Raw genomic sequence first — 57671 nt, 5'->3', positions numbered from 1 at the left:
TCGAATCCTTCTGACGTATTCTTTTTGAAAGACATATAATAGGACTCTTTTAGCAGACGAAGTCTAAAGAAAATTCCCTTTTAATAATTTTCAATTCAACAAAAACCATTGTTTCTTTTAAGCTACCTTTGCCCTAAAAATAATACATGCAGTTTTCTGATTTTTCTTTCAATAAATCTATTTTAAAAGCAGTAGCGGAAGAGCGCTTCCAAACACCTAGCTTAGTGCAACAAGAAGCGATTCCTTTAATTTTAGAAAAAAAGAACGTCATTGTTTCGGCACAAACGGGAACCGGAAAAACAGCTGCTTTTGCATTGCCTATTATTCAGCTTTTATTTGATGGACAAGATGCCGAAAAAGGAGAAAAAAAAATAAAATCTTTGATCATTACGCCTACGCGTGAACTGGCAATTCAAATATTAGAAAACTTCAAAAGCTTTAGTAAATATTCGAATCTAAGAGCATCGGCTGTTTTTGGGGGCGTATCTTTAGAACCTCAAAAAGAAATTTTATCAAAAGGTATTGACATTTTAATCGCAACTCCAGGAAGACTAATTGACTTGCATACGCAGGGAAATATTGATTTAAGTGCCATTGAAATATTTGTTTTAGATGAAGCTGATCTCATGTTAGATATGGGCTTTATTAACGATATTAAAAAAATAGAACGTTTCTGTCCCAAACAAAAGCAAACATTACTTTTTTCGGCAACCATGCCAGAAAAAATAGTTGAGTTAGCCAAAAAGGTAATTAAAAGTCCGGTTGTTGTAGAAATAAATCCTGAGGAAACTACCGCAAAAAATATTGGACAACTCCTCTACTACCTCCCCAAAAAGAATAAAACCGATTTGTGTTTGAATTTATTGAAAAACACAATCAACGGAAAAATAATTATTTTTAGACGTACAAAGTTTGGTGTTGACAAATTAGAAGAGTCCTTGACCAAAAACGGGTATAAAGTCGCGAGTATCCATGGAGATAAAACCCAGGGAATACGGAATAAAGCTATTGAGGACTTTAAAAATAAGACCGCCCACATTTTAATAGCAACAGACGTTGCATCTCGAGGAATAGACATTACAAACGTAGATGCAATTATTAATTTTGACATTCCAAATGTCCCAGAAACCTATATTCACAGAATTGGTAGAACGGGTAGGGCTGGTAAATCTGGCATCGCCTTTTCTTTTTGTTCCCCTGACGAGAATGCCTATATCAAGTTGATTGAAACTCTAATAGAAAGACCAATTAAAGTAATTACAGATCACCTTTATATTATTTCCAAGCCAAAACAAAAAAGGACCCAAGAAAATACTGTGAGTAAACACAAGAAAGGTAGAAAGTCTGAAGCCTCAAAAAAGAAGAAAAAACGCTGGTATTAAGAAATTGCAAATGGTACAATTTTACACTTGAATTTTTAGGCCATCAAACGCTAAAAATACGTTGCTTGGAAGTATCTTAGAAACTTCGTCGTGAAAACCCAACTTGTGGCTAATGTGTGTAAAATAAGCTTTTTTAGGTTGCAACTCCCCAACAAAATCCAATGCTTCTTGTAAGTTTAAATGTGTAGGATGCGCATCTATTCGCAATGCATTCACGATGAGAACATCCAAATTTTTCAACTTTTCTTTTTCTGCTATTGCAATTGTTTTTAGGTCCGTCAAATAGGCAATATTCTGAATTCTGTATCCAAGAATAGGTAGTTTTCCGTGCGCAACTGCAATGGGCACTACCGAAATAGTATCCAATAAAAAAGGAGTTTCTTTTATAATATTTGGCTGCACACTTGGCGCGCCAGGATACCGATTCTCTTTGGAGAAAATGTATTCAAAACGCTGCTCTAAACTCGCCAATGTTCTTTGATTTAAATAGATCGGCATCTCTCCTATTTTATAACAAAAAGGACGCAAATCATCAATTCCCGCAGTATGATCAGAATGCTCATGTGTAAACAAAACGCCGTGCACTAATTGTACATCTTCTCTAAGCATTTGTTGTCTAAAGTCTGGTCCACAGTCAATTACATATTTTTTATCATCCCAAGAAATCAAGATAGAAGAACGCAGCCGCTTGTCTTTAATATTGGTAGATAAACAAACAGGATCTTTACTCGCAATCATCGGTACTCCCTGGGAAGTACCTGTACCTAAAAAGGTAATATTTAGTGTCTTTTTATTAAATTTCATTAAAACAAAAATAAGATAAAAATTGACTGATAACACACTAATTACTTACATTTGTTGGAACGTTTAAAAACTTACTATGGCCATTTCTTTAAAAGGAGATCAAGAGATAACAAGTGCACCGACTACAAAAAGTAAAACACTCAGAATTAACTTAAACTCGGATATCTACGGAACCTTTGCAGAAATTGGCGCAGGACAAGAAACAGCACGAAACTTTTTCAGAACAGGTGCTGCCTCTGGAACCATAGCAAAAGCAATGAGTGCATATGACAAAGACTTTTCGGATGCCATATATGGAATAGAAGAGGACAAACGGTATGTTACACAACCACGTTTAAAAAAAATGCTAGGTCACGAAATCGATTTAATGGAAGATCGACTCAGCCGATCTAAGCATCCAGATAAGTTGTTTTTTAGTTACGCTAACACGGTAACCACCATTGATTTTGCAAAGCAGTTTAAGGGGCACGGATGGATAGGAATTCGCTTTCAATTAGACCCTTTAGAGGAGTACAATGAAATTATATTACATCTTCGATTTAAAGAAACAGATGCACGGCTCCAACAGGAAACTTTAGGTGTTCTTGGAGTAAATTTAATTTATGGTGCTTTTTATTTAAATGACAATCCGAAAGAACTCGTAAAATCCTTCTATGACAATTTAAGTAACGATCAGTTAGAAGTTGACATGATTAATTTTTCAGGACCTCGATTTATGTATGTAGACAACCGTTTAATGAGCTTACAATTGCTTAAAAACGGGATGACGAATGCAGTAATGTTTGGGCCTGACGGAAACAACTTACTTCCGGCTCAAGTATTGTACAAAAAAAATATTTTAGCTTTACGAGGCAGTTTTAGACCTGTTACAAAAGTAAATATGGACATGTATGAAAAGTCTAAAAAGCTATTCTTAGCAGAAAATAAAGTAAAAGAAAGCAGAACCCAAGTAATTTTTGAGATCACTTTAAGTAACTTGAGTGGTGAAGGTAAAATTAACGAAAGAGACTTTTTGGATCGTGCAGAACTCCTTTGTTCTTTGGGACAAAATGTTATGATCACCAACTTTCAACAATACTTTAAATTAGTTGAATATTTTAGTGAATTTACAAAAGAGAGGATGGCGCTTGCCATGGGTGTAAACAATCTTATTCAAATTTTTGATGAAAAATACTACCGAAATTTAAGTGGTGGGATTTTGGAAGCATTTGGCAAACTTTTCTATCGAGATTTAAAGGTCTACATGTATCCCTACAAAGACCAAGAATCTGGTGCATACATCAACACTGAGAATCTTAAAGTACACCCTCGAATGAAAGAGCTTTACAAGTTCTTTAAAAACAACGGAAGACTGATAAACATTGACGACTTTGACTCAGAAACGCTGGATATATTCTCCCGAAAAGTATTAAAAATGATTGTAAATGGTGATCACGACTGGGAAGAAATGTTACCAGAGGGAATTTCTGAAATCATCAAACAAAAACGTTTATTTGGCTATTCTAAAACAAGAGTGAAAAAATAGTTTTCCTTTACAAATAGCCTTTATTCGAAGATATGTAAATTGCTACTCCTCAATGGTTCAGCACGAGATCTTAAAAGAGGTCTTAGTTCAGTGTGACGAGCTATTCATAGGGTTCACCAAAAAGGGGGTCGGCTCTCTTAGAGTTATAGCACAGTTCCTAATGAGATAAGCATTGTTGTAAATAAACTTAAAAAGAGAGGTGCCTATATACTGGTGCAGTCTAACATAACGCACCGTTACTTAAAAAGTACTATTTTCTGTAATGGAAATAAAATAAAACAACTATGTTCAAATAAATTGCCACCTTATCTCAAAAATAATGACTAGTTTTTTACATGAATACGTTGGTTTAAGCGAAAAACAGTATCACATAAAAAACTTAAATAGATTTATATATATAATTACTCTAAAAGTGCCATACAAACAAATAAGTCCGGCTTGTTTTCTACAAAGGAATACAACCAAACACTGAGTTCATCTACTTCATTTGGTAATAAGTTTTCCAAGCCCTTTTTTAATTCTTTACAAAATAACTCTGAATTAAAACTAACTTTTTTTAACACTGTAATTGTGTAATCAAACATTGCTCTCGCCATATTCTTGCTATTTACCAGCTATAACGGAAAGCAACATGCGTTTAGTATATTTACAATAGGACAAAAAAAACCATCAATACATTAATTGATGGTTTTTAAAAAATATTTTAAAAGGTGTTTTTATAATGCATTGATTTTAAGTACTAATTCCTTAGCCCTCGCTTCCAAATCTGCACTTACACCATTATAATGTGCTTTTTTGTTCTCAATTCCCTTCGCGTTAATTTTTGCGATTAAAGCGTCAAAAGTATTTATAGTTTCATCTATAATTGCTTCAACTTCTTTATTATCTCCTTTAAGATCTACTTTCTCGGATACATATCCAATAATGTCTCCTAACGTATAATTGATATCTCTTTTTAAGTTTTTTATGCTAGCCATAATATGTTTTAATTTTAAAAGTGCAAAGTTAGTTTAATTATTTAAATGAGCGCTATCAATTCTTTAATATTTGTCAAGGTTTTGAAATCTAGATTTTGATCCTTCTCCAAAGTCACTTCCTCATGAATCCAGGTCGTGTGAAATGGGATGTGAATTGCCGGAGCTCCAATCGCTATTAGGGGCAAGACATCAGACTTTAAAGAATTTCCGATCATCAACAATTGGGAAGGTAGAATATCTAAATGTTTTACTAACTTTAAATAGTCTTTTTCTTTTTTATCACTCATTACTTCAATATGATGAAAATAATGTAACAAATGTGATTTTGCTAACTTCCTTTCCTGATCCAATAAGTCCCCTTTTGTAGCAACGATTAACTTAAATTTTCCCTGTAAACTCTCTAAAACCTCTTCTACGCCATCTAACAACTGTATTGGTTTTTCCAGCATCTCCTTGCCTATCTCTAATATTTTCCCAAGAATTTCTGCTGGCAATTGATCCTTTGAAAGCACTAAGGCACATTCTATCAAAGAAAGCACAAATCCTTTAACGCCATATCCATAAATCGATAGATTTTTGATTTCAGTTTCTCCTAATTCTTTGGTGATTTTATCTTTGTTTTCATAGGGCAATAGCAACGCTACAAAAGCATCCTCTGCTTCTCTAAAATACGTTTCATTTACCCATAAAGTATCATCTGCATCAAAAGCAATTACTTTTATATTCTCAAACATCATAATAAATTTAGGTATCTCTTCGCTTTTTCTAAATCTTCTGGCGTATCAATACCCACAGACTCTATGGTTGTTTCTACCATTTTAATCTTCTTCCCAAGCTCCTGATAGCGAATTGCTTCAATTTTTTCAGCAGCCTCTAAAGGCGTCATGGGTGTTTTATAAAAATCTAATAAGGCCTGTTTTCTAAATGCATATACCCCTTTGTGTTTATAGTATTTTACAGCAATGTCTTGATCTCTTTGATATGGAATTACACTTCTAGAAAAGTAGATTGCCATGTTATTTATATCTGTAATGACCTTGACATTGTTTGGATTTTCAATCTCTTCTTTCGCAGTAATTTGTACTTTTAATGATGCCAAATCAATCTCTTTTTCAGAATCATTTTTAAAAACATCGATTAATTTTGACAGTGATACTTTGTCTATAAAAGGTTCGTCTCCTTGTACATTAATAACAATATCAACCTCTAAAAACGCAACTGCCTCTGCAATTCTATCTGATCCACATTGATGCTCTGCCGTGCTCATAATTACATCTCCACCTGCATTCGCTATGTTTTCTTGAATAATTTCTGAATCCGTAACCACGTAAACGGCTTCAAAGAGCCCTGTTTTTATTGCCGCTTCATACGTTCTAAGAATAACGGACTTTCCTCCTAAATCTTTCATTAATTTCCCTGGAAATCGGCTTGCACTATACCGTGCAGGAATCATTGCAATAATTTTCATAACGACATTAAATATGTTCAAATATACTATTTTTAACGTGGAAAGCTAAAAACAAAAAGCTTCTAAAACATTGATTACAGCAATGCGTTAGAAGCTTATAAACTGAGTGAATTTTGCTATATTATTTATCGATATCTGAATTAGAAGATAACAACGCAAAAAATTTGTCTAAATTTGGTAGAATAACAATTTTAGTTCTTCTATTTTTTCTTCTATTTTCACTTGAAGAATTATCTACTAATGGCATTGTACTCCCTCTTCCTGAAGCAATCAATCTACTACCTTCTACCTTATATTTACTTTCTAAAAGCCTCACAATAGACGTCGCTCTTTTTACGCTTAGATCCCAATTGTCTTGCACTACAGCATTACTTATAGTCCTAGAATCTGTGTGTCCTTCAATCATAACATCCATACTTGGCTCAGATTTTATGACTGCTGCTAATTTTGCTATCAATTTATACGCTCCTTTTTTGACACGGTAACTTGCCGTATTAAAAAGTAGTTTATCAGAAACTGAAATCATCACAACTGTTTGATCAATATTAATATCGATATCGTCAGAACTTTCTATCTCTAAAATATCTATTGATTTTTTTAAATTGTAAGCGATGGCTAAATTCAGAGAATCTTTTAGAGTCTTTGCTTTTGAAAGAGCGTTCACATCTACTTTTGTTAAAGTTTCATTCATCAAAGCTCTCGTCTGCGTTGAAATTACCGCAGCGTTTCCAACCATTGATAATTTCACTTCATTTTCTCTCTCTAAAGTAACATTGTCACTCTTTAACGAATTAATTTTAGTATTGTAATTCTCAACGCGCGCTTCTATTGCTGAAAACTTTGCAGCCAACTGCTCTTTTTCAATTGTAGTTTTTTGAAGATCTCCTTTGGTATTTGTATACTGACTTTCTAAAGCCACATATTTTTTCTTGGATACACAAGAAGAGACTAATAAGGTGAAAATTGCTACAGGAATAATAAAATTTTTCATTTTTACTTTGTTTAATTATTAAGAGTCCAATTATTTGAAACTCTCTTTCTATTTAGGATATTCTTATTTTTAATGAAATCATTACCAATTAACAACTTAACAATAACATTCCACTACTATTTAAGGAAGCAAACGCAGCAGGTTACTTTAAAGAATTCAAACTACTTTTAATGGTTTCAATTTTTGCAATTGTATCCGCTTCTTTTTTACGTTCTACTAGAATTACTTCTTCTGGAGCATTCGCTACAAAACGCTCATTTGATAATTTCTTTGAAATACCAAATAAAAAACCTTCTGCCCTTTTTAATTCACTCTCCAATTTCTTTATTTCCGCCGGTACATCAATATTTTCGATCGCAATTGGCACAAAATATTCATTAGATTTTACTCTAAAAGAAGCGCCTTCAACCTTTTCTGGAACCACCTTTATTACCGCAGCATTTGTTAGCTTTTGTATCACGGTGTCAAATTTTTTGGATTTTTTCTCAGTATCAATCACAAACAATTCGATAGGATCCTTAAAAGAAATATTTTTATCTTTTCTAATGGTCCTAATTCCAGAAATAACACCTGTTGCGAATTCAAAATCAGCGATAATAATCGCATCAAAATCTTTAATTACGGGATATTTTGAAATAATCAAAGCCTCTTCTGGAGTTCTATCTGCAATGTATTGCCAGATGTCTTCTGATAAAAACGGCATAAAAGGATGCAGCACCTTTAGGTTATTTTCTAATACTTCAAGAATGGCGTCAAAAGTTTTTTTATCTATCGGTTGCTGATACGCAGGCTTTACGATCTCTAATAACCACGAAGAAAAATCATCATTAATCAATTTATAAATTGCCATTAAAGCATCTGAAAGCCGGTATTTAGCAAAATGATCTTCGATCTCTGCCAACGTTTTTTGAAACTTTGCTTCATACCAAACCAAACCAATTTTTGAAGTTTCTGGTTGTGGTAATGTTGCAGCTACCTCCCAACCGGTTATCAGACGGAACGCATTCCATATTTTATTTGCAAAGCCTTTTCCTTGCTGACATAAGTCTTCTTCAAACATTAAATCGTTTCCAGCGGCAGCACTTAAGAGCAGACCAACTCGAACACCATCTGCACCATAATCTTCAATTAATTTTAAAGCATCCGGCGAATTTCCTAAAGATTTAGACATTTTACGTCTTTGCTTATCACGCACTAAACCTGTTAAATATACGTTTTTAAAAGGCTTTTCGCCTTTATACTCATACCCTGCAACAATCATTCGTGCCACCCAGAAAAATAAAATATCTGGACCTGTTACGAGATCATTTGTAGGATAATAGTATTTAATTTCTTCGTTCTCTGGATTTCTAATACCATCAAAAACAGACATGGGCCACAACCAAGACGAAAACCAAGTATCTAATGCATCTTCATCTTGTTTTAGATCCGTAATTTTTAACGCGACATTCCCAGTTTTTTCTTTGGCTAAAACCAACGCATCGTCAATATTCTCTGCAACCACAAAATCCTCTTTTCCATCCCCATAGAAATAGGCCGGAATTTGTTGTCCCCACCAAAGTTGTCGGGAAATATTCCAATCACGAACATTTTCCATCCAATGGCGGTAGGTATTTTCGAATTTCTTTGGATATAAATTGATTTCAGCATCTTCCCCTAAAACAGCATCAATAGCCGGTTTTGCTAAATCTTTCATCTTTAAAAACCATTGATCTGACAACCTTGGCTCTATAACTGCTTTAGTTCTCTCTGAAGTTCCTACTTTATTTACATGCACTTCTGTTTTTACTAAAAAACCTTTTTCTTTAAGTTCTTGCGCTATTTCTTCACGAACTACAAAACGATCTTTTCCTTGATAATGCAATCCGAAAGAATTTAAAGAAGCATCATCATTAAAAATATCAATTACTTCTAATTGGTGTTTTTCGCCTAAATTTTTATCATTTTCATCATGGGCAGGAGTTACTTTTAAACAACCTGTTCCAAATTCAATATCAACATAATCATCTTCAATAATAGGAATTACACGGTTACATAAAGGCACAATTGCTTTCTTTCCTTTTAAATGTAAAAAACGTTCATCCTTTGGATTGATGCAGATTGCGGTATCTCCAAAAATAGTTTCTGGACGCGTTGTAGCAATTGTTAACGTATTTTCTGAACCTTCAATTTTATATTCTAAATAGTATAAATTTCCTTGACGCTCTTCATGAATTACTTCCTCATCAGACAATGTCGTTTTCGCTTCGGGATCCCAATTAACCATGCGGTACCCGCGATAAATTAGCCCTTTATTATATAAATCCACAAAAACTTTAATTACAGATTCAGACATTTCTGGATCCATTGTAAATGCAGTTCGCTCCCAATCACAGGAGGCGCCTAATTTTTTTAATTGTTCTAAAATAATACCTCCATATTCATCTTTCCAATCAAAAGCGTGTTGCAGAAATTCTTCCCGCGTTAAGTCGCTTTTCTGAATTCCTTGCGCTTTTAACTTTGCTACTACTTTAGCTTCAGTGGCAATAGAAGCATGATCTGTTCCCGGAACCCAACAAGCATTTTTACCTAACAAACGCGCCCGTCGAACTAAAACATCTTGAATGGTATTGTTCAACATATGTCCCATGTGCAATACACCGGTAACGTTTGGCGGCGGAATTACAATTGTATAAGGCTCTCTTTCATCTGGCGTTGAATGAAAATAATTATTTTTCATCCAGTAATCATACCATTTGCCCTCTGCTTGTCCTGCATCGTATTTAGATGGAATTGTCATATTCTGAAATATTTTTTTTAAATATAGTTCGCAAAAATACAATTATCTATTTTGCTGAAAAAATTAGCGGTTGATTTTTTAAAACAAATTATTTATGGTAATTTTACTATACAAGTTAATCAATATGAAAACATTTAAATTATTTTTAGCAGTTCTCCTTATTAGTATTTCTTTCAATGCCCAAGAATTTCAGTTTGAAACAGAAACCATTGATTATGGAAAAGTTGAAAAAGCTTCAAACGGAGAAAGAACTTTTGTTTTTACAAATATTGGTGATCAACCTTTAATTATTGACCAAATTAAATCTTCTTGCGGATGTACTGTGCCTAAAAAACCAGAAGCACCTATAATGCCAGGAGAAAAAGGAGAGATTAAAGTTTCTTATGACACAAAGAGAGTTGGTGGTTTCTCGAAATCTATCACCATTACCTCAAACGCAAAGAACAAAATTAAGATCGTCAAAATTAAAGGGTTTGTAAATGCAGCAATTTCTTTAGAAAAAGAAAAAAGCATCGTTTCTGATTACTAAATTCTTTTTTCTAAGCGAAACTGAAAGGAGAGAATTTCACCACCTCTTTCTATTTTAATTCTTATTTTTTTATTTTCCCTTTCTTGTAACATCCCAACAATATCGCTTAATTTATAAGCATATGCAGGTTTCCGATTAATTTCCAAAATTAAATCTCCTGCTTTCAAACCGGCTTTATCTCCTACAGAATTTTTAGCAACGCCTTTCACTTTATAAGTAGGTTTGAAAACGTAGATAAAGTTGGGTGCAAAAAAAATAGTGTTGTTCGATTCTAATTTACCATTATAAACACCTGTTGTAGATTTTATATTTTCTTGCATTATTAATTGTTTACCGCTATAAGCAACGTCTAAACCACTCATATTATAGTTAAATCCAGCTCTAAAAAAACTGTTTTTTTTAAGCATAATTTGTTTATTAGGATAATCTAACCAGACGGTAAATCTCTTTAAGATATAACCACCTATGCTTCCATTTCTATTTTTAAACTTCCTGGCATTTAATGTAGACAGTGAATCTAAAAAAGAAACTGTGGAGTTATTAATTTGAAATCTTCCTATTTTTAGTTTCGGAATTCTACTTCGCTTTCCGAAAATAAAACCACTTAAACCTTCGCCTAAAAAATCATTAAAAAATCTTTTAGGGGTCTTAATTTCTGATTTAGAATTTTCAAAAAGCCAAATAGCGTCACTTCCTCCAGAATCGATTAACATTTTTACGCGTGTTAATTTAGTGCCAACAGTATCTAATTGCACAGCAACATTTACAAATGGCTTTTTTCTATAAAACTCAATGGGTAAAACTTCACACTTTCTGCACTTCTTATAAGTGTAACTATCTGGATTATAAAAATCGATCTTCTTAGTTTTGTAATTTATTTTAACCACAAAATTTCTTAATAAATTATATCCAATAACCCCGTGAATAGTCGTTCCCATTTTGCTAGATACATCAAAAAAGTCCTTAAGAATAACATAAATAGATTGATTGTTAGCAAGCAACCCTCGCACCCCCATCTTATTTTTTTTAGACAATATAGCAGTTACTGGCTCGCCGTCTCCTAGCCCCCTCAACGTGATTTTTTTTGTATTCAAAAGAGAAATACTATCGTGCTGAGAAAGATTAAAAATAATTGTTTTTGTCACACCTGTGTCTAAAATAAAAGAAAGTTTTTGACCATTAATGGTCACTGGAATTACGATTAAATTATTTATTAATTGGAAAGATACGCGCTGCTTTTTTTGGCTTTCTTCCTCAAAATGGAACCCATTTTGAGCATTTGTGCAAAAAGTTGTAATAAATGATATTGCTAAAAAAAGGAACATTTTATTATGCAAACCATTATTTTTTCTCATCTTTTTAAAAATACAATAATATAATTAGAGAAATTATTTTTTCATTGAAATAACTTTTAAAGATGTGCGCTTTAATTAAACAATGTGAATTTATTATTGCAAATTTGCATAGTAATCTATACAAAACATACAATATGCCGTCAATATCTAGAAAAGGAATAGAAATGCCAGAATCTCCAATTCGAAAATTGGTACCCTATGCAGAAGCAGCTAAAAAAAGAGGCGTAAGCGTTTTTCACTTAAATATTGGGCAACCCGATATTAAAACACCCCAAGTTGCCCTAGATGCTGTTAAAAATAACACCCTTGAAACACTTGCATATGCGCGATCTGAGGGTTCTGAAGAATACAGAACAAAGTTAGCGAAGTATTATGTGAAAAATAATATTCCTGTAACTGCAGACAATCTTGTCATTACAACAGGAGGCTCTGAAGCTTTACTATTTGCTATGGGAAGTATTTCAGATCCAGGAGATGAGGTTATTATTCCAGAACCATTTTACGCAAATTACAATGGTTTTGCTACTGCTTCTGGTGTTACCGTTGTACCGGTAATTTCTAAAATTGAAAATAACTTTGCCTTGCCGAAAATAGAAGAGTTTGAAAAATTAATTACTTCTAAAACAAAGGCTATATTGATTTGTAATCCTGGAAATCCTACAGGATATTTATATTCTGAAGAAGAAATTGAAAAATTAAAAAAGATTGTTTTAAAACACGATTTGTTTTTAATTGCTGATGAAGTTTACAGAGAGTTTACCTATGACGGATTGACACATACTTCTGTACTCTCTTTGGACGGTTTGGAAAACAATGCCATTGTAGTTGACTCTGTTTCCAAACGTTACAGTATGTGCGGTGCAAGAATTGGTTGTATTGTCTCCAAAAACCAAGAATTTATTCAAACAGCAATTAAATTTGCACAAGCAAGACTAAGTCCACCAACTTACGCTTTAATTGCTAGTGAAGCTGCCTTAGACACACCAGATTCTTATTTTACGGACGTTAAAGAAGAGTATGTAGCACGACGAGATACGTTAATTTCTGAATTGGAAAAAATAGAAGGCGTAACCGTTGCAAATCCTAAAGGTGCTTTTTACTGTGTTGCGCAGTTACCAGTAAAAGATTCGGATCATTTTGCACAATGGTTGTTAGAAGATTTTAATCTAAATAATGAAACGGTGATGGTTGCACCAGCAAGCGGGTTTTACTCAACTCCAGGAGAAGGTAAAAACCAGGTAAGAATAGCGTATGTATTAAATAAATTAGATTTAATACGATCGGTAGAAATTTTAGCTGCAGCTTTAAAGCAATATCCTAATTAGTTGAAAATTCAACAAAACATATCTTTAAAAAACTATAATACGTTTGGCATTGCTGTAAATGCCAAGCGTTTTATTTCAATAAATTCTGTCTACGAGTTACAACAACTCTTAAAAGTTGAAAAAAAATTATTTCTACTCTCTGGTGGAAGTAATATGTTGCTTACAAGGGATATTGACACCCTAGTTGCGCACATCGATATTAAAGGACTTTCTATTGATACAGAAAATGATAAGGCTATTTACTTAACTGTAAATGCCGGAGAAGACTGGCACGAACTTGTGCTGTGGTGTGTTCAAAATAATTATGGTGGAATTGAAAACTTATCTTTAATTCCTGGAAATGTTGGTACTTGTCCTATTCAAAACATAGGTGCTTACGGAGTTGAAGTAAAAGACACGATAACAAAAGTTGAAGCGCTAGAAATTGAAACAGGTAAACTGGTTTCTTTTTCAAATGGTGCATGCAATTTTGGGTATCGCAATTCAATATTTAAACACGAAGTAAAAGGCAAATATATTATTACTGCTGTAAGCTTTAAATTGACAAAAAACATACATCAATTAAATACCTCTTATGGTACAATTGAAACTGAATTAACCTCCAAAAAAATAAAAGACCCAACATTAAAGGATGTTTCTGATGCGGTAATCGCAATTCGAAAATCAAAATTACCCGATCCAAAAGAGATCGGCAACAGTGGTAGCTTTTTTAAAAACCCTATAATCTCTAAAGCGCTGTTTTTAGAGCTTCAAAAAGAAAACCCAAGCATTCCTAATTATCCAATTTCTGAAACTGAAATTAAAATACCTGCAGGCTGGTTGGTAGAACAAAGTGGTTATAAAGGAAAGCGTTTTGGAGATGCTGGTGTTCATGAAAAACAAGCCTTAGTGCTGGTTAATTATGGCAATGCTACTGGAAAAGAAATTCATGCACTTGCAAAGAAAATACAAGCAAGTGTTTACAGTAATTATCAAATTTCTTTAGAAATAGAAGTAAATGTAATGCTGTAAAAAAAACAACATAAATATAAGTACTGTCGCTTTTAAAAAATAGATGATTATTTCAAAAGCATTAAATAAAAAGTTTCTAATCTTTATATATACAAGATTTTGTACCTTTGAATACTAATCTTTAGATATGAAATTATTTTTATTAACAATCGGATTATTAGGACTCGGAGTCGCGGGAATTGCAATTAAAATTTGGGCAAAAAAAGATGGTAAATTTGCAGGAACCTGCGCCAGTCAAAACCCAATGCTAAATAAAAATGGAGATTCTTGTGGTTTCTGTGGTAAATCCCCAGAGCAGTTCGAAAATTGTGCAACACCTGAGCACAATTAATTTTATAAAAAGTAAAACAAGTACAACCAGCCTCCAATTGTTTTTTTCAGCAATTTAATTAATGTATTTGATCATCTACACATCAAAAATAGAAAAGCTTCTGCGCAGAATAGGCGGAACCATTAACTTTACATAATAAGCGTTAGTAATTTGTATAATAGCTCCATTCGATCAAGACAAAAGCACTTCCGCTCATAAAATTTATGTTTTTTAACAGTAATCTTGTAATTTAGTATCTTTGGCAAAATTTGTTTTCAAAACCAACACATTGGCAGTGAATAATAAAAATATTGAAACATACATTACAAAAGCAAAAAGTGGCGATCAAGCTGCCTTTAGTTTTTTATTAAATTTTTTTTGGTCAGATGTTTTTAATTATCAATTAAAACGAACCAAAAGCGAAAATGATACTGAAGACATTACAATTCAAACATTTTCTAGAGCCTTTGATAAAATACATACATTTGACGAAAATTATGTTTTTAAAACTTGGTTGATCACCATTTCTAAAAACATTCATATAGATTTACTTCGAAAGAAAAATGCGTCTATTTCCATTGAAACGTCAAAAGAACAAGAAGACAAAATCTACATGGTTGTCGACGAAAACCCAACACCGGAAGATAAAATTATTAGAGAGCAAAATTTAGCAAAATTATTAAAGGACATCAAACAGCTAAAATCCAAATACCAAGAAGTCATCCAACTCCGGTATTTCCAAGAATTGAGTTATAAAGAAATTTCCGAACAAATTAATGAACCGATGAACAACGTAAAAGTGAAACTTTTACGTGCAAAAAAACTATTATCTGAGATCATCAAGAAGACGTAAAATGAAAAAATCATTCTTACAATCTTTAGGGCCTGGTTTACTATTTGCTGGAGCAGCCATTGGCGTTTCTCATCTTGTGCAATCCACAAGGGCTGGTGCCGAGTTCGGTTTTGGTTTGATATGGGCACTCTTGTTAGTTCATCTGTTTAAGTACCCTTTTTTCCAATACGGACCTCGATACGCTGCAGCTACTGGAGAAACATTGTTGGATGGGTATAGCAAACTGGGAAAAGGTGTTTTGATCACTTATTACATCTTAAATTTTGCAACGATGTTTACCATACAGGCAGCTGTTACGGTTGTTACTGCTGGACTAGCTTCTCAACTTTTTGGTTTCACAAATGATCTAGTTGTTTGGTCCGCAGTTTTATTAACGATTAGCTTGCTGTTCTTAGTTGTTGGTAAATATTCGCTGTTAGATAATTTAATGAAATTTATCATTGCAATTCTGACTGTTAGCACCATCATCGCTGTTTCAGTTGCTTTGTTCAGTTCTAAAGAAGCTTTTGATGTTACCCAAATAATACCCTCTGGAACCGTAGAATTAACTTTTTTAATTGCCTTTTTAGGATGGATGCCAGCCCCTCTAGACGTTTCAATATGGCATTCGATATGGTCTATCGAAAAAGATAAAACCAAAGTGATGCAAACAAAAGTGACTGACGCTGTTTTCGATTTTAATATCGGATATATCAGCACTTTATTTTTTGGAATTTGTTTTCTGCTTTTAGGTGCCCTCGTTATGTACAAATCTGGCGAAACGTTTTCTGATAAAGGAGGTGTTTTTGCGAGTCAACTAATTGCATTATACACAAAAAATTTAGGCAATTTTTCATATATATTTATTGCCATTGCAGCATTTACAACCATGTTTAGCACAACAATAACTACATTAGATGCATCTCCAAGAGCCATGAATAGAACTACAAAACTTTTATTCCGTAAAGAATTAAAATATGGGTATTGGTTTTGGATTCTTTTCTTATTCTTCGGAACTCTTTTAATTCTAAAATACTATATGAATAATATGGGAGTATTGATAAAAACTGCGACCATTTTATCCTTCTTAACAGCACCATTTTACGCAATTTTAAATTATAAACTCATTACAGGAAAACACACACCTAAAGAACACCAACCGGGAAACTATTTGAAAATTTTAAGTGCTATCGGAATTCTTTTTTTAGTTGGATTTAGTCTTTGGTTTTTAACAAATATTTAAATCTTTCCTTTGTATCTTTGCTGTATAAATAAGTGAAAAATGGCGATAGAAACTCTAGTACTTCCCGAAAGACCTAAAAAACCAAAATGGTTGCGTGTAAAACTACCAGTAGGTAAAAAATACACTGAACTTAGAGGTTTGGTAGATAAATATAAACTAAATACAATCTGTGCAAGTGGTAGTTGCCCAAATATGGGTGAATGTTGGGGCGAAGGAACTGCAACATTTATGATACTTGGAAACATTTGTACGCGTTCTTGCGGCTTTTGTGGTGTAAAAACAGGAAGACCAGAAACGGTTGAATGGGACGAACCCGAAAAAGTTGCGCGCTCGATAAAAATAATGGGCATTAAACACGCAGTGATTACATCTGTAGATAGAGATGATTTAAAGGATGGTGGCTCCATTATCTGGGCAGAAACAGTAGATGCCATTCGAAGATCAAATCCAACAACAACTTTAGAAACATTAATTCCAGATTTCCAAGGAATCACAAAACAAATGGATCGTATTATAAAGGTACATCCTGAAGTAGTTTCTCATAATATGGAAACAGTACGAAGACTTACAAGAGAAGTTCGGATTCAAGCAAAATATGATCGAAGTTTAGGTGTTCTGCAATACTTAAAGGAAAATGGAATGAGAACGAAAACGGGTCTAATGCTTGGTTTGGGAGAAACTGAAGAAGAAGTTATTCAGACAATGCACGACTTGCGTGCGGTAGATTGTGATATTATTACCATCGGGCAATATTTACAACCTTCAAAAAGACATTTGCCTTTGAAAGAATTTATTACTCCAGAGCAATTCAAGAAATACGAAACATTAGGCTTAGAAATGGGCTTTATGTACGTAGAGAGTGGTCCTTTAGTCCGTTCGTCTTACAAAGCACATAAACACGCTAAATAAAGTCCCTCTAAACTTGGATAATTTATTTATCAGGAGGAAGAAAATAAATTTTTAAATAAATTTAAAAATTAAAACTAAAAATAAACTTTTGGCACAATAATTGGTATATAAGCTATGAGGCTTTGTAAACCTTTTCATAGTATGATTATTTGAATTAGTTATTTAAAAAAACCATCTCACTTGAGATGGTTTTTTCTATGGCATAACATGCGATATAATTATTCAACAAATCCATTTTTTTGCATCCAGTCGTCATTGAACATCTTTCCAACATATCGACTGCCGTGATCGTGAAACAACACCACCACGACATCGTCTTTTGTGAAATTTTCTTTTAATTGGAGCAAACCTTTTATAGCTGCACCTGCAGAATTTCCTAAAAACATCCCTTCTTCTTTTGCCAAGCGCTGTGTATAAATCGCAGCATCTTTATCCGTTACTTTTGTAAACCCGTCTATGACCCCAAAGTTCACATTTAACGGCAAAATATCTTCTCCAATTCCTTCTGTTATGTATGGATAAATTTCATTTTCGTCAAAAACACCTGTTTCATGGTATTTTTTAAAAACAGACCCATAGGTATCAATTCCCCAAATTTTCACAGTAGTGCCTGCCTCTCTTGCTTTCATCTTCAAATAACTTCCTACTCCTGAAATCGTACCTCCTGTTCCTACTCCAACTACAAAGTGTGTTATTTTTCCTTCCGTTTGCTCCCAAATTTCTGGCCCAGTACTTAAAAAGTGTGCTTTACAATTACTAGGGTTGTCATATTGATTCACGTACCAAGAGTTTGGAGTCTCCTCTCCTAACCTTTTGGAAACTGAATAATAAGAACGTGCATCGCTAGGTTCAACATTCGTTGGACACACCACGACTTCCGCTCCAACCGCTCTTAAGATATCTATTTTCTCTTTAGACTGTTTGTCGGCCATCACAAAAACACACTTGTATCCTTTGACAATTGCCGCTAAAGCAAGCCCCATTCCAGTATTTCCAGAAGTTCCTTCAATAATAGTACCGCCAGGTTTTAAACGCCCATCTGCTTCTGCATCAGCAATCATCTGCAACGCCATTCTATCTTTTACTGAATTTCCAGGGTTGAAAGTTTCATACTTCGAAAGCACCAAACATGGTAAATCTTTGGTTAAAACATTCAATTTTACTAGAGGCGTATTTCCAATAGTTTCTAATATATTCTCTGCGTATTTCATTGCTATAAATTCTTTCGCAAAGATAAATAATTTTTTTGGGTGCTCCCTAAAAGACAGGTTGGAATTTATATGCGGACTATTTAAAAGCGTTCTCCATCACAATATTTTTTATTTCTGCAACACCCATTCAAAACGATCTTAAAAAGCAGAAAAAAACGGGATAGTCCAATAGATATGAAAAATGACCATCCTAAAAATAGATTCAAAGACAATTCTAAACCCTAAAATTTAATTCAAACAAAACCATGAAGGCTACTTTTTAAGTACATTAGCAAACTTTCAAATACACTCTAATTTAGCCACACAAGCAGAAAACACGTTGTTTCACTTAAAAATTACCCCTGTTTTTTTTGATCGCGGATTAGCATGGTTAAAAAAGAAGGATCATATATAAATATAAAGGCATCCCTAAGGTAATATTAAAAGGGAAGGTGATCGCCAAAGCCATCGGAACGTAAAGCCCCGGATTTGCTTTTGGAGCTGCCAGTTTCATTGCAGCAGGAACGGCAATATAAGAAGCACTTGAAGCTAAAATAGACATCAGCAATCTGTTGCCAATTTCATCCATAAAGAAACCACTAATCATCGCAACCAACACTCCATTTACGATTGGGATTATAATTGAAAAGGCGAAAGTAAACCAACCTTCTTTTAATAATACCTTCAGCTTTTGACCACTGGTAATTCCCATATCTAATAAAAAGACAGCCAAAAACCCCTTGAACAAGTCCGTTGTAAATGGCTTAATTCCAGCAGCCTGAACATCATTTGTAAAATAACCAACAAATAAACTACCGATGATTAAAACGACACTTCCGTTTGTTAAAGCGTGTTGGAAAACCCCCTTGAGAGAAGTCTTATTTTTTTTATCCTTTGTGTTGATTGCAATCAATAATACACCAATGATAATAGCAGGTGCCTCCATTAAGGCCATGACCGCGACCATGTGCCCACCAAATGGAATCTTTTCTATTTCTAGGAAAGAAATGGTAGTTACAAAAGTAACTGCACTGACAGAGCCATAGGCTGCTGCAATTGCTCCAGAGTTTTCAATACTTAATTTTAATCTTAAAATAAAAAAGCAATATACCGGAATTAGCAGTGCTATTGCCACTCCAAAAATTAAAGACAAAATAATCTCGTTTGTAATAATGCTGTGCGCTAACTCTTGCCCCCCTTTGAAACCGATGGCCAAAAGAAGATATAAAGAAATAAATTTTGAAGAATTTTCTGGTATTTTTAAATCACTTTTTATAGATACCGCAAGCAAACCTAAAAAAAAGAATAATAAAGCTGGATTTGTTATATTATCCAATAAATAATGAAAGTCCATATAGTTTTTAGATATAAAAAAAGTAGGAAAGCCTATTTATTAAACAGTCTTCCCTACCAAAAGAAACTAAATCAAATAATTATTTTTCAATCGAAATATGTATGGTACTCGTTATTTTTATGTTGGCATCGCTTCCCGAAAAAGAGCTTAAAAATTCCTTGCAGCTCATTTTATCTGCAATCAGTTCTAAAATTCTAGTATTATCGTAAGTACATTCGTCTTTAATGTTCCCCTCATTGATCGACCATCTTTGTAATTTATGAAAATTAACCTTCACATCTACCACACTATTTACAATGTCAAGTGCCTCACTTTTTGTAAACTTTCCATCGATTAGTTTTAATTGTTGCTGCATTTCTATTTCTTTTATTGGAGTCGGTTCTGTAGTAGTATTTTTCATAATTTTATTTAATTTTTGATTTTTGATTCCCTTTTTTAATGAGAAAAAGTAGGGCAACGATCCCTTGAGAAAAGAGCAATTCCCTCAAAAAAGGACTTGAAATTTTAACTGCTAAAATATTAAAGGTAGCAACTGCTATGATCCCGAAAAATTGAAAAAACTTACATAGTTGCGCCTTGGTCACTTGAATTACAAAATCTTTATTGTCCAAACTCTTTTGGTGGGACACTCTTGTAAGTGATTTACTCATTTCAATTGTTTTTACAAAGAAAGCGGCTTTATTTCATAAATTTTTATTTATATTTATAATATATTACATAAAAATATTTAATGAACTATACGCTCCATCAATTAGAAATTTTTAGAACTATTGCGCAACTTCAAAGTGTTACAAAAGCTTCTGAGCAACTTTTTTTAACGCAGCCAGCAGTTTCTATACAACTAAAGAATTTTCAAGATCAATTTAATTTACCACTCTTCGAGGTCGTCGGTAGAAAGCTGTATATCACTGAGTTTGGTGAAGAAATTTCTGAAACTGCTTTTAAAATTTTAGAACAAGTACAAAGCATAAAATACAAGTCAGCTATTTTTGAAGGAAAAATAGCAGGAAAACTAAACATAAGCATCGTTTCAACCGCCAAATACACCATGCCTTTTTTTCTATCAGATTTTATTAATGCAAACGAAACAGTTTCACTTACGATGAATGTCACCAATAAAATGGCCGTGCTTCGAAGTCTAGAAAATAACGAATGTGACTTCGCAATGGTCTCTACAATTCCAAAGAAACTAAAAATAGAACGCATCGAGCTAATGAAAAACAAACTCTATTTGATTGCGAATAGAGATTTTAACTCCACTAAAAAAAAGATTCTGTTAAAAGATTTAAATACAAATTTGTTTATTTTTAGAGAACCAGGATCTGCCACCCGTTTGGCAATGGAGCAATATTTAATTGAACATCGTGTAACGATCCGAAAAAAAATGGAGCTCACTTCAAACGAAGCAGTAAAGCAAGCCATTATAGCGGGTTTGGGAATCTCTATCATGCCTGTTATTGGTATTAAAAATGAACTGCAAAATGGAGATCTACAAATAATTGATATTAAAGGTTTACCCATAGAAACCAATTGGAACTTAATCTGGCTAAAATCTAAAAACCTCTCTTTAGTAGCAAAGGCTTTTAAAAATCACATTGAACTCAAAAAAGAAGCCATTATTCAGCAACATTTTTCTTGGTTTAACGACTCAAACTAATCTTTTATGCAAATTTTATGGACGCAGCTGGATGTATCTTGGTAATGATATAAGAGGGCAGGATCAACATTAGAAAACAAAGAACTAATGTACAAATATTCAATGCTAAAATTGAGCTGATAGAGAGGTATACAGGCATTGTAGCCACATAATATGTTTCTGGATCTAAAGTAATTATCTGAAAGAAATACTGAATACCAATAATTCCTAATCCGATCACATTCCCCCAAAACAAGCCCTTTAAAATTAAATAACCTGCATTGTAAAGAAAAATTTTGCGAATACTCGAGTTATGACTGCCAAGAGCCTTTAATACTCCAATCATTTGCACGCGTTCTAAAATAAGCACCAACAAGGCAGTAATCATGTTTATACCTGCTATCAAAATCATAATACCAATGATAAACCAAACATTATTGTCAAATAATTTTATCCAATCGAAGACAGCTGGGTAAGAATCTAAAATTGTTCGGGCATCTAAAGTTGCACTTATCTCGCTGTAAATTTCAGCACCCTTCTCTTCAATATCGTCAAAATCATCTAAAAGAACCTCAAATCCTCCGACTTGATTTTCTGTCCATTTATTTAATTTTTGCACCTCTCTAATATCACCAAGCATCATATTTTTATCGAACTGTGGAAATCCAGAATTATAAATTCCAACGATTCTATACTTTCTATTGGATGGTAATTTACTGAGTGCAGTCGTTAGAAATGTAGCAAAAATTGTATCGCCTAACTTTAACTGCAATCGATCTACAATCGTTTGTGAGAGTAAAACGCCCTTTGTTCTCGGTTGATTAAAATCAGGAACGGTTCCCGATATCAGGTATTCTTTAAAAAAAGACCAATCATAATCACTTGAAACTCCTTTAAATACGATACCTTCAAAATCAGTATCAGTCCTTAAAACACCGCCTTTATTAGCGTATACTTGCACATTCTTGACTCCCTTAATATTCTTGAATTCAGGATAAAAATCTTGCTCAATAAATATGGGTGTTGTGGAAACACTTGAGTTGTTGTTATCATAGTTCACAATTTGCACATGCCCATTAAATCCGGCCATTTTATCGCGGATTTTTGTTTGTAAACCCGCGGCAGTTGCAACTGCGATGAGCATAATAATAACTCCCAACGCAATTGCTGTAATTGCAATTTTTATTATTGGCGATGAAATACTATTTTTATACTTTTTGCCAGCAATAATGCGTTTTGCAATAAATAACTCGTAATTCAAATTATGATTGATTTTAAACCCATCAAAAGTACATATTTATTCTTATTTTTAGTATTGAATTTTCAGCTGATTTGTTCAGCTCAAAAATTAAAACTTATTAATAAAAGCACAATAAAAGACAGCATCCCGATTACACCTGGTGCAGAAAGAACAGAATTATATCTTAAATTCTTCAAGGGGAAACATATTGCGGTGGTCGCAAATCAAACGTCAGTAATAGAAAAAAGGACTGAGGAAACTGGCAAAAGAGCTTTTGTTCACATCATCGATTCGCTTTTAGCACTCAGAGTACATATTAAAAAAGTCTTTGCTCCAGAGCACGGTTTTAGAGGAAAAGCAGATGCTGGTGAGATTATAAAAGATGGTTTTGATACAAAAACAGGCTTGCCCATTGTTTCTTTATATGGTAAAAACAAAAAACCCTCTGCAGTACAATTAAAAGGAATTGATCTTGTTATTTTTGACATTCAAGATGTTGGTGCCCGCTTCTATACCTATATTTCTTCATTGCATTATGTAATGGAGGCCTGCGCAGAATTAAAAATTCCAGTAATTGTTCTCGACAGACCAAATCCCAATGCGCACTATTTAGATGGTCCTGTTTTAGAGTTGGAACACAGCTCGTTCGTTGGAATGCATAAAGTTCCGATAGTATACGGTATGACCATTGGCGAATACGGAAAAATGATCAATGGAGAGCAGTGGCTTAAAAATCGATTGCAATGTGAGTTAACGGTAATCCCTATAAAGAATTACACACATCAATCACTGTATAATTTGCCAATAAAACCCTCGCCCAACTTACCCAATGCGAAGAGCATAAACCTATATCCCAGTTTGTGCTTTTTTGAAGGAACCAATGTCTCTGCAGGTCGCGGAACAGCAATGCAGTTCCAGATTTATGGTTCTCCATTTTTAACTAAAAATATATTTTCTTTTACACCACAAGCAAATGAAGGTGCCAACTACCCAAAATATCAGAATAAAATTTGTTTTGGTGCAGATTTAAGAGCTTCAGAAAACCTTAATAAATTAGACTTGTCCTTTCTTATAAAGGCCTACAAAGAGAATTCATCTCACGAATTCTTCAACACCTTCTTTACTAAATTAGCAGGAACAGAAAGGTTACAACAACAGATAGAAAATGGGATGTCTGAAAAAAGAATTAGAAAATCTTGGAAAAAAGATTTGGAGGTATTTAAAAAGGTTCGAAGTCAGTATTTGATTTATAAATAATTTTAATATGAACAAATCAAATATTTCTGTAAAACAAAAATCCTTCATGTGTTAGGAACGGATCAATAAGCCATTAAAGAATATAAAATTGACATTATTATTTTATATACTTTCCTCTAAAAAATCCTTTTTGACACCTATCTCCCTAAAAATAGCGCAAAAAAATAAATTCAAGAACCTTTTGTAAAAACCCAAAACATTTAAGATAACACTATATTTTGTCCGTTTAAGTTCTTTTTTTTAATATTGAGCTATTTAACTCCTACTAAAAATGTTTTACTTTTTTATTTCCTTCTAAAGGCAAGCGTTTTTTTAAATTTTCGACAATATTGTAAGCTGCGGGACAAACGGTAGTATTGTCAACCGTTAAATCTGTGATTCCAATAAATTTTTTGCGATTGGTGTGGGGATATTCAGCACATGCTTTTGGTCTTACATCATATATGAAACAGGTATTATCCGATTCATTAAAGAAGGAGCACGGCGCAGTTTTTAAGACCAAAAAATCATCTTCATCCCGCAATAAGTACTGCGCTGTAAAAGCAGCAGCTTTCATTTTTAGTGACTTCGAAATCCTTTCTACATCTATATTTGTGAAAATTGGACTGGTCGTTTTACAACAATTCCCACAAGTTAAACAGTCTGTTTTTTTAAACTCTTCTTCATGTAATTCTTGCATTAAATAGTCCAACCTTTTTGGAACGCGCTTCTTAAGTCTCGCAAAGTATTTCTGACTGTCTTTTTTTGCTTCTTCTGCTAATTTTGGGAGTGCCTTAAGAATTTTTTCCATGCCGCGAAATTACAATTATTCTTCCAGAAAAATTCAATCTGAAAAACAAATAAAAATCCCTAATTTCGCATTTCAATTTTACACAGTAAATGAATATTCAAAACACCATAGAAACCAAAGTAAAAGAGGGTTTTTTAGCACTTTATAAAACCGAAATTCCAACAGTAGAATTTCAAGCAACCCGGAAAGAATTTGAAGGAGATATTACTGTAGTTGTATTTCCAATGCTCCGATATAAAAAAGGAAATCCTGTTCAAATTGGTGAGGACTTGGGAAATTACTTAGTAGAAAACATAACAGAAATTACACGCTACAATGTTGTAAAAGGCTTCTTAAATTTGGTAATTGACAACGCTGTTTATACCACTTTTTTTAACACTGCATACCAAAATGCAAACTTTGGTTTTGTTTCACCTAAAGACGATGTAAAAGCAATTATGGTGGAATACTCCTCTCCTAATACGAACAAACCTTTACACCTAGGTCATGTACGTAATAATTTATTGGGATATGCCGTCGCGGAAATCACCAAAGCTTCTGGAAAAAAAGTCTACAAAACACAAATTATTAACGATCGGGGCATTCACATTTGCAAGTCGATGTTGGCGTGGCAAAAATACGCTCCCAATGGAAGTGATGGACAAAAAGAAACCCCAGAAACTACCTTAAATTTAGAATTAAAAAAAGGAGATAAGTTAGTTGGGAATTATTACGTAAAATTTGACCAAGAATACAAGAAAGAAATAGTGCACTTAATTGCCAATGGGAAAACTGAAGAAGAAGCAAAGAAAGAGGCGCCTCTTTTAATTGAAGCACAACAAATGCTTTTAAAATGGGAAGCTGGAGATGTGCGGATTCTTGCTCTTTGGAAAGAAATGAACTCATGGGTTTACAGCGGTTTTGAAATTACCTACAAAAATATGGGAGTTAATTTTGATACCTTATATTATGAAAGTAATACCTATTTACTAGGGAAAGATGTGGTTGCTCAAGGAATAGAAAAAGGTGTTTTCTACAAAAAAGAAGATGGTTCTGTTTGGTGTGATTTGACAGATGATGGTTTGGATGAAAAAATTGTTTTGCGTTCAGACGGTACAGCCGTTTACATGACGCAAGACATTGGTACTGCAATACAACGTGTAAAAGATTTCCCAGATGTTGGTGGAATGGTATACACTGTGGGTAATGAACAAGATTATCATTTTCAGGTACTCTTTTTAATTTTGAAAAAATTAGGGTTTAATTGGTCTCAACAATTACACCATTTGAGTTACGGAATGGTAGATTTGCCTTCTGGAAAAATGAAATCTAGAGAAGGAACGGTTGTAGATGCAGATGAATTGATGCAAGAAATGACAGATACTGCAAAAGAAATTTCTGAAGAATTAGGAAAATTAGAAGGCTATTCCGAGCACGAAAAAAATGCATTGTACAAAACAATTGGCTTGGGTGCCTTGAAGTATTTCATACTTAAAGTAGATCCTAAAAAAAGAATTTTATTTGATCCAAAATCTTCTGTAGATTTTCAAGGAAATACAGGTCCTTTTATTCAGTATACCTATGCTCGAATTCAGTCTATTGTTAGAAAAGCAAATTTTGATTATTCAAAAGTAGTTGCGGTAGATTTGCATGAAAAAGAAAAGGAGTTGTTAAAACAGCTAGAACTCTATCCTGCAACAATTCAACAAGCAGCAGCAAGTTATTCGCCAGCTGTCATTGCGAATTACACCTATGATTTGGTAAAAGAATTTAATTCATTCTATCAAAACGTATCCATTTTAGGTGAAGAAGATTTAGATAAAAAGATCTTTAGAGTGCAGTTGGCCAAGAAAGTTGCGGATACTATAAAATCAGCATTCTCTTTATTGGGAATTGAAGTTCCTGAAAGAATGTAAAAATAGCTTTCAGAAGCAAGATCTAGTTGGTAATAAGAACAAAAGTTAGTAAATTTGCATGCGTTAGGGATTGCAATGATATCCTTTTGCTGTGAATTCGGATCCATCTGCAAAGAAGATGCAAATTTAGATCGAAAACACAGCAAAAGATAAAACGAAAAGCCCGCTCGAACGCCCAAAACAGAAAGTTAAAAAAAAGATATGAAATACGACATCATTATTATCGGAAGTGGACCTGGAGGATATGTTACAGGAATTAGAGCTTCTCAATTGGGTTTTAAAGTTGCTATTGTAGAAAAAGAATCTTTAGGAGGAATTTGCCTAAACTGGGGTTGTATTCCAACAAAAGCATTGCTAAAATCTGCACAAGTATACGATTACTTAAAGCATGTTGATGAATATGGTTTAAAAGCAGAAGCAATTGACAAAGATTTTGACGCAGTAATTAAAAGGAGCCGCGGTATTGCAGACGGAATGAGTAAAGGTGTTGCCTTTTTGATGAAAAAAAATAAAATCGACATTCTAGACGGTTTTGGAAAAATAAAAGTTGGTAAAAAAGTAGAAGTTACCACAGAAGCTGGCAAGGTCACAGAATATACCGCAGACAACATAATTATTGCAACAGGCTCTCGCTCTAGAGAATTGCCAAACATCCCACAGGATGGTGTAAAGGTGATTGAATATCGAAAAGCAATGACCTTACCAAGTCAGCCTAAATCTTTAATTGTTGTGGGTTCTGGTGCTATTGGTGCTGAATTTGCACATTTTTACAACACGATGGGTACGGCTGTTACCATCGTAGAATTTCAACCGAATTTAGTTCCTATAGAAGATATTGATATTTCAAAACAGTTTGAGCGTTCTTTCAAAAAAGCAGGTATTACGGTAATGACCAATGCTTCTGTAGAGTCTGTAGACACCTCAGGTGAAGGCGTTGTTGCTACTGTAAAAACAAAAAAAGGTGAAATTAAACTAGAGGCTGATATCTTATTATCTGCCGTGGGCATCAAATCAAATATTGAAAACATCGGTTTGGAAGATGTTGGAATTATTGTTGATAGAGACAAGATTTTAGTGAATGACTATTACCAAACAAACATCCCTGGATATTATGCAATTGGCGATGTGACTCCTGGACAAGCCCTAGCGCATGTAGCTTCCGCTGAAGGAATTACCTGCGTAGAAAAATTAGCAGGATTGCATACGGAACCAATTGATTACGGAAACGTTCCAGGATGTACCTATGCAACTCCAGAAATAGCGTCTGTGGGTATGACAGAAGCCAAAGCAAGAGAAGCGGGTTACGAATTAAAAGTTGGTAAATTTCCTTTTTCAGCATCTGGAAAAGCAACTGCTGCAGGTACCAAAGATGGATTTGTAAAAGTTATTTTTGATGCGAAATATGGAGAATGGTTAGGCTGCCATATGATTGGTGCAGGAGTTACAGATATGATTGCAGAAGCAGTCCTTGGGCGTAAACTAGAAACCACAGGACACGAAGTTCTAAAAACCATACACCCACACCCTACTATGAGTGAGGCAGTAATGGAGGCCGTTGCAGATGCATATGGAGAAGTAATTCACTTATAAATTAAAAAGCAACTATAAATAGTATTGAAAACGACCTTACCAATTTGGTAAGGTTTTTTTTTATATTTGATTTCTATTAAGAAATACCCTAAAGTACATTGATTACAAACAACAAAAAGTTTTTTACAGCAATTTTAATCGGAATCTTAAAGTTGATCGTGGCAGGTGTCTTTATTGGATATTTAAAAGAGTACGACCTTTTTATTGCACTGCTGCTGGCTGCAAAAATCATGTACAATATTTACAAAGACATCCTAAAACCAACCCCTAAAAACTGGCTGTTATTGCTTGGAATGCTACTGACTTGTTTTGGTGGTATTGTTGGCGAAACTTGGGGCGTTTCTCATGGGTTTTGGGAATACCATGCAGTGAAAAGAACACTGCCCCTTTGGCTTCCTTTTGCTTGGATGTATGCCTTTTACTTTTTGTATACATTAGAACTTAAGCTCATTCCATTTTTAGAAAATAAGAGCCAAAAAAATAAAATTTTGTTAGCGTTGCTATTGGCTTTAATTCTTCCTGCCTTTGGTGAAGTAATTACTATATACTTGGGTGTTTGGACCTACTATTGGCCGTATCAACTTTTAGGCGTTCCCTTATATGCCTTTATTTGTTTAGTCTTTGTGCACATGTTGGTCTATACAACCTTACACTTTGTTTGTAAGAAGTATAAAATTGAAAATGTCGTTTTTAACTGATATTGTCTCAAAACCCTAAGAAAAAGACACATATCTAGTAAGTCCTAATACCCTTTTTCTAACTACTCTAGAAAAATCACCTAAACGGGTATCTAACAAATTGTTAAAAATTGTCATTGTGACAAAAAAATAATTTCCCTACTGAATATATTGGTCTCTCTTTTCATCGGCTTATAAATTTTTGTTTCTAAACAGGCGGCACCTAAAAGACCTTACCATTATTACGGCAAGGTCTTTTAAATAGCTGTATGAAACGTGCCATTGAAAAAATATCAAATAGATTTATCTTTCTGTTTTCTGCTCAAAACCTAAACATTAGAATCTCCAACAAGCAATTCGCGTTACCTTATTTCCTTGCGTCATCGGGATTACTTTAAATTCAAGCGCTCCTAATTTTGCGGATGATTTCTGTAAACTCTCTATATTTTCCTTTTTAGAGACCAAACTTGTAAACCACTTACTTTTCTCTTTATACAATGAGCTTTCATATAAGTAGTTGTGCAAAAATGCTTTTTCTCCTCCGATATACCAAAGCTCATTGTTGTTTCCTGAAAAATTTCGAACGGTATTATTTCCTAAGTTTTTATTTTTACGCTTATTTGCTCCCTGTGCTTCTTCTGCAGATTTAAAAAAGGGTGGGTTGCACATCACGGCAGAAAAAGAATCCTCTTCTTTAATAATACCTTTCAAAATCTGACTCTCATTAGCTTGTTTTCGCAATTCAATCTTAGCACTTAAATTATTGTCATCTATAATATCCTGGGCAGTATCGAGTGATGCAAAATCAATATCTGAAGCGACAAAACTCCAATCATACTCAGCAACACCTAATAGTGGATAAATACAAGTAGCTCCCGTTCCAATATCTAAAATTTTTACATTTTTTTCTGTTGAAATCAAATCCGATAAATAGTGAACATAATCCAAACGACCTGGAATTGGTGGACATAAATTCTCTTTTGGAAAATCCCAGGTTGTTACTTTATCATATGAAAATAACAACGCTTTATTCAACTCTTTTACCGCTTCAGGATTTGAAAAATCGATGGTTATTACATCAAATTGATTTTTTGACACAAATGTTTTTAACTTTGAATTTATCTTGATTAATGCATCAAAATTATAGCCTGTATTGAACTTATTTTTTGGATGAAGATTTTTTTCTTTCATGATCTTTTTATTGAAATGCTTTTGAACTTTAAAATGGTACCAATAACAATAATATTGTCAATCCATTTTCAAAAGTTCAAATGTAGGGTATATAAGACAAAATTGCACTTATTTTAGAATGATAAAAAACAGCAAATTAAATTTTATAATTCCAACACCGTAAAGGTCAAATCTAAGGGATTTAATACTTCTTTTAACGCCTTTATAAACGCAGGACCGTAGGCTATATAATATTCTGAGAAATTAACTTGTCGCTCTTCTAAACTTTGATTAGGCAACAATTGATTTTGAAGTATCGTGATTCGATCAACAAGCTCTACCTGTCTCCTTTTTTCTGCTTTTAACAATCTTTTTTGAAGATTTTCAAGTCCTTTAAGCTGTTTTCGCTCTTGTGCATTCACAGCATTTACAAAAGAAATATCTGTTTTTTTAGCTACTTCTTTTAATTCAGAAAATTCATTTTTCAAATAGCGCATTTTGTCTTCAAAAGAGATTTCAATTTCAGAGTTTTCAATTACTTTTTTAGCCAATAAGGCGTGCTGCTTTTCAAACAAATCTGCATGTGAAACCGCTAGTTTGTCTAACTTTTTTTGTTGCTTTTCTGAAATTACCTGCACCGAATTTCGCAATAATAAAATTGGAAAGGGAATGTTTACTTTTTCAAAATAATCTTTCAGCTCGAGCCAGTATGCAATTTCTCCACCTCCACCAACATAACCAAGATTGGGTAAAATTACTTCTTGAAACAACGGCCTCATAATTACATTTGGCGAAAACGCCACCGGATTCTGCTCAACCTCTTTTAAAATTTCACTTTTAGAAAATTGAAGGCTCGTATTGTTTACTTTATACACGCCATCTTCATGCAGAATGCGTTCGCGCGAATTCTCACTCAAATAAAACAAATTAATATCTCTTGGATTTACTTGAATTTTATAATTTATTTCAAGCTTAGTGATGGTGTTAGAAACTTCTTTAAAAGAAGTTCCATTTTCCAATTCATCTTTTACAAATGGAATAAAAAGTTTCTTTAATTCAGCAGCATCTCCATCCAGAATTACCAGCCCGAATTCTTTGAATAAATCATTGGCAATATACCGCGTTGCAGCTGCCAAATTGTTGTGCTCTAAATAACCTTTAGAAAATAATTCTTTGAGGTAATTGGCATTTTTAGAATTGCCTAATTGACTTGCAAAAACTTCGAAGACATGCTCTAGTCCATCTGTAGAAAATCGCCCCACTGCACCCCCGTCATCGCGACTCCACTTTACTTTTTTCCCTTCAAAGTTAAAATAGTTAATTTCATCAAAATCATGATCTTCCGTTGCCATCCAGTAAATAGGAACAAAGTTATTCTCCGGAAACTTTCGACGCAACTCTTCCGATAAATTAATGGTAGAAATAATTTTATATAAAAAGTATAGGGGACCTGTAAACAAGTTTAATTGATGCCCTGTAGTGACTGTAAATGTATTTTGTAATTTTAAAAGATTGATGTTTTCTTGTGTTTTTTCAGAAACTTCAAATTGCGTGTATTGCTTTTTTAAAGCGTCTACTAACACCAATCTCGATTGGTGCGTAAAAGATTTTTCTTTCTCTTTAATCTGATTAGAAAAACCTCTACTATCAGGAAAGTTATTAAAAAACGGGTGCATCGCCTCTTTTTGCGCTACATAATCCAACATTGTTTTTGAGAAAAAGCCTGTATTTTTAAATGGAATTTGTGTTACTTTCATTTTTAGAATACAAATTTTAAGCTACAATCAGTTTCTGAAATAAGATTCATTTGTTTGTTTTAATTTCGCATAAAAATACAAATATTTTGTCTGCAGCCAACAACTTCGTCTCAATCTAACACACTTTTAACACGATCCAATTTCAATAGACACTAAAATTAAAAATATATTCTTATTTTTGATTTTAAAAATTACGTAAAAACATGAAAATTAAAGCACTTCTAAGTTTCCTTCTATTTACAGGAACAATTTTCTCCCAAACAATTAAATCCCCATCAGATTTTTTAGGGTATGAAATCGGTTCTCGATTTACAGTCCACCACAGAGTTGTAGACTATTTTGAATATGTAAGCAACTCTTTATCCAACGTTAAATTAGAAAAATACGGCGAAACAAATGAAAATAGACCGTTATATGTAAGCTACATCTCTTCTCAAGAAAATATCGATAATTTAGAAAGCATTAGAAATAATAATCTTTCCCAAATAAGAATTGCTAGCGGTGCCGCTACCAACAAAAAAGCAATTGTATGGTTGAGCTATAATGTTCACGGTAACGAAGCATCGAGCACAGAAGCAGCGATGTTAACCTTATATGAATTGGTAACTCACGAAAAGGCGTTGTTAGAAAATACAGTCGTTATTTTAGATCCTTGTGTAAACCCAGATGGCAGAGATCGTTATGTAAATTGGTACAATCAAGTAAAAAGTACGCCATTTAACGTAGATCAAAATGCAAAAGAACACTCAGAGCCTTGGCCAGGTGGAAGAGCAAATCATTATTTATTTGATTTAAATAGAGATTGGGCCTGGGTTACCCAAGTAGAATCCCAACAAAGAATCGCCATATATAATAAATGGATGCCACATGTACATGTTGATTTTCATGAACAAGGAATCAACAGCCCGTATTACTTTGCACCTGCTGCAGAACCTTTTCATGAAGTGATTTCTGATTGGCAGCGTACTTTTCAAATACAAATTGGAAAAAATCATGCCAAATATTTTGACTCAGAAGGTTGGTTGTATTTTACCAAAAAAAGTTTTGATTTATTATATCCAAGTTACGGCGATACCTATCCTACATACATGGGTGCAATCGGAATGACTTATGAGCAAGCAGGTAATGGAACTGCCGGCTTGGGAATACAAACGAATGAAGGAGAGATTTTAACCTTAAAAGACCGTGCAAAGCATCACATGACCACAGGGTTGTCTACGGTAGAAATTTCATCTAAAAATGCTGAGAAGTTAAACACTGAATTTAGAAAATTCTTTAACAATTCAAATTTGAATTACAAAAGCTACGTGTTAAAGAATGAGAATAGTGACAAAATAAATCGTTTAAAAAAACTTTTAGACACCCATGAAATTAAATATGAGAATGCAACAAGTGGTTCTGTAAAAGGATACAATTATAGCACGCAAGAAAATGGTAAGTTCACAGTAAACAACACCGATTTGGTAGTTCATACGAATCAACCCAAAGGAAAAATGGTAAAAGTGCTGTTTGAACCAAATGCAAAACTAACAGATTCTTTAACCTACGATATTACTGCTTGGTCTTTGCCCTATGCGCACGGTTTAAATGCAATTGCTTCGAAAACAAACGTGGATTCCTCTGAAAGTAAAAAACCCAATACCGATTTAAATTTGGCGGACACAAAAGCCTATGCCTACATCTCTAAATGGAATAGCATAGAAGATGCTACTTTTTTAAGCGCGCTGTTGCAACATAATATTGTTCCTCGTTTTACTGAAAAAGAATTTTCGGCGAATGGAAATTCTTTTAAGAAAGGAACTTTAATCATTTTAAGAAATGACAATAGAAATTTAGATTTTGACACAAAACTAATTGCAATCGCAAATAAGCACAAGCGAGGTTTAACTGCCGTTTCAACAGGTTTCTCACAGGCAGGTGTAGACTTTGGTGCGTATTCTGTAAAACCAATCAACCAACAAAAAGTTGCCGTTTTATCTGGAAAAACGACGTCTTCTTTAAGTTTTGGTGAAGTTTGGCATTTTTTTGAAACACAATTACAATATCCAATTACAAATATTAAGTCAGATGATTTTGCTTCTACTAATTTAAATAGCTATGATGTAATTGTGCTACCGAATGGTAATTACAAATCTCTTTTGAATAAAAATACGCTAGAAAAAGTAAAGAATTGGACACGTTCTGGAGGAACACTCATCGCGATGGGCAATGCTTTAAATAGTTTTGCTGATAAAGATGGATTTTCTCTAAAGACTAAAAAAGCAAATGACACATCCGATACAAAAGAGGACACTCAAAAGGACAATTTAACACCTTTTGAAATAAGGGAACGCGAACGTATTAGTAATTTAATTACGGGAAGTATTTTTAAAAGTACTTTAGACAATTCGCATCCATTAGCTTTTGGTTACGATACAACATACTTCTCTTTAAAATTAAGCGGAACCTCTTACCATTATTTAAAAGAGGGTTATAATGTTGGTTATTTTAGAGCCAATACAACGAATGTTTCTGGTTTTGCTGGAAGCAAAGCCGTGAAAGAAGTACCAAAATCTTTATTATTTGGTGTAGAACCAATGGGAAAGGGAAGTGTCGTTTACATGGTAGACAATCCGTTATTTAGAGCTTTCTGGGAAAACGGGAAACTTTTTGTTGCCAATGCTGTTTTTCTTTTGAACTCTGACACCTTAAAGTAAGAGGCCTTTAAATCAAATCACAATACCAAAATTGGGTATCGTGATTTGATTTTTCTTTTTTAAATTGCTGATTATTCTCTTTAGTATCCTGAAAGGTATGCGAGCGCAATACCTTTTTTCCTATTACAAAGTCGATTGGATTCTTAAAAATTGGTCCATCAAAAACAAAAGTATGGAACTCTCCATTTTCTCCACAAACATCTACATTTTCAGGTAAATCCTCTATAAATTGTAAGTCGATATATCTTCCCACGAATTCTTTACCTAATACTTTAGCGTTTACACAAACTGTTATTGCCTTGAAACCCACAACTAAAAACTCCTGTAGAATTTCTTTTGTATTTTGTTTCCACAGCGGATAGACCCCTGTAATCTGTGCTTCTGATAATTTTACATCTCTGTATGCCTTTAAATCTTCTAAAAAAATATCACCAAAAACCGAATGAGAATATCCTTTAACTACTAAAGAAGCTGTTGCCTCTCTCATAATTTCAGCATATTCATCCATTTCGACCTCTGCAGGAAATTCAATGGTTTTTAAATCAATTCCAATTGCCTCTACTTGTTTAAATAGTAACTCATTTCTCAGCCCATGCATAGAAATTCGATTAAAATCTTTGTTTATAGTCGTCACTAACAAGGCTACATTATATTTTGGATCTTGAAGCACTTTATAAAGTGCTAGCGCTGAATCTTTACCAGAGCTCCAATTACAATAAGTTTTTTTCATAAAAATAATTTTAATAAAAAATCTTAGTACCACAAAATTTATTGTTTATGTTTTTTGTGCACTGGAGAATTCCTAGAATAGTCTTATTCTTAAAACGCAGCTTTACTCTTTTTTATTGTAATTTTAGACAATGCTGCAATTTCACCCAAATACCCAATAATAGAAAATTGAAATTTCCGATCTTGAAGTTTTTTTAAACCAGACCTAAATAAAAAGATTTTTTTGCATGTTTTGCCAAATACATGCGTGAAATAATTGCCTAATTATAAAATAGCGTCTCCAATGCAATCGTAAATATAATGACTAAAAATAAAGTTCTTTATAAAATAAAAAAGGGATTACCATTTCTAAATAAATCCATTTAAACCAAATTATCAAGTAATCATTTATTTAATAAATGACTCTTATTTATCTCTAAAGAGCAGTAAAAGGCGCACAATTTTAAAAAAATATAAATAAAATGATACTTTAATGCCTCTAATTAAAACTTTAACACTCATTTCTGCAGATTTTTTTATAGCTTTGGAATCTAAAATTAATTGCATTCTAGCTGATGAAAAGTAATGTAGCAAACATGATGTGTTTAGATCTATTTATGAGCTCTCAAAATGCGCAAGATTCTGCGATTACTGAGAATTTTATTATCCCCTCAGAATGTATTCAACCAGCACTTGTTAGTTTCGATTTATACATTGATTCTTTCTCCATTGAAATCAATAAGTTAAATAGACAAAATGATATCAACACCATCAAAGATTTTGCTTATAAGTTTGAATGGATAGCCAACATCGATAAAATTTTTAAAGATGAAATTTTCGAAACTATTGTGCTTACCAATGAGCAACAAGAAATTCTCTGGGTAAATGACGGTTTTAAAAAAATGACAGGTTTTAACAAGAATTTTGCGTTAAAAAAGACCCCTTCCTTTCTCCAAGGTAAAAATACATGTCCGAAAACAAGAGCAAGAATTCGGGAAAAAATAAATAATAACGAGCCCTTCAAAGAGGTTGTTATCAACTATCGCCAAGACAAGTCTGCCTACAAATGCGAAATTAAAGTATTTCCTTTATTTAACGAACACTCAACACACTATATCGCTTTAGAAAAGGTTGTTTAAAATTGCTAAATTCTTTTTCGAGTAATAAAAAGACAGTGGTTTTAAGGCTTCCTTGAATTGGTTTATCCAATAATGAAAGACATTTTATCAATAGTATTCATAAAAAATTGAGTGGTATGCTCTAAAGCCATTTTTAATTTAGTTACTTTTATTTCTTAAATATTTAAGGTGAAAAACAAAAATCTTATTAGCAAAGAATTAGATGATTTTTACAACAAAGCTTCCGAGGAAACCAGACTTGAAAAGGGAATGGGGATTTTTGAATTTGAACGTATTAAAGATCTTATAACACAACAAATAGCAACACAAAACGCGACCATTATTGATGTTGGTGGTGGAACTGGAAAATATGCCGAATGGCTTTCAAAAAATGGTCATACTGTGCATTTGGTAGAACCTGTTCTAAAACACATAAAACTTGCTGAAAAACGAGCCAAAAAGCTAAAAAAACCATTCTCTGTAACTCTTGGAGAAGCCAAAAAATTACCTTTTGAAGACAATACTGCAAATTTGGTAATTTTACACGGTCCTTTATACCACTTGCAAAAAAGAGAAGACAGAGTCGCAGCAATTTTAGAAGCAAAAAGAGTTTTAAAAAAAGGTGGAATCATTTTGGGATTTGCGATTAATGCAACAGCCTCAACCGTTGTTGGTTTGATGAATGGAATGCTGCATGCAAACTCATTTTTTGAAATGTGCAAAGCAGAACTTACGACAGGAATTCACAATGCACCCAAAGACTTTCCTTTTTTATTAGCAGACGCTTTTTACCACAAACCCACAGATCTTAAAGCTGAATTTTTGGAACAAAACTTGCAGCTCATCAATATTTTTGCCGTAGAGGGAATGATCTGGTTAGACCACGAATATTTTGCAAATATGGTGGATAAGAAAAAATCTAGAACCCTAAAGGCATTGCAAGATCTTACTCAAAATGACGAATATCTGCTCCCTTTTAGTCCCCACATGATGATTGCAGTAAGAAAATAATTGTGTTTTTTTCTAAACTCAAAGTAGAAGAAACAAAAATAATTGGAAAAAGATAAAAACAAAGAGCATCACTGGATTGCCTGTCAAGATTGTAAAGGCATGGGTAAGAAGAGGAAGCGCATTCCTAAGAAAACCCGTGTGCAATACCAAAAAGCTTTGGAACAATTTGAGACATCAGGTAATACTTGCGTACTTCCAGAAAAACCCAAAGGACACCCTTATGCGTGCCCTTTTTGTGGTGGATCTGGATTGATTACAACCAACACTCCTAATTTAGCAGATCACAAAAACTATCCACACATTGCCATAATTGGAGGCGGAATAGGCGGTGTTGCGTTGGCCGTTGCTTGCTTGCACCGGGGTATTCCATTTACGCTCTATGAAAGGGATTCTAGTTTTAATGCGCGATCTCAAGGCTATGGTCTTACTTTGCAGCAAGGGAGCAAAGCACTTGCTGGATTGGGTATTGTTTCCTTAAAAGCGGGAATTACTTCTACAAGACACGTGGTGCACACCCAAGAGGGAAAAATTATCGGAGAGTGGGGAATTCGAAAGTGGGGTCGATCGAAAACAAAGACGATAGCAAAAAGGAAGAACATACACATTGCAAGGCAAGCACTCCGCTTGGCTTTACTAGAGCAACTTGGTGGACACACAGCTGTACAATGGGAACACCAACTTCACAGTTTTAGTGAATCTAAACAAGGTGATATGAACTTAAGTTTTCAAGTAAATCATGAGATTAAACACATAAAAGCAGACCTTATCGTAGGTGCTGACGGCATTCGAAGTACTGTTCGAAAAAGAATAACGAGTACAGACACTACACCTTTGCAGTACCTCGATTGTATGGTGATTTTAGGGATTTGTCGCTTAGAGCGTATCACAGACGTTGACCGTTGCTTACTAGATTCTGCCACCGTATTTCAAACAGCAAATGGGAATGAACGAATTTATATGATGCCCTATGACTCCGATTCAATAATGTGGCAACTCAGTTTTCCTATCGCAGAAGAAGAAGCAAAGATACTCAGTACTCAAGGACCAGAAGCACTCAAAAAAGAAGCTTGTAGAAGAATTCAATGGCATGATCCTATTCCACAAATTTTAGCAGCGACTCAAGAAGCACAAGTTTCTGGTTACCCTGCATATGATCGAGCACTTCTTACAACTGAAATACTAGAAAAGGCAAACAAAAGCACACTTATTGGAGATGCTGCACATCCCATGAGTCCTTTTAAAGGGCAAGGTGCAAATCAAGCCCTACTAGACGCATTATCACTCGCTAGAGAAATTACAAGAGGATGCTATTCTAAAACTGCATGGAAAGCTGTTGGCATTCGAAAAAGCGTCTTGCATGCTTTTGAAACAGAAATGCTGGCTCGCAGTTCCTCAAAAGTGCAGCATTCTGCTGAAGCTGCATCATTATTACATACAGACATTATTTTACGCGAAGGAAACGGTCCAAGAGGAAAACACCGAATAATGGAAAAAAAATAGAATTTCACTTAATTCAAGCAATAAAAAAGTAACATCGGGACTTTTAAACTCTTTCAATAAAGTATTAGATGATTCAAAAATTAAACAATAATAGCCACGAAATCGCAAAAAAAATACGCGTAGTCTTCCAAGCTTCTTACAAAATAGAAGCGAAACTCTTAGGTGCTAAAGATTTTCCTCCATTAAAAAGACCTCTTAAAAATTATATGGAGAGTCAAAATGATTTTTATGGATACTTACAAAACCATGAATTGGCTGCAGTAGTCGAAATTGAACATACAAAAACCCATACACGTATCAAAAGTTTAGTGGTTGCTCCCTATTTTTTCAGACAAGGAATGGCAAGTAAATTGGTACAATTTACTTTTAACTCCTATAACTCACCCTTATTTATAGTTGAAACTGGCGCTGCCAATCTTCCAGCTACTGCCTTGTATACAAAATTTGGTTTTGTAGAAATTCTACAATGGGATACTGACTTTGGAGTTAGAAAGGTGAAATTTAAAAAAACCACAATGTAGAACAAATAAAATCTAAAAAATAGCACACCTTGCAAACAGCAATTCTATTTACTGTTTTTAAAACTACTGCCCTTTCCTCCCCTTTTCAGAGCTCTACTCACTTTCTTTTTTCTCCAACAAATAAGATCTACCCTATTATTTAAAACAAGAATTATATCTTCCTTTAGATCTCTTAAAATAGCTGTCTGTTTGATTTTTTTTAACTTGAAAAAGGCACTCCTTTCCGGAATGATTCTACAATTGCTCACAATGGCTGCTCCCCTATTCCAAGGACTAACATGTCTGCTTTCTAAAATTCTAAAATAGTTGGAAATAATTGATCCAAATATTAATCATTATGTGTTACACATCTTAAAGTTTTTTAAATACACGCTATCAGAGCGGGTCTAAAAGTTGAATGGTCAACGGCAATATCTTTACTAAATAACATCTCATTCCTCTCAACTGGGCATCTGTTCTTGCTTGTTTGTAATAGGGAACGTTTTGGTTAATGGGTCTCTTTTAATCTGCTCTAAACCAAAGAAAATGAATAGAAAATCGGATTAGTATCAGCACTTCTGACTATTTTATAAAAAATTAAAAAAATACACCAATCGAATTAATTTACGGCGAGATACGTCTTTCTATATTTTAACAAAAGATTCTTCACCAACTCTAATTTCTTTTGTAAATTTATCCATAAAAAGCAACACATCATTATGAAAAAAGGTTTTTTACTGTTATTAATTCACGCTTTTATATTCACTTCTTGTTCTGACAAAAAGGAGAATATGGAAACTTTTGTCTTTGATAATTACACAAAAAAAGAAGTAAATATTGTAATGAGAGATGGTATAAAGCTACACACTACGATTTACACTCCTAAAGATAAAAGTAGAACATATCCCATTTTAATGCAAAGAACCCCATATAGCGCTGGTCCTTACGGTGTAGGTAATATGAAAACCAAAATCGGACCGAACATACACTTAATGAAAGAAGGTAATATTGTGGTATATCAAGATGTTCGTGGACGCTGGATGAGCGAAGGCGTGTATGACAACATGCGTGCGTATCTTCCAAATAAAAAAGCAACGGAAGCAGATGAAGTTTCTGATACCTATGACACCATCGATTGGTTGGTCAACAATATTAAAAACAACAATGGAAATGTAGGAACTTGGGGAATCTCTTATCCTGGACATTACGCGACTATTTCTGCCATCGATGCCCACCCTGCATTAAAAGCTGCATCTCCACAGGCTTGCATAGGTGATTTCTTCTTTGATGATTTTCATCATAATGGTGCCTTTTTATTAAGTTACTTTAGAGCAATCTCGCTATTTGGAACTTATAAAGACACACCGACGGATAGCGCTTGGTATTCGTTTCCTGAAATGAATTCAAATGACCAATATCAATTTTTCTTAGACAAAGGTCCTTTAAAAAACTTAACGGAATATTTTCAATATGATAAACTCGATATAAAAAAAGAGGGAAACAAAGAACAGATTGACGATTTTTTCTGGAAAGAAATTGTAGAACATCCAAATTATGACAGTGTCTGGAAGAGTAAAGGAATTATTCAGCATTTAAATAAAGTTCCAGCTTCCGTAGCAACCATGGTTGTAGGTGGCTGGTTTGATGCAGAAGATTTATACGGACCTTTAGAAACCTACAAAGCCATCGAGAAAAATGGAAAAGAAAACTACAATACCTTAGTTTTTGGACCCTGGGATCACGGTAAATGGGCTCGAAACACCGTTGAAAACTATGTTGGAAACTACTATTTTGGTGATTCCATCTCTTTAAAGTTTCAATCAGAAATTGAAACAAAGTTTTTTAATCATTTCTTAAAAGGCAAAGGAGATAAAAATACAGGATTGCCAGAAGCCTATGTTTTTGATTCTGGAAAAAAAGAATGGAAGTCCTATGACGCTTGGCCACCAAAAGATGTGGTAAAAGAAAATTGGTTTTTATCAAAAGATCAAAAATTAGTTTCCACACAACAGCGAACCACATCAATACGCTTTGTTAGCGACATAAAACATCCAGTACCCTATTCTGAGGATATTAAAACTGTTTTTACGCCAAGAAAATACATGACAGATGACCAACGTTTTGCGGCAAGAAGACCTGATGTTTTGGTTTTCGAAACACCGAATTTAGAGGAAGACTACACATTAGCAGGTGATATTTTAGCAAAATTACAAGTAGCTACTACCGGTACCGCTGCAGATTGGATTGTAAAAGTTATTGATGTACACCCATCAAATCTTAAAGAGAATAATGATAAATTACAAGATCATTTAAAAATGAGCAACTACCACTTAATGGTGCGTAGTGAGGTTTTAAGAGGTCGCTTTAGAAACAGTTTTGAGTTTCCAGAACCTTTTGCACCCAACTCAAAAACAGCCGTTGAGATAAAACTACAAGATGTATTTCACACCTTTAAAAAAGGACATAAAATACAGATACAAGTGCAAAGTACTTGGTTTCCTTTGATCGATTTAAATCCACAAACCTATGTAGACAACATCTTCAAAGCAACAGAAAAAGATTTTAAAACTCAGACGCATACGGTTTTCACGGACTCTAGTATTGAGTTTTCTGTATTAAAATAACAAAAACTAATTAATTTGATTCAACCTTCAAAAATGAGCTCAACGGAAATTGCACTTCTACTAAATGATGATGCCGAAAAAATAACACGGATTGGGGAAATCATCGGAAAAAAAATCTCTAAAAAGGATGACTTTCGCAATCTAAATAATTGCGAAAAAACTTTTATTTATTTAGATGTTTTAGAACACAATGTAACCAATGGTGGCTTTATTCAATTCTTTTTTAATTCTTCTGGTCAGTTTGCACACGAAATTTTTCATGCATATATGGAAATAAAAGCCGAAAAAACAATCGAAATTCTTACAGAAGCCATTCATCTATTTCCAGAAATACCGGTTCCTAAGAACTTGAGAATACGACAAGAAATACTAATGGAAAAAGACTCTAACATTGATTTATGGGACGCTTTAGATACCGAATTTTATAAATGTGAAGATGATATTATAAAGCTTACACTTAAATTTGTAAGAGAAAACCTTTCTCAATTTGATTAAAAAAAACTTCTCCGTTTGAGAAATATTTCAGCTTTTAAATTATTCTTCTAAAATTTCTGAAATATTTGGTTTGAAATAGTTCGGTCCTTTTAAGACTTTACCATCTGCTCTATAAATAGGTTTGCCATCAGTTCCTAATTTACTCATATTACTTCTTTGAATTTCGTTAAATATGGCCTCCATCTTATCTTGCATACCGTGCTCTATAATCGTTCCACACAAAAGGTAAAGCATGTCTCCCAACGCATCTGCAACCTCTATTAAATCGTTGTTTTCTGCAGCTTCTAAGTACTCTTCATTTTCTTCCTTCATCAAATTAAAACGAAGTCTATTTCGCTCTTTACCGATATTTGCAATTGGAGTTGTATTCATATTTATTTTAAAAGCAGTGTGAAATTCTGTAACTGCCGAAATTTTATTTTTCATTCTAATCTATTTTTAATTAAGGTCTCTATTTTATTACTCAAACCGACATTCATTTTAAAACAATTGCAGTACATCGAATACATTTTCTGAATTCTTTTAATGTAAAACAGTGACAACAGATTCATTTCTTCAAACGGCCTAATTTATTTTTTTAAGTTGCCTAAATTATCTATATAAAATGATACCTTTTTACCATTTTGCAAATCCTTAAATAATGTCAATTCTGCTCACTAATCTTCTTTTTGAATTGCTTCTCAAGAACTTACAAGCTTCCAGATAATAGCTATCAGTACCCCTCCTTAAATCGTATTTCTTTTAATACTTTTTCAATACAGAAGTTGACCCAAAAATGTCGACATTCTTCAATAAATTTGTAATTTTGCTAAAATATTTAGATTTACAAGATATTAAAAATTACAAACTAATTTCATCAAAAGTCTATCATTCACAACTTATAAAAAATAAAATATGTTTTTAGGTGCTTATTTCACGACAGGTAGAATTATTTTTATGATTTTCTTTATAACTGCGTTTATTGCTTTAATGATTTACAGCTACAGAAAAGACATTCCAAATCACCAACGATACTATAAACAAGCGGGTATAAAAGTACTTTTTTATGGGGGGTTGATTGTTGCCGTTTTTGTGGCAATTCGATTGATTTTTGGGAGTTAAAAAAAACGCTATTTTTTCACTAGCTTTTTAATATTTTGAACTCTGCGCCAAACAACTTTATGTCTTTGTGTATAGAAAAAAAAGCAACCGACGTCTAATAGGAAATAAAATAAGCTAATACCACTTGGGGGATTATTACTCGGTAGAAAGGTAAAAAAATCAAAGCCAATCGACGGCCAACTCCAGGCACCAAATGCTGTTCCTCCGATCTCTAAGATCGCTACTAAAAGATACATAGCAAAGAAGAATACGCGGTCTTTTGGTCTTCTCCAGAGGAGCATAAAAATAATAAAAGTCATTACAAAGCCGAAAACATCATTAAAAAATAGCACATATATTGTTGCTAATAAAAGAGTAATAAGTACCAATATGCCCTCCACTGCCTTGTGATGTTTTCTCACGACGCTGGCTTTACTAAACATAAATATTCTACCGTACAAAGCCGCATGACCAAAAGGAACATAAAGCGGTATGTTCTCCAATCTATAAGTGTACATACCCAATGCTCTAGAAAATAAATATTCGCCAGCAAATCCGATAAGCACCGCATATAACATCAACTCTTTTAACCTTGGAGTTGCTCTGTAATACATTCCCAAAAAACCAATACCCATGAATATATTTATGGGTATCTGAGAATTTAAAACGTGTTCTGTAAAATAAAGACTGTCAAAAAAAAGAACAAAAACAAAACATATGAAAATGCCTATTCTTCGATTGAAAAGAAAAAAAATGGCCTTTAAATCTTCAGTTGAAACTGTTTTAATTTTCATTTTTTCTAAAATTTAAAACAATCTGTAGTGTGATCTTTCACCAAACCCACAGCCTGCATATACGCATATACGGTGGTGGGTCCCATAAATTTAAACCCTAACTTTTTTAAATCTTTAGAGATTACTTTTGACAATACTGTGGATGCTGGCACCGCTAAAGCATTCTCAAATGTATTAAGAATCGGTTTTCCTAAAACGTATGCCCAAATAAATTTAGAGAAAGATCCGTATTCCTTTTGCACTGCCATAAAACAGTGTGCATTTGTTATGGCACTTCTTATCTTTAAACTATTTCGTATAATACCGCGATCTTGCATTAAAAGTTTATACTTTTCTTCTGTATATTTTGCTATTTTTTGACAATCGAAACCATCGAAAGCAATTCTAAATTGTGCTCTTTTATTTAAAATTGTACTCCAACTTAATCCTGCTTGAAAAGTTTCTAAAATTAAAAATTCAAAAAGTATTTGATCGTTAAAAACAGGTGCTCCCCATTCCTTGTCGTGATATTCAATACACAAAGAATTTTCGGAAACCCAAGAACACCTGTTTTTCATTTATTTTGATTTGATTGGTTTTATTTCAGTTTGCCTTTCATTTATGTATTCAAAAGTGGTATCACCAAAAAAACCAGCCTCTTCTAGCATAATTCGAATGTCTTTGTTCCATTCTTTTATGGCAACCGTGGTATTTAATTCAATAGCATATGCTGTGTTTTTATGCAGCGGATATGCTCCATTAAAAGGAACTCCATTTTGAGCATCCCACATGCCAATTGTAGTTCCAGCACTGTGTCCATATTTTCCCAAAGGATGCGTGTAAATGGAAGGCATTAAACCCTCTTCTCTACCCTGAACTAAAGATTTTTTCAGAATTTCGTTTCCTGTAAGACCTAGGCGCATATTATTTGTCAGAATATCTTGAACCCTATTTCCTTTTTTAAATGCTTCTTTCAAAAAAATAGGAACTTCATTTTCTTCCTCTTTTAAAACATAGGCATGTTGTTGGCAGTCTGTATTTAAGCCAATATAAGTAATGCCAAAATCACAATGCAACAAATCTCCTTTTTGAATCGTTTTTTCTTGTTCACCTTTGGAAAAAGACGCAATCTGAGACCTTAGAGCTTCCACATCTCTTTGCACATCTACTGTAGGATGAAACCAGGTTTGCAGCCCTAAATCTGTAACTTTTTGGCGCATAAACCAAACCACATCATCCGTTGTAGTTTTTCCAGTTTCTATGACCTTAGCAGAAAATGCTTCGTCTATAATATCATGCGTAATTGTTGCCAATTTTCGAAAGAGTTTTAGCTCCATTGCAGTTCTCGTTTCGATCCAACCAATTCCCAGTTTTTCTGCAGAGACTAATTTATTTTGATATGCAATAGGAAGATTTTCAAACAGCGCATCGTACTCTGTTTTCACTAAGCCATCTGCCAATGCAAAATACTTAGACATATTAATCCCTATTTTGTCAGGATTTCTCTCTTTAATAATCTCCGCTAACGCTTTCCATTGATTTGGCTCTTTTTCCTTATTCCAAGCAGATTGAATACTTTTTCCAATATCATACCTGGCTACTGCAATTCTCTCTAAAGTATTTTTACTTTTATCCCTAAAAAAAACAATAATAGTTCTTCTCCTTGCATGTAACCATGTTGCTGGCAGCATTGTTTTTAGAATAGGATCTTCATTGTATTCTCTAGAAATTAATAACCACATATCAATATCCGAATCGTCCATTAATTGTGGTAATAGGTTTGTAAACCTGTCTTCTAAAATCTTATCTTTTAAAACCGCTCTTTCCTGCTCTGTAAGAATGTTATATTCTGTTGTAATTTCCTGTGTCTTTTGACAAGAAAAACAGAAGCAAACAATCGCCATTAATGCTATTTTTTTATTCATAATACGGTGATTTCACATTTTAAAAATAATGTTAAAAGAATTAAAAACCTACCCATTTTGGAATAATCTTTGCAACTTTAGTCGTACCAAATTACCTGATTATGAAATCATTAAAAATGTTGCTTTTTGTCTTATCTGCCAGTTTGCTTCTTTGGGCTTGTGGTTCATCTGCCATAAATAAAACAAAAACACCTACCGAGGAGCCTGTAGTCATTGCTAACGATAGTTTAGAGTATCGAATTATAATAATTGATATTGGTTTTACTGCGTATTTAGCTGGTATTGCAAAACCTGAAGGATTCTACAGTCAAAGTTATATGGAAGCTAGAAATATATTTTGGGTTCAAAATTGGAACCGAAGAGCACTAAGCCCAACTCGCTATAATCAAGCTATTTATGAAAACAGGATCGATTATCAAGCTGGAATAGATTATGGTTACGAGGTAAACTACAAGCTTTTTAACTACTTTCTCTTCGCACAAAGAAAGTATAAAATGAATTTAGGAGGTGGTTTTAGAACCGATCGATACAATTAAATTTTTTGATAAGAAATAAAACTATAGTCAAACTCATTTTTATCATCTGCTTTGAAGGACTCTCTTTTTGTTTCTTTCCAAATCTTGGTATCTATTTCTGGAAAATAAACATCAGCATCAAAGACCTCATGCACTAATGTCACATCTAATTGATCTGCTAAATTTTTAGCAATTGTTTCTTTGTAAATTTGGGCACCACCAATAATGAAAATTTGCTCCTGTTCTTTTGCCAATTCGATTGCTTCCTCCAAACTACCAGCGATTAGACACCCTTCTTTAAAATAACTTTTATTTCTTGTGATTATTATAGTAGTTCTATTTGGCAATGGCCTTCCTATGGACTCAAATGTGTTTCTACCCATTAAAATATAATGGCCTGTAGTGACCTTTTTAAACCTTTTTAAGTCTGCTGACAAACTCCAAATCAAATCATTATTTCTTCCGATAGCTTTATTTTCTGCTACTGCAGCTATTACTGTAATCATATAATAAAAATATTTTAGACAAAAATAAGAGAAATGAATACAGCTTTCAAGTTTTTTAAATAATTTACAAAAAAAATGCTCTTTATATTTCTCAATAAAACGATATAAAATCCTGCCGAAAGTAGGATTCAGTTTTTAACAACACTACCTCTAAATCGCTACCTTACCTTTAATGTGAGGGTGTGGATTGTACTCTAATAATTCAAAATCTTCAAAGGTGAAGTTTTCAATATCTTCAATGGCCGCATTTAGCTTCATTTTTGGCAATGGCCTGATCTCTCTAGATAATTGCAGCTCTAATTGTTCGATATGGTTGTTATAGATATGAGCATCTCCAAAAGTGTGAATAAACTCTCCTGCCTCATAACCACAAACTTGCGCCATCATCATTGTAAACAGTGCATAACTTGCAATATTAAAAGGCACTCCTAAAAAAATATCTGCACTTCTCTGGTACAACTGACAAGACAGCTTTCCATCCGCCACATAGAACTGAAAAAAAGCATGACAGGGAGGCAATGCAGCCTTCCCATTTGCTACGTTATCCGAAAAACTTGCGGCTGTATCTGGCATTACTGACGGATTCCAAGCGGCCACCATCATTCTTCTAGAATTTGGGTTTGTTTTTAAGGTGGTTATTACCTCTTTTAGTTGATCGATATCATCACTATTCCAATTCCGCCATTGATGGCCATAAACAGGACCTAAATCCCCATTTTCATCTGCCCAGGAGTTCCATATTTTAACACCGTTATCCTGCAAATATTTGATATTTGTATCTCCTTTTATGAACCAAAGCAACTCATAAATGATTGATTTTAAGTGTAATTTCTTAGTGGTTACCATCGGAAAACCTTCACTCAGATCAAAACGCATTTGATAACCAAAAACACTTTTTGTTCCGGTTCCTGTTCGATCTCCTTTTTCATTTCCGCTCTCTAGAACATGTTTTACTAAATCGTGATATTGCTTCATTTTGATATGTATAATTGTGTATTTGTTTACATGATAAACCGGACGCATGTAAAATTAAAAAAGCTTTGATCCTATTTTTAGAAGCTTACTTTATACTATATGAAATTTATTAATGCTCATTCAGAAGTATTTAAAGCAACGCACCACTAGCCTATAATCATACCTGCGATAGTTGCAGACATTAAAGAAGCAACTGTACCTCCAATTAGCGCTTTCATTCCAAATTCTGATAATGTTTTCCGCTGCCCTGGTGCTAAAGAACCTATTCCCCCTATTTGAATACCAATAGAGGCAAAATTTGCAAAACCACAAAGCATATAGGTCGCCATTATAATTGATTTATTATAAGCCAAATGTGTAGCACTTGCCACATCCTTTAATTCTGCCAACTGAATGTAACCAACAAACTCGCTGGCTGCTAATTTAATTCCTAACAACTGCCCCATAAGGGTCATATCTACTGTTGGCACCCCTATCAACCACATTAGAGGAGCAAAAGCATATCCTAAAATAAACTCTATAGATAGTCTATCATAAGTAGTGTTTGATGCAATTACTTCATTTAAATGTGTCAAACTTCCAATCAAATCTAAACCTCCATTAAGCATCGCAATCACTGCCACAAAAACCAACAACATTGCACCAACATTTACTGCTAAACGCAAACCTTCTGTGGTACCATTCGCAACTGCATCTAAAATATTAGAACCTATCTTTTCTTGAGAAACAGTAACATCTGTGTTTACATCTTCTGTCTGAGGATATAAAATTTTAGAGATTACAATAGCGCCAGGGGCCGCCATGACAGAAGCTGCAAGCAAATGTTTGGCAAAAACCAATTCTAACTCTTTATCTCCACCTCCTAAAAACCCTATATAAGCAGCCAAAACAGCACCTGCAACCGTTGCCATTCCGCCAATCATTACCAAGAGCATTTCAGACTTGTTCATCTTTTCTAAATAGGCCTTAATTAGCAAAGGTGCCTCTGTTTGCCCTAAAAAAATATTCCCTGCAACAGACAAACTTTCCATCCCAGAAATACCTAAAAACTTTGAAAGTACGATCGCCAAAACCTTTACAATCCATTGGATAACGCCTAAATAAAATAATAAAGAAGTCAATGCTGAAAAGAAAATAATGGTGGGTAACACTTGAAAGGCAAAAATATATCCAAATGAATCCATATCAGAGATCAAACCTGCAAACAAAAACGAACTTCCCGCTTTTGTATATTCTAAAATTTCTATGAAAAGCTTTCCCACTAATTCAAAGGCATTCTGGATTAGAGATATTTTCAAAACACCTACGGCAATTACGATTTGTAAAGACAAGCCAATAGCAACTCTTTTCCAATTAATTGCTCTTCTATTAGCACTGAATAAAAATGCAATTACGATCAATGAAAACATTCCTAAAACCCCTCTCCAAAAACTTGTAAAGGTAAAGTTTGAGCTTGGAATAATTTGAGCTTCCTCTGCATCCAGTAGTGGCTTTTTCAGTGTTGCCATTGGAACTAATAAATCCTCTTTATTTTCTGAAAGTTTTGAATCTAAAGCTTTTTGCAATGAAAAATAATAGGTTACTGCCCCCTCTGAAATCACTAAACGAGCAGGCTCAAAAGAAATAATATTAAAATATCTTAACTCTTCTTTTGGCTTTTGATGGTGTAAAATAAGCAAGTTCTGTTGCTTGATATAGGTTCCCGAAGTGACACTATCTTCACCAACTGCTGAGAATTCAAATTTCCCATCTTCCAATGAAAACACTTGAGATGCTACTAATCGCGGTAAAGACGTTGCTGTTGTATTTAGAATACTGTCAATCTTCCAATCTTGCGCTATGTTTTGCCCAACGAAATTTAATGAAATAAGACAAAAGATAGTTAAACATAAATTCTTCATAAATTAAATGAGTTTTAAGAGCGCTTGCTCATTTCGTCTCTTATCTTGGCGGCTAACTCATAGTTTTCATCAGAAACCGCTTTATCCAACTCTTCATTTAAATCAGAAATTGATAATTTTGAATAGGAAGAATCTTTGTCCACTCCTAATAAATTTTTTGTATCCAATGACATTTCATTGGTTTCTGAAGGATCATTCAGACCCAATGTATCTTCTGTTTTTAAAAAGACACCTGCCTTTTCTAAAATATTTTCATATGTAAAAATCGGTGCTTCAAAACGCACTGCAATTGCAATTGCGTCCGATGTTCTCGTATCTATAATCTCTTCCACACCTTCTTTTTCACATACCAAGCTTGAAAAGAAAACACCATCTACTAATTTGTGAATGATTACCTCTTTGATTGCAATAGAAAATCGATCGGAAAACGTCTTAAACAAGTCATGCGTTAAAGGTCTCGGAGGTCGAATCTCCTTTTCTAATGCAATGGCAATAGATTGTGCTTCAAAAGCACCAATAATAATTGGTAAGGTGCGTCCTCCATCTTCCTCACTTAATACAAGCGCATAAGCCCCAGTCTGTGTTTGGCTATAGGATATTCCCTTTATAGTTAGTTTTATTAAACTCATATATCTTTCTGTAAAATAGCTTTTAAAAACATCTCTAAAGCTAGTTTTCGGGGCACAATTTACTAAAAATTAAATAGTGAAAACGCTTATTCTTTCTGAATTTATATTTTATTTTGTAACAATGAGGGATGTCAAATAATGCAGCTGCCTAAATACCGATATGAACGCCATGAAAAAAACGAGGGCGTAAAAAAATTAAATCTAAGGACTCTATTGCTTAAAAAAATTTTAAAGAATAAAAAAATCTATCAGAATAAATTCTGATAGATTTTTTTATTGATAAACGCATTTTAAGAACCTATGCCTCTTTAAATGCTTTTAGCTTTTCAATCAATGTTGGAATTACTTCAAAAGCGTCACCAACAACACCGTAATCTGCAGCTTTAAAGAAAGGCGCTTCAGGGTCTGAATTGATAACAACCTTCACCTTGGATGCGTTGATTCCTGCTAAATGCTGAATGGCACCAGAAATACCAATAGCAATGTATAAATTAGACGCTACGGGCTTACCTGTTTGTCCTACATGTTCGCCATGAGGACGCCAACCTAAATCAGAAACTGGTTTAGAACAAGCTGTTGCAGCTCCTAAAACGGATGCCAACTCCTCAATCATTCCCCAGTTTTCAGGACCTTTCATTCCTCTTCCTGCTGAAACTACGGTGTCCGCATCTGCGATAGTTACTTTACCTGTAACTCTCTCAACTTTTTCTGACACAACCCCCGATGCTGCTACTTGAACGTCAAAATTCTCTAAAATTCCAGCTACTGGATTTTCATGAATTCCAAAAGAATTTTTAGCCAATGCAATTACTTTTTTCTCTGAAGAGATAATGGTATTTGAAAATGCCTTGTTAGAAAATGCTTTTCTTTTCACTGTAAAAGGATCTGTGCTGGATGGCAGAGCTACTGTATTTGATGCATAACCTGCATCTAAACTTACAGCAACCATTGGCGATACATACAAACCATTGATACTCGAGTCCATAACAACAATTGTTGCATTTTCTTTTTGTGCGATTGCTACAATAACTGCGGCATACTCTTTTGCGTTAAAAGTTAGCAGCGCATCATTTGTAATCGCAATAACTTTCGCTGCTCCGTATTTGTATAACTCTGAAGCATCATTGGCATTTATTGTTAAAACAACTAAATTACTTGCTACTTGCTCCGCAACTTTCTTTCCATAAGAGACTACTTCAAAAGAAGTTTTTTTAAACTTTCCGTCCGTTGAATCGGCAAAAACTAAAACTGACATATATTTTATTTTTAATTGTTATTCTTTATACTATTGAAAGACAAACTCTTTCCCTAAGTTTCTGTTATATTACTTTTGCTTCATTGTGCAACAAGTCGATTAATGCGTCTAAATTGTCTGCAGCAATTAACTTAACGGCTCCTTTAGGAGCTAATTTTTCAAAAGAAATATTGTTAGTAGCCGCAACAACACCCGTGCCTTCCACTACCTGCATTGGTTTTTTACGTGCCATCATAATTCCTCTCATATTTGGAATGCGCAAATCTTTTTCTTCTACAATCCCTTTTTGACCTCCAATTACCAAAGGTAAAGACGTCGATACAGTTTCATTTCCTCCATCAATTTCTCTCTTTGCAGCTACACTTGTGCCGTCAATTTCTAAATCTACACACCCATTTATAAAATTATAATCAACGAAAGCTGCCAGCATACCTGGAACCATTTGACCATTATAATCTGCAGACTCTTTTCCTGCTAACACAAGATCGTAGCTACCTGCTTTTACTACAGCTGCTAATTCTTTTGCTACTAAAAAACCGTCTGTTGCTGCTACATTTATCCTGATTGCGTCATCTGCGCCTATTGCCAAAGCTTTTCTCAGTGTGGGCTCTGTTTCTGCTCCACCAACATTCACTACAGTTACCGTAGCACCCTGCTTCTCTTTAAACCACATTGCTCTTGTCAAACAAAACTCATCGTAAGGATTGATAACAAATTGCACACCGTTTTTATCAAATTCAGCATCATTGTCCGTGAAATTAATTTTTGAAGTGGTATCAGGAACGTGACTAATACAAACTAATATTTTCATAAATTATAGATTTTATTCAATTCTTGTTGACGAAATTACGTTTTTTTTTTAATTTACTATGCATGCATAGTAAATTTTAACAGTTTTTTTAAAAAAATATGGTGCGTAGACTTTCATATTAACCGTTTTATACCAACGTCAAATCCGAACGTATTATAGCACATTTTAATTTTAATTTTAAAAATTACAGACCACTCTATGCCTTGTAATAAAAACATTTTCACGAATATAACCACAATATTGAAAAATATGTTCAAAAAATAAACTTCTTCTATTTTGGTTAAAAAGTAGCTTTTTTTTACTCATAAATTCCTTACTTTTGTACCTGAAAACAACAATAATTTAAAATTAATGAAAATAGTTCAATTCAGAGAGGCGATTTGTGAGGCCATGAGTGAAGAAATGCGAAGAGACGAAAGCATTTATTTAATGGGTGAAGAGGTTGCAGAATACAATGGGGCGTACAAAGCTAGTAAAGGAATGCTCGACGAGTTTGGTGAAAAAAGAGTTGTTGATACCCCGATTGCTGAACTTGGTTTTGCAGGTATTGCAATTGGATCTGCAATGAACGGCAACAGGCCTATTGTCGAATATATGACTTTTAACTTCTCATTAGTGGGAATTGATCAAATTATAAACAATGCTGCAAAAATTAGACAAATGTCCGGTGGACAGTTCAATTGTCCAATTGTATTTAGAGGTCCTACTGCATCTGCAGGTCAATTAGGGGCTACGCACTCACAAGCTTTTGAGAACTGGTTCGCCAATACTCCAGGTTTGAAAGTTATTGTACCTTCCAATCCTTATGACGCCAAAGGCTTATTAAAAGCAGCTATTAGAGATGATGATCCTGTAATTTTTATGGAATCAGAACAAATGTATGGTGACAAAATGGAAATTCCTGAAGGTGAATATATCATTCCTATTGGAGTGGCAGACATTAAAAGAGAAGGAACAGATGTAACCATTGTCTCATTTGGAAAAATTATAAAAGAAGCGTACAAAGCCGCTGACGAATTAGCAAAAGAGAATATTTCTGTTGAAATCATCGATTTAAGAACTGTGCGTCCGTTGGATCACGATGCGATTTTAAAATCTGTAAAGAAGACAAACAGATTGGTGATTTTAGAAGAGGCTTGGCCTTTTGCAAGTGTTGCTTCTGAGATTACGTACAGAATACAAGAGCAAGCTTTTGATCATTTAGATGCTCCAATAAAGAGAATCACAACTGCAGACACACCAGCACCTTATTCTCCTGCATTATTTGAAAATTGGATTCCAAATTTTAAGGACGTAATCAAAGCAGTAAAAGAGGTAATGTATCTCTAAAATAGAAATAATAAAATTTAAAAATCCTTTTTTCAATTGATGGAAAAAGGATTTTTCATGAAATCAAAATTCGAATTGCATTCGAAAAACATCGTATAAATTCACTGTAAAATTTATTGCAAAGCTCCAAAGATGAGTTACTTTTGCAGCAATCAAAAACTAAATAAAAATTCATGAGTCCAACAGAAAAGCAAACTTTCGATGTATTAATCGAAATACCTAAAGGGAGTAGAAATAAATACGAGTACGATTTCGGTTTACAGAAAATTCGTTTTGACAGAATGTTATTTTCTTCTATGATGTATCCTGCAGATTATGGCTTTGTTCCCGAAACGTTGGCTTTGGACGATGACCCTTTAGATGTTTTAGTTTTAGGACATGAACCTACTTTCCCAATGTGTGTTATTGAAGTAAAAGCAATAGGCGTTTTTCACATGACAGACGAAAAAGGGCCCGACGAAAAAATTATTTGTGTGCCAATTTCAGATCCTATCTGGAATAACAAAAATGATATTTCTGATTTGAATCCACACCGATTGAAAGAAATAGAACATTTCTTTCAGGTTTATAAAGATTTAGAAAAGAAAAAAGTAGACGTTGGTGGTTGGGGAAATGCCGAAGAAGCAAGACAAATTTACAAAGCTTGTGTTGACAGATATGAAAAAAGTGAGTACAAAAAAAATGATAATTTCAAAATATAGTAATTATTAGCTTATTAAGTAACAAACCTCTTAAAATTAAACATTTTAAGAGGTTTTTTATTTCTGTTTGATTTTATTACATTTACCATCGTTTTAAACTAATAAAAATAAAATTATATATGGAATCAATGATGATTTGGATGCCAATTGCAATGGCTGTTTTAGGACTGGCATACATGCTAGTTAAAAAATCCTGGGTAATGAAACAAGACGCGGGTGACGGAAAAATGAAAGAAATTTCTGACCATATCTATGAAGGAGCGCTTGCCTTTTTAAATGCTGAATATCGACTTTTAGCAATTTTTGTAGTTGGAGCAAGTATCGTTCTTGCTGGAATTGCTTTTTATATGGATAGTACATACCTCATTGTTGTCGCTTTCATTATTGGAGCTATCTTTTCTGCGTTTGCAGGAAATATGGGAATGAAAATTGCAACCAAAACAAACGTGAGAACAACACAAGCAGCAAAAACAAGTTTACCGAATGCATTAAAAGTTTCGTTTGGAGGTGGAACCGTAATGGGTCTTGGAGTTGCTGGTTTAGCCGTATTGGGTTTAACCTTATTCTTTATTGGTTTTTACTACCTCTTTATGGGTGGTGAATGGACCACTACAGAAGACATGACCATTGTACTAGAGGCATTGGCTGGTTTCTCTTTAGGAGCGGAATCTATTGCTTTATTTGCGAGAGTTGGCGGTGGTATCTATACCAAAGCTGCAGATGTAGGAGCAGATTTAGCAGGTAAAGTACAAGCAGATATCCCAGAAGATGACCCAAGAAACCCTGCTACAATTGCAGATAACGTTGGCGATAATGTAGGTGATGTTGCGGGAATGGGAGCTGATTTATTTGGCTCTTACGTAGCAACTGTGTTAGCTGCTATGGTTTTAGGAAATTATGTAATTAAAGACATGGGAGGCGCTATTCAAGATGCTTTCGGAGGAATTGGACCGATCTTATTGCCAATGTCTATTGCGGGTGTTGGAATTATTATTTCTTTAATAGGAACCCTACTTGTAAATATATCTTCAAATGATGCGAAGGAAGCCGATGTTCAAAAAGCATTAAATATCGGAAATTGGGCAGCAATCGCAATGGTTGCCGCAGCATGTTACGGTTTGGTAACTTGGATGTTACCAGCAACCATGCAAATGAATTTCTTTGGTGAAGGCCTGCAAGACATCTCTTCAATGCGCGTGTTTTATGCTTGTTTAGTTGGTTTGGTTGTGGGAGCTGGAATCTCAGCCTTTACAGAATATTATACAGGATTAGGCTCGAAACCAATTTTAAAAATTGTGCAACAATCAAGCACAGGGGCAGGAACAAATATTATTGCTGGCTTGGCTACTGGAATGATTTCTACCTTTTCTTCAGTATTATTATTTGCTGCAGCAATATGGTCTTCCTATGCATTGGCAGGATTTTATGGGGTGGCCTTGGCTGCTTCAGCAATGATGGCTACCACTGCAATGCAGTTGGCTATTGACGCTTTTGGACCCATTGCGGACAATGCGGGTGGTATTGCAGAAATGAGTGAGCAAGAGCCAATTGTAAGAGAACGCACAGATATTTTAGATGCTGTTGGAAATACAACTGCTGCAACGGGTAAAGGTTTTGCCATTGCATCTGCTGCATTGACCTCTTTAGCGCTGTTTGCTGCCTATGTAACCTTTACTGGTATCGACGGTATTAATATTTTCAAAGCACCAGTACTAGCCATGTTATTTGTTGGGGGAATGGTGCCTGTTGTATTTTCTGCATTGGCAATGAATGCTGTGGGTAAAGCTGCTATGGAAATGGTGAATGAAGTCGTTCGACAATTTCGCGAAATTCCAGGGATTATGGAAGGAACAGGAAAGCCAGAATATGACAAATGTGTTGCTATTTCTACAAAAGCATCTTTAAAAGAAATGATGTTGCCCGGTCTCTTGACGATTGGTTTTCCGATACTTGTAGTATTGGTTGGTAAATTAGCATATCAAGACAACAACATGTTGGTAGCAGAAATGCTCGGTGGGTATATGGCAGGTGTTACTGTATCGGGTGTACTTTGGGCAATTTTTCAAAACAACGCAGGTGGTGCTTGGGACAACGCTAAAAAATCTTTTGAAGCAGGTGTAGAAATTAACGGAGTAATGACATATAAAGGCTCTGAAGCTCATAAAGCAGCGGTAACTGGAGATACAGTGGGTGATCCTTTTAAAGATACCTCTGGACCTTCTATGAATATTTTAATTAAACTTACTTGTTTGATCGGTTTGGTAATTGCTCCTATTTTAGGTGGGCATTCGAATGACAATTCACATAGTGAAGCAGATCCGAGCGAAGTACGTTTAGAAATGAAAGGAGATACTTCTAAAATGGCTACCACAACAAGTACAACTTCAACGACTGAGAGCGGAAAAAAAATAGCGAAGGTTCAAGAAGTTGAAAACACTGTTGAAGAAATAAAGAAAAAAGCGAATAAGGCAGAAACTACTGTTTCTAGAGCTGTTCAAAAAGGAAAGAAAAAAGAATAATTTCAGAAAACCATTATATGAACATCCTTCTGACTTTTCAGAAGGATGTTTTTTGTTTTTATAACTTCTCCAAAACAAACCGAAATTGGCTGTTTGTAGACTTT

At 34.0% G+C, this 57671-nt stretch carries 54 protein-coding genes (1 of these 54 running past the window's edge); 26 read left to right on the top strand and 28 right to left on the bottom strand.

The features are described from left to right. Positions 1-146: 146 nt before the first annotated feature. Complete coding sequence (locus PI23P_RS08780; RefSeq protein ID WP_004570454.1) at positions 147-1382, top strand: DEAD/DEAH box helicase; 1236 nt, start codon at positions 147-149, stop codon at positions 1380-1382. A gap of 21 nt (positions 1383-1403) precedes the next feature. On the opposite strand, the gene PI23P_RS08775 is transcribed toward PI23P_RS08780, so the two are convergent. After that, complete coding sequence (locus PI23P_RS08775) at positions 1404-2186, bottom strand: MBL fold metallo-hydrolase (protein WP_004570453.1); 783 nt, start codon at positions 2184-2186, stop codon at positions 1404-1406. A gap of 76 nt (positions 2187-2262) precedes the next feature. On the opposite strand from PI23P_RS08775, the gene PI23P_RS08770 reads away from it, so the two are divergent. After that, entirely contained in the window at positions 2263-3711 is a 1449-nt protein-coding gene (locus tag PI23P_RS08770; protein WP_004570452.1) for a hypothetical protein, read from the top strand. Between the two features lie 401 nt (positions 3712-4112). Here the strand turns inward: PI23P_RS08770 and PI23P_RS08765 are convergent, their stop codons facing one another. From PI23P_RS08765 to PI23P_RS08740, 6 genes are all read right to left on the bottom strand, one after another. After that, a complete protein-coding gene (locus tag PI23P_RS08765; protein ID WP_004570451.1) occupies positions 4113-4307 on the bottom strand; it encodes a hypothetical protein in 195 nt (64 codons plus the stop codon). A gap of 120 nt (positions 4308-4427) precedes the next feature. After that, positions 4428-4688 (bottom strand): hypothetical protein, encoded by a 261-nt coding sequence (locus PI23P_RS08760; RefSeq protein WP_004570450.1) that lies wholly within the window; start codon positions 4686-4688, stop codon positions 4428-4430. Positions 4689-4729: 41 nt separating this feature from the next. Then, positions 4730-5422 carry an HAD family hydrolase gene (locus tag PI23P_RS08755; RefSeq protein WP_018941839.1) on the bottom strand — a complete coding sequence of 231 codons (693 nt, stop codon included), beginning with the start codon at positions 5420-5422 and terminating at the stop codon, positions 4730-4732. Continuing rightward, positions 5422-6156: a 3-deoxy-manno-octulosonate cytidylyltransferase gene (kdsB, locus tag PI23P_RS08750; RefSeq protein ID WP_004570448.1), complete on the bottom strand. Its 735-nt coding sequence runs from the start codon at positions 6154-6156 to the stop codon at positions 5422-5424. Before kdsB ends, PI23P_RS08755 begins: the two co-directional genes overlap by 1 nt. Positions 6157-6277: 121 nt before the next feature. Continuing rightward, on the bottom strand, positions 6278-7147 hold the full coding sequence (locus tag PI23P_RS08745) for an OmpA/MotB family protein (RefSeq protein ID WP_004570447.1): 870 nt from the start codon (positions 7145-7147) through the stop codon (positions 6278-6280). A 142-nt stretch (positions 7148-7289) separates the two neighbouring features. Further along, complete coding sequence (locus tag PI23P_RS08740) at positions 7290-9926, bottom strand: valine--tRNA ligase (RefSeq protein WP_004570446.1); 2637 nt, start codon at positions 9924-9926, stop codon at positions 7290-7292. Between the two features lie 124 nt (positions 9927-10050). Here PI23P_RS08740 and PI23P_RS08735 point away from each other — a divergent pair, with 124 nt between their 5' ends. Beyond that, positions 10051-10455: a DUF1573 domain-containing protein gene (locus PI23P_RS08735; protein WP_004570445.1), complete on the top strand. Its 405-nt coding sequence runs from the start codon at positions 10051-10053 to the stop codon at positions 10453-10455. Here the strand turns inward: PI23P_RS08735 and PI23P_RS08730 are convergent. Further along, complete coding sequence (locus PI23P_RS08730) at positions 10452-11810, bottom strand: aspartyl protease family protein (RefSeq protein WP_004570444.1); 1359 nt, start codon at positions 11808-11810, stop codon at positions 10452-10454. The two genes, PI23P_RS08735 and PI23P_RS08730, sit on opposite strands and share 4 nt — an antisense overlap. A gap of 134 nt (positions 11811-11944) precedes the next feature. On the opposite strand from PI23P_RS08730, the gene PI23P_RS08725 reads away from it, so the two are divergent. The 6 genes from PI23P_RS08725 (at position 11945) to lipA (ending at position 17440) form a co-directional block, all read left to right on the top strand. Beyond that, positions 11945-13135, top strand: coding sequence for a pyridoxal phosphate-dependent aminotransferase (locus PI23P_RS08725; RefSeq protein ID WP_018941838.1), 1191 nt, complete (start codon positions 11945-11947; stop codon positions 13133-13135). After that, positions 13136-14146 carry a UDP-N-acetylmuramate dehydrogenase gene (gene murB, locus PI23P_RS08720; RefSeq protein WP_004570442.1) on the top strand — a complete coding sequence of 337 codons (1011 nt, stop codon included), beginning with the start codon at positions 13136-13138 and terminating at the stop codon, positions 14144-14146. 127 nt (positions 14147-14273) lie between these two features. Further along, positions 14274-14477 carry a hypothetical protein gene (locus tag PI23P_RS08715; RefSeq protein WP_004570441.1) on the top strand — a complete coding sequence of 68 codons (204 nt, stop codon included), beginning with the start codon at positions 14274-14276 and terminating at the stop codon, positions 14475-14477. A gap of 238 nt (positions 14478-14715) precedes the next feature. Beyond that, a complete protein-coding gene (locus PI23P_RS08710; protein ID WP_004570440.1) occupies positions 14716-15309 on the top strand; it encodes an RNA polymerase sigma factor in 594 nt (197 codons plus the stop codon). A gap of 1 nt (position 15310) precedes the next feature. After that, positions 15311-16531, top strand: coding sequence for an Nramp family divalent metal transporter (locus PI23P_RS08705; RefSeq protein ID WP_004570439.1), 1221 nt, complete (start codon positions 15311-15313; stop codon positions 16529-16531). A gap of 39 nt (positions 16532-16570) precedes the next feature. Further along, positions 16571-17440, top strand: a complete 870-nt coding sequence (gene lipA, locus PI23P_RS08700; protein WP_004570438.1) for a lipoyl synthase — start codon at positions 16571-16573, stop codon at positions 17438-17440. Positions 17441-17658: 218 nt separating this feature from the next. Here lipA and PI23P_RS08695 read toward each other — a convergent pair whose 3' ends face one another. From PI23P_RS08695 to PI23P_RS08680, 4 genes are all read right to left on the bottom strand, one after another. Further along, entirely contained in the window at positions 17659-18651 is a 993-nt protein-coding gene (locus PI23P_RS08695) for a PLP-dependent cysteine synthase family protein (protein WP_004570437.1), read from the bottom strand. Between the two features lie 370 nt (positions 18652-19021). Continuing rightward, positions 19022-19984 (bottom strand): sodium-dependent bicarbonate transport family permease, encoded by a 963-nt coding sequence (locus PI23P_RS08690; protein WP_004570436.1) that lies wholly within the window; start codon positions 19982-19984, stop codon positions 19022-19024. A 79-nt stretch (positions 19985-20063) separates the two neighbouring features. Then, positions 20064-20384 carry a hypothetical protein gene (locus PI23P_RS08685; protein WP_004570435.1) on the bottom strand — a complete coding sequence of 107 codons (321 nt, stop codon included), beginning with the start codon at positions 20382-20384 and terminating at the stop codon, positions 20064-20066. A gap of 4 nt (positions 20385-20388) precedes the next feature. Further along, the gene (locus PI23P_RS08680; protein WP_004570434.1) at positions 20389-20634 is read right to left on the bottom strand and encodes a hypothetical protein; all 246 of its coding nucleotides are present in this window, start codon (positions 20632-20634) and stop codon (positions 20389-20391) included. 80 nt (positions 20635-20714) lie between these two features. Between PI23P_RS08680 and PI23P_RS08675 the strand changes: the two genes are divergently transcribed. Beyond that, the gene (locus tag PI23P_RS08675) at positions 20715-21641 is read left to right on the top strand and encodes a LysR family transcriptional regulator (protein WP_004570433.1); all 927 of its coding nucleotides are present in this window, start codon (positions 20715-20717) and stop codon (positions 21639-21641) included. A gap of 4 nt (positions 21642-21645) precedes the next feature. Here the strand turns inward: PI23P_RS08675 and PI23P_RS08670 are convergent, their stop codons facing one another. After that, entirely contained in the window at positions 21646-22881 is a 1236-nt protein-coding gene (locus PI23P_RS08670) for an ABC transporter permease (RefSeq protein ID WP_004570432.1), read from the bottom strand. Between the two features lie 3 nt (positions 22882-22884). Here PI23P_RS08670 and PI23P_RS08665 point away from each other — a divergent pair, with 3 nt between their 5' ends. Beyond that, positions 22885-24117 (top strand): exo-beta-N-acetylmuramidase NamZ family protein, encoded by a 1233-nt coding sequence (locus PI23P_RS08665; protein ID WP_004570431.1) that lies wholly within the window; start codon positions 22885-22887, stop codon positions 24115-24117. A gap of 265 nt (positions 24118-24382) precedes the next feature. On the opposite strand, the gene PI23P_RS08660 is transcribed toward PI23P_RS08665, so the two are convergent. Beyond that, the gene (locus tag PI23P_RS08660; RefSeq protein WP_004570430.1) at positions 24383-24907 is read right to left on the bottom strand and encodes a YkgJ family cysteine cluster protein; all 525 of its coding nucleotides are present in this window, start codon (positions 24905-24907) and stop codon (positions 24383-24385) included. 89 nt (positions 24908-24996) lie between these two features. Between PI23P_RS08660 and argS the strand changes: the two genes are divergently transcribed. The 3 genes from argS to PI23P_RS08645 all read left to right on the top strand — a co-directional run bounded on the left by argS (position 24997) and on the right by PI23P_RS08645 (position 29090). Next, a complete protein-coding gene (gene argS, locus PI23P_RS08655) occupies positions 24997-26802 on the top strand; it encodes an arginine--tRNA ligase (protein ID WP_004570429.1) in 1806 nt (601 codons plus the stop codon). Positions 26803-27003: 201 nt separating this feature from the next. Next, on the top strand, positions 27004-28392 hold the full coding sequence (gene lpdA, locus PI23P_RS08650; protein ID WP_004570428.1) for a dihydrolipoyl dehydrogenase: 1389 nt from the start codon (positions 27004-27006) through the stop codon (positions 28390-28392). Positions 28393-28490: 98 nt separating this feature from the next. Further along, positions 28491-29090, top strand: a complete 600-nt coding sequence (locus PI23P_RS08645) for a hypothetical protein (protein ID WP_004570427.1) — start codon at positions 28491-28493, stop codon at positions 29088-29090. 315 nt (positions 29091-29405) lie between these two features. Here the strand turns inward: PI23P_RS08645 and rlmF are convergent, their stop codons facing one another. Continuing rightward, positions 29406-30260 carry a 23S rRNA (adenine(1618)-N(6))-methyltransferase RlmF gene (rlmF, locus tag PI23P_RS08640; RefSeq protein ID WP_004570426.1) on the bottom strand — a complete coding sequence of 285 codons (855 nt, stop codon included), beginning with the start codon at positions 30258-30260 and terminating at the stop codon, positions 29406-29408. A gap of 143 nt (positions 30261-30403) precedes the next feature. Further along, a complete protein-coding gene (bshC, locus tag PI23P_RS08635; RefSeq protein ID WP_004570425.1) occupies positions 30404-31996 on the bottom strand; it encodes a bacillithiol biosynthesis cysteine-adding enzyme BshC in 1593 nt (530 codons plus the stop codon). 203 nt (positions 31997-32199) lie between these two features. Here bshC and PI23P_RS08630 point away from each other — a divergent pair, with 203 nt between their 5' ends. Then, the gene (locus PI23P_RS08630) at positions 32200-34692 is read left to right on the top strand and encodes a M14 family metallopeptidase (protein ID WP_004570424.1); all 2493 of its coding nucleotides are present in this window, start codon (positions 32200-32202) and stop codon (positions 34690-34692) included. Between the two features lie 7 nt (positions 34693-34699). Here the strand turns inward: PI23P_RS08630 and PI23P_RS08625 are convergent, their stop codons facing one another. Next, positions 34700-35422 carry a Dph6-related ATP pyrophosphatase gene (locus PI23P_RS08625; RefSeq protein WP_004570423.1) on the bottom strand — a complete coding sequence of 241 codons (723 nt, stop codon included), beginning with the start codon at positions 35420-35422 and terminating at the stop codon, positions 34700-34702. A gap of 553 nt (positions 35423-35975) precedes the next feature. On the opposite strand from PI23P_RS08625, the gene PI23P_RS08620 reads away from it, so the two are divergent. From PI23P_RS08620 to PI23P_RS08590, 6 genes are all read left to right on the top strand, one after another. Beyond that, positions 35976-36539 (top strand): PAS domain-containing protein, encoded by a 564-nt coding sequence (locus tag PI23P_RS08620; protein ID WP_004570421.1) that lies wholly within the window; start codon positions 35976-35978, stop codon positions 36537-36539. Between the two features lie 168 nt (positions 36540-36707). Beyond that, positions 36708-37529: a class I SAM-dependent methyltransferase gene (locus PI23P_RS08615; RefSeq protein WP_004570420.1), complete on the top strand. Its 822-nt coding sequence runs from the start codon at positions 36708-36710 to the stop codon at positions 37527-37529. 42 nt (positions 37530-37571) lie between these two features. Then, positions 37572-39029 (top strand): FAD-dependent oxidoreductase, encoded by a 1458-nt coding sequence (locus tag PI23P_RS08610; RefSeq protein WP_004570419.1) that lies wholly within the window; start codon positions 37572-37574, stop codon positions 39027-39029. 68 nt (positions 39030-39097) lie between these two features. Continuing rightward, entirely contained in the window at positions 39098-39550 is a 453-nt protein-coding gene (locus PI23P_RS08605; RefSeq protein WP_004570418.1) for a GNAT family N-acetyltransferase, read from the top strand. Positions 39551-40248: 698 nt separating this feature from the next. After that, a complete protein-coding gene (locus tag PI23P_RS08595; protein WP_004570416.1) occupies positions 40249-42153 on the top strand; it encodes a CocE/NonD family hydrolase in 1905 nt (634 codons plus the stop codon). A gap of 15 nt (positions 42154-42168) precedes the next feature. Continuing rightward, positions 42169-42648 carry a DMP19 family protein gene (locus tag PI23P_RS08590; RefSeq protein ID WP_238300007.1) on the top strand — a complete coding sequence of 160 codons (480 nt, stop codon included), beginning with the start codon at positions 42169-42171 and terminating at the stop codon, positions 42646-42648. 39 nt (positions 42649-42687) lie between these two features. On the opposite strand, the gene PI23P_RS08585 is transcribed toward PI23P_RS08590, so the two are convergent. Continuing rightward, positions 42688-43074, bottom strand: coding sequence for a pyrophosphohydrolase domain-containing protein (locus PI23P_RS08585; protein ID WP_004570414.1), 387 nt, complete (start codon positions 43072-43074; stop codon positions 42688-42690). A 468-nt stretch (positions 43075-43542) separates the two neighbouring features. Between PI23P_RS08585 and PI23P_RS08580 the strand changes: the two genes are divergently transcribed. Further along, positions 43543-43749 (top strand): hypothetical protein, encoded by a 207-nt coding sequence (locus PI23P_RS08580; RefSeq protein WP_004570413.1) that lies wholly within the window; start codon positions 43543-43545, stop codon positions 43747-43749. An 8-nt stretch (positions 43750-43757) separates the two neighbouring features. Here the strand turns inward: PI23P_RS08580 and PI23P_RS08575 are convergent, their stop codons facing one another. Genes PI23P_RS08575 through PI23P_RS08565 form a run of 3 tightly spaced genes read right to left on the bottom strand, consistent with a single transcriptional unit; the run spans position 43758 to position 46426 of the window. Beyond that, on the bottom strand, positions 43758-44522 hold the full coding sequence (locus tag PI23P_RS08575; RefSeq protein ID WP_004570412.1) for a hypothetical protein: 765 nt from the start codon (positions 44520-44522) through the stop codon (positions 43758-43760). Positions 44523-44527: 5 nt separating this feature from the next. Continuing rightward, the gene (locus PI23P_RS08570; RefSeq protein ID WP_004570411.1) at positions 44528-45079 is read right to left on the bottom strand and encodes a DNA-3-methyladenine glycosylase I; all 552 of its coding nucleotides are present in this window, start codon (positions 45077-45079) and stop codon (positions 44528-44530) included. Continuing rightward, the gene (locus PI23P_RS08565) at positions 45080-46426 is read right to left on the bottom strand and encodes a M24 family metallopeptidase (protein ID WP_004570410.1); all 1347 of its coding nucleotides are present in this window, start codon (positions 46424-46426) and stop codon (positions 45080-45082) included. A gap of 101 nt (positions 46427-46527) precedes the next feature. On the opposite strand from PI23P_RS08565, the gene PI23P_RS08560 reads away from it, so the two are divergent. Next, on the top strand, positions 46528-46962 hold the full coding sequence (locus PI23P_RS08560; RefSeq protein ID WP_004570409.1) for a DUF6146 family protein: 435 nt from the start codon (positions 46528-46530) through the stop codon (positions 46960-46962). On the opposite strand, the gene PI23P_RS08555 is transcribed toward PI23P_RS08560, so the two are convergent. The 6 genes from PI23P_RS08555 to PI23P_RS08530 form a co-directional block, all read right to left on the bottom strand. Next, positions 46959-47447, bottom strand: coding sequence for a dihydrofolate reductase (locus PI23P_RS08555; RefSeq protein WP_004570408.1), 489 nt, complete (start codon positions 47445-47447; stop codon positions 46959-46961). The two genes, PI23P_RS08560 and PI23P_RS08555, sit on opposite strands and share 4 nt — an antisense overlap. 150 nt (positions 47448-47597) lie before the next feature. Continuing rightward, positions 47598-48422: a thymidylate synthase gene (locus tag PI23P_RS08550; protein ID WP_004570407.1), complete on the bottom strand. Its 825-nt coding sequence runs from the start codon at positions 48420-48422 to the stop codon at positions 47598-47600. Between the two features lie 146 nt (positions 48423-48568). Next, the gene (locus PI23P_RS08545; RefSeq protein ID WP_004570406.1) at positions 48569-50323 is read right to left on the bottom strand and encodes a NupC/NupG family nucleoside CNT transporter; all 1755 of its coding nucleotides are present in this window, start codon (positions 50321-50323) and stop codon (positions 48569-48571) included. 14 nt (positions 50324-50337) lie between these two features. Then, entirely contained in the window at positions 50338-50952 is a 615-nt protein-coding gene (locus PI23P_RS08540; RefSeq protein ID WP_004570405.1) for a bifunctional nuclease family protein, read from the bottom strand. Positions 50953-51250: 298 nt separating this feature from the next. After that, positions 51251-52207 (bottom strand): electron transfer flavoprotein subunit alpha/FixB family protein, encoded by a 957-nt coding sequence (locus PI23P_RS08535; RefSeq protein WP_004570404.1) that lies wholly within the window; start codon positions 52205-52207, stop codon positions 51251-51253. Positions 52208-52271: 64 nt separating this feature from the next. After that, a complete protein-coding gene (locus PI23P_RS08530; protein ID WP_004570403.1) occupies positions 52272-53018 on the bottom strand; it encodes an electron transfer flavoprotein subunit beta/FixA family protein in 747 nt (248 codons plus the stop codon). Between the two features lie 351 nt (positions 53019-53369). On the opposite strand from PI23P_RS08530, the gene PI23P_RS08525 reads away from it, so the two are divergent. The 3 genes from PI23P_RS08525 (at position 53370) to PI23P_RS08515 (ending at position 57567) form a co-directional block, all read left to right on the top strand. Beyond that, positions 53370-54347, top strand: coding sequence for a pyruvate dehydrogenase complex E1 component subunit beta (locus PI23P_RS08525; RefSeq protein ID WP_004570402.1), 978 nt, complete (start codon positions 53370-53372; stop codon positions 54345-54347). Positions 54348-54520: 173 nt separating this feature from the next. Then, the gene (locus PI23P_RS08520; protein WP_004570401.1) at positions 54521-55048 is read left to right on the top strand and encodes an inorganic diphosphatase; all 528 of its coding nucleotides are present in this window, start codon (positions 54521-54523) and stop codon (positions 55046-55048) included. Positions 55049-55167: 119 nt separating this feature from the next. Further along, on the top strand, positions 55168-57567 hold the full coding sequence (locus tag PI23P_RS08515) for a sodium-translocating pyrophosphatase (RefSeq protein WP_018941834.1): 2400 nt from the start codon (positions 55168-55170) through the stop codon (positions 57565-57567). Between the two features lie 58 nt (positions 57568-57625). Here PI23P_RS08515 and PI23P_RS08510 read toward each other — a convergent pair whose 3' ends face one another. Beyond that, positions 57626-57671, bottom strand: the end of a protein-coding gene (locus PI23P_RS08510) for a 5-oxoprolinase subunit C family protein (RefSeq protein WP_004570399.1). It continues 806 nt past the right edge of the window; only the last 46 of its 852 coding nucleotides appear in the window; its start codon lies beyond the right edge, outside the window — the gene reads right to left on this strand; it ends in the stop codon at positions 57626-57628.

This window comes from Polaribacter irgensii 23-P (genome assembly GCF_000153225.1).
Taxonomy (GTDB): Bacteria; Bacteroidota; Bacteroidia; order Flavobacteriales; family Flavobacteriaceae; genus Polaribacter; species Polaribacter irgensii.
This window is presented reverse-complemented; position numbering and strand designations above follow the sequence as displayed.

Excerpts from the sequence above, each read along its gene's own strand:
- PI23P_RS08780 (WP_004570454.1), top strand. The coding sequence starts at position 147 with ATGCAGTTTTCTGATTTTTCTTTCAATAAATCTATTTTAAAAGCAGTA.
- PI23P_RS08775 (WP_004570453.1), bottom strand. The coding sequence starts at position 2,186 with ATGAAATTTAATAAAAAGACACTAAATATTACCTTTTTAGGTACAGGT.
- PI23P_RS08770 (WP_004570452.1), top strand. The coding sequence starts at position 2,263 with ATGGCCATTTCTTTAAAAGGAGATCAAGAGATAACAAGTGCACCGACT.
- PI23P_RS08765 (WP_004570451.1), bottom strand. The coding sequence starts at position 4,307 with ATGGCGAGAGCAATGTTTGATTACACAATTACAGTGTTAAAAAAAGTT.
- PI23P_RS08760 (WP_004570450.1), bottom strand. The coding sequence starts at position 4,688 with ATGGCTAGCATAAAAAACTTAAAAAGAGATATCAATTATACGTTAGGA.
- PI23P_RS08755 (WP_018941839.1), bottom strand. The coding sequence starts at position 5,422 with ATGTTTGAGAATATAAAAGTAATTGCTTTTGATGCAGATGATACTTTA.
- kdsB (WP_004570448.1), bottom strand. The coding sequence starts at position 6,156 with ATGAAAATTATTGCAATGATTCCTGCACGGTATAGTGCAAGCCGATTT.
- PI23P_RS08745 (WP_004570447.1), bottom strand. The coding sequence starts at position 7,147 with ATGAAAAATTTTATTATTCCTGTAGCAATTTTCACCTTATTAGTCTCT.
- PI23P_RS08740 (WP_004570446.1), bottom strand. The coding sequence starts at position 9,926 with ATGACAATTCCATCTAAATACGATGCAGGACAAGCAGAGGGCAAATGG.
- PI23P_RS08735 (WP_004570445.1), top strand. The coding sequence starts at position 10,051 with ATGAAAACATTTAAATTATTTTTAGCAGTTCTCCTTATTAGTATTTCT.
- PI23P_RS08730 (WP_004570444.1), bottom strand. The coding sequence starts at position 11,810 with ATGAGAAAAAATAATGGTTTGCATAATAAAATGTTCCTTTTTTTAGCA.
- PI23P_RS08725 (WP_018941838.1), top strand. The coding sequence starts at position 11,945 with ATGCCGTCAATATCTAGAAAAGGAATAGAAATGCCAGAATCTCCAATT.
- PI23P_RS08715 (WP_004570441.1), top strand. The coding sequence starts at position 14,274 with ATGAAATTATTTTTATTAACAATCGGATTATTAGGACTCGGAGTCGCG.
- PI23P_RS08705 (WP_004570439.1), top strand. The coding sequence starts at position 15,311 with ATGAAAAAATCATTCTTACAATCTTTAGGGCCTGGTTTACTATTTGCT.
- lipA (WP_004570438.1), top strand. The coding sequence starts at position 16,571 with ATGGCGATAGAAACTCTAGTACTTCCCGAAAGACCTAAAAAACCAAAA.
- PI23P_RS08695 (WP_004570437.1), bottom strand. The coding sequence starts at position 18,651 with ATGAAATACGCAGAGAATATATTAGAAACTATTGGAAATACGCCTCTA.
- PI23P_RS08690 (WP_004570436.1), bottom strand. The coding sequence starts at position 19,984 with ATGGACTTTCATTATTTATTGGATAATATAACAAATCCAGCTTTATTA.
- PI23P_RS08685 (WP_004570435.1), bottom strand. The coding sequence starts at position 20,384 with ATGAAAAATACTACTACAGAACCGACTCCAATAAAAGAAATAGAAATG.
- PI23P_RS08680 (WP_004570434.1), bottom strand. The coding sequence starts at position 20,634 with ATGAGTAAATCACTTACAAGAGTGTCCCACCAAAAGAGTTTGGACAAT.
- PI23P_RS08675 (WP_004570433.1), top strand. The coding sequence starts at position 20,715 with ATGAACTATACGCTCCATCAATTAGAAATTTTTAGAACTATTGCGCAA.
- PI23P_RS08665 (WP_004570431.1), top strand. The coding sequence starts at position 22,885 with ATGATTGATTTTAAACCCATCAAAAGTACATATTTATTCTTATTTTTA.
- PI23P_RS08660 (WP_004570430.1), bottom strand. The coding sequence starts at position 24,907 with ATGGAAAAAATTCTTAAGGCACTCCCAAAATTAGCAGAAGAAGCAAAA.
- argS (WP_004570429.1), top strand. The coding sequence starts at position 24,997 with ATGAATATTCAAAACACCATAGAAACCAAAGTAAAAGAGGGTTTTTTA.
- lpdA (WP_004570428.1), top strand. The coding sequence starts at position 27,004 with ATGAAATACGACATCATTATTATCGGAAGTGGACCTGGAGGATATGTT.
- rlmF (WP_004570426.1), bottom strand. The coding sequence starts at position 30,260 with ATGAAAGAAAAAAATCTTCATCCAAAAAATAAGTTCAATACAGGCTAT.
- bshC (WP_004570425.1), bottom strand. The coding sequence starts at position 31,996 with ATGAAAGTAACACAAATTCCATTTAAAAATACAGGCTTTTTCTCAAAA.
- PI23P_RS08630 (WP_004570424.1), top strand. The coding sequence starts at position 32,200 with ATGAAAATTAAAGCACTTCTAAGTTTCCTTCTATTTACAGGAACAATT.
- PI23P_RS08625 (WP_004570423.1), bottom strand. The coding sequence starts at position 35,422 with ATGAAAAAAACTTATTGTAATTGGAGCTCTGGTAAAGATTCAGCGCTA.
- PI23P_RS08620 (WP_004570421.1), top strand. The coding sequence starts at position 35,976 with ATGAAAAGTAATGTAGCAAACATGATGTGTTTAGATCTATTTATGAGC.
- PI23P_RS08605 (WP_004570418.1), top strand. The coding sequence starts at position 39,098 with ATGATTCAAAAATTAAACAATAATAGCCACGAAATCGCAAAAAAAATA.
- PI23P_RS08595 (WP_004570416.1), top strand. The coding sequence starts at position 40,249 with ATGAAAAAAGGTTTTTTACTGTTATTAATTCACGCTTTTATATTCACT.
- PI23P_RS08585 (WP_004570414.1), bottom strand. The coding sequence starts at position 43,074 with ATGAAAAATAAAATTTCGGCAGTTACAGAATTTCACACTGCTTTTAAA.
- PI23P_RS08580 (WP_004570413.1), top strand. The coding sequence starts at position 43,543 with ATGTTTTTAGGTGCTTATTTCACGACAGGTAGAATTATTTTTATGATT.
- PI23P_RS08575 (WP_004570412.1), bottom strand. The coding sequence starts at position 44,522 with ATGAAAATTAAAACAGTTTCAACTGAAGATTTAAAGGCCATTTTTTTT.
- PI23P_RS08570 (WP_004570411.1), bottom strand. The coding sequence starts at position 45,079 with ATGAAAAACAGGTGTTCTTGGGTTTCCGAAAATTCTTTGTGTATTGAA.
- PI23P_RS08565 (WP_004570410.1), bottom strand. The coding sequence starts at position 46,426 with ATGAATAAAAAAATAGCATTAATGGCGATTGTTTGCTTCTGTTTTTCT.
- PI23P_RS08560 (WP_004570409.1), top strand. The coding sequence starts at position 46,528 with ATGAAATCATTAAAAATGTTGCTTTTTGTCTTATCTGCCAGTTTGCTT.
- PI23P_RS08555 (WP_004570408.1), bottom strand. The coding sequence starts at position 47,447 with ATGATTACAGTAATAGCTGCAGTAGCAGAAAATAAAGCTATCGGAAGA.
- PI23P_RS08550 (WP_004570407.1), bottom strand. The coding sequence starts at position 48,422 with ATGAAGCAATATCACGATTTAGTAAAACATGTTCTAGAGAGCGGAAAT.
- PI23P_RS08545 (WP_004570406.1), bottom strand. The coding sequence starts at position 50,323 with ATGAAGAATTTATGTTTAACTATCTTTTGTCTTATTTCATTAAATTTC.
- PI23P_RS08540 (WP_004570405.1), bottom strand. The coding sequence starts at position 50,952 with ATGAGTTTAATAAAACTAACTATAAAGGGAATATCCTATAGCCAAACA.
- PI23P_RS08535 (WP_004570404.1), bottom strand. The coding sequence starts at position 52,207 with ATGTCAGTTTTAGTTTTTGCCGATTCAACGGACGGAAAGTTTAAAAAA.
- PI23P_RS08530 (WP_004570403.1), bottom strand. The coding sequence starts at position 53,018 with ATGAAAATATTAGTTTGTATTAGTCACGTTCCTGATACCACTTCAAAA.
- PI23P_RS08525 (WP_004570402.1), top strand. The coding sequence starts at position 53,370 with ATGAAAATAGTTCAATTCAGAGAGGCGATTTGTGAGGCCATGAGTGAA.
- PI23P_RS08520 (WP_004570401.1), top strand. The coding sequence starts at position 54,521 with ATGAGTCCAACAGAAAAGCAAACTTTCGATGTATTAATCGAAATACCT.
- PI23P_RS08515 (WP_018941834.1), top strand. The coding sequence starts at position 55,168 with ATGGAATCAATGATGATTTGGATGCCAATTGCAATGGCTGTTTTAGGA.